At 39.8% G+C, this 57,671-nt stretch carries 48 protein-coding genes; 25 read left to right on the top strand and 23 right to left on the bottom strand.

Translation table 11 applies throughout. From position 1 onward, the window contains the following. Window positions 1-218: 218 nt before the first annotated feature. Together AC27JP_RS18730 and AC27JP_RS18725 are read right to left on the bottom strand one after the other, a co-directional pair. The gene (locus tag AC27JP_RS18730; RefSeq protein ID WP_487117455.1) at window positions 219-695 is read right to left on the bottom strand and encodes a methylated-DNA--[protein]-cysteine S-methyltransferase; all 477 of its coding nucleotides are present in this window, start codon (window positions 693-695) and stop codon (window positions 219-221) included. A gap of 6 nt (window positions 696-701) precedes the next feature. After that, window positions 702-2,165 carry a DNA-3-methyladenine glycosylase 2 family protein gene (locus AC27JP_RS18725; protein ID WP_487117454.1) on the bottom strand — a complete coding sequence of 488 codons (1,464 nt, stop codon included), beginning with the start codon at window positions 2,163-2,165 and terminating at the stop codon, window positions 702-704. A gap of 472 nt (window positions 2,166-2,637) precedes the next feature. Between AC27JP_RS18725 and AC27JP_RS18720 the strand changes: the two genes are divergently transcribed. The 7 genes from AC27JP_RS18720 to AC27JP_RS18690 all read left to right on the top strand — a co-directional run bounded on the left by AC27JP_RS18720 (window position 2,638) and on the right by AC27JP_RS18690 (window position 13,330). Further along, window positions 2,638-5,253, top strand: coding sequence for a TonB-dependent receptor (locus AC27JP_RS18720; RefSeq protein ID WP_487117453.1), 2,616 nt, complete (start codon window positions 2,638-2,640; stop codon window positions 5,251-5,253). Between the two features lie 223 nt (window positions 5,254-5,476). Next, window positions 5,477-6,523, top strand: coding sequence for a helix-turn-helix domain-containing protein (locus AC27JP_RS18715; RefSeq protein WP_487117452.1), 1,047 nt, complete (start codon window positions 5,477-5,479; stop codon window positions 6,521-6,523). Between the two features lie 205 nt (window positions 6,524-6,728). Then, window positions 6,729-7,472: a c-type cytochrome gene (locus AC27JP_RS18710; RefSeq protein WP_487117451.1), complete on the top strand. Its 744-nt coding sequence runs from the start codon at window positions 6,729-6,731 to the stop codon at window positions 7,470-7,472. Further along, a complete protein-coding gene (locus AC27JP_RS18705) occupies window positions 7,462-8,823 on the top strand; it encodes a cytochrome-c peroxidase (RefSeq protein ID WP_487117450.1) in 1,362 nt (453 codons plus the stop codon). Before AC27JP_RS18710 ends, AC27JP_RS18705 begins: the two co-directional genes overlap by 11 nt. Further along, window positions 8,810-10,330 (top strand): parallel beta-helix domain-containing protein, encoded by a 1,521-nt coding sequence (locus AC27JP_RS18700; RefSeq protein ID WP_487117449.1) that lies wholly within the window; start codon window positions 8,810-8,812, stop codon window positions 10,328-10,330. The genes AC27JP_RS18705 and AC27JP_RS18700 overlap by 14 nt, the downstream gene beginning before the upstream one ends. A gap of 173 nt (window positions 10,331-10,503) precedes the next feature. Then, window positions 10,504-11,457, top strand: a complete 954-nt coding sequence (gene lhpI, locus AC27JP_RS18695) for a bifunctional Delta(1)-pyrroline-2-carboxylate/Delta(1)-piperideine-2-carboxylate reductase (protein ID WP_487117448.1) — start codon at window positions 10,504-10,506, stop codon at window positions 11,455-11,457. A gap of 265 nt (window positions 11,458-11,722) precedes the next feature. After that, window positions 11,723-13,330 (top strand): ATP-binding protein, encoded by a 1,608-nt coding sequence (locus AC27JP_RS18690; protein WP_487117447.1) that lies wholly within the window; start codon window positions 11,723-11,725, stop codon window positions 13,328-13,330. A 37-nt stretch (window positions 13,331-13,367) separates the two neighbouring features. On the opposite strand, the gene AC27JP_RS18685 is transcribed toward AC27JP_RS18690, so the two are convergent. From AC27JP_RS18685 to AC27JP_RS18655, 7 genes are all read right to left on the bottom strand, one after another. After that, window positions 13,368-13,769 carry a CBS domain-containing protein gene (locus AC27JP_RS18685; RefSeq protein WP_487117446.1) on the bottom strand — a complete coding sequence of 134 codons (402 nt, stop codon included), beginning with the start codon at window positions 13,767-13,769 and terminating at the stop codon, window positions 13,368-13,370. After that, window positions 13,766-14,116 (bottom strand): P-II family nitrogen regulator, encoded by a 351-nt coding sequence (locus AC27JP_RS18680; RefSeq protein ID WP_487117445.1) that lies wholly within the window; start codon window positions 14,114-14,116, stop codon window positions 13,766-13,768. The genes AC27JP_RS18685 and AC27JP_RS18680 overlap by 4 nt, the downstream gene beginning before the upstream one ends. A 20-nt stretch (window positions 14,117-14,136) precedes the next feature. Beyond that, the gene (locus AC27JP_RS18675; RefSeq protein WP_487117444.1) at window positions 14,137-14,898 is read right to left on the bottom strand and encodes a DUF1538 domain-containing protein; all 762 of its coding nucleotides are present in this window, start codon (window positions 14,896-14,898) and stop codon (window positions 14,137-14,139) included. 42 nt (window positions 14,899-14,940) lie between these two features. Next, entirely contained in the window at window positions 14,941-15,678 is a 738-nt protein-coding gene (locus AC27JP_RS18670) for a DUF1538 family protein (RefSeq protein WP_487117443.1), read from the bottom strand. Window positions 15,679-15,878: 200 nt separating this feature from the next. Next, complete coding sequence (locus AC27JP_RS18665; protein ID WP_487117442.1) at window positions 15,879-17,603, bottom strand: Na+/H+ antiporter NhaC family protein; 1,725 nt, start codon at window positions 17,601-17,603, stop codon at window positions 15,879-15,881. 201 nt (window positions 17,604-17,804) lie between these two features. Then, window positions 17,805-19,121 carry an NAD(P)/FAD-dependent oxidoreductase gene (locus tag AC27JP_RS18660; protein ID WP_487117441.1) on the bottom strand — a complete coding sequence of 439 codons (1,317 nt, stop codon included), beginning with the start codon at window positions 19,119-19,121 and terminating at the stop codon, window positions 17,805-17,807. Between the two features lie 68 nt (window positions 19,122-19,189). Next, the gene (locus AC27JP_RS18655; protein WP_487117440.1) at window positions 19,190-20,221 is read right to left on the bottom strand and encodes a proline racemase family protein; all 1,032 of its coding nucleotides are present in this window, start codon (window positions 20,219-20,221) and stop codon (window positions 19,190-19,192) included. 129 nt (window positions 20,222-20,350) lie between these two features. Between AC27JP_RS18655 and AC27JP_RS18650 the strand changes: the two genes are divergently transcribed. From AC27JP_RS18650 to AC27JP_RS18610, 9 genes are all read left to right on the top strand, one after another. Continuing rightward, window positions 20,351-20,497: a hypothetical protein gene (locus AC27JP_RS18650; protein ID WP_487117439.1), complete on the top strand. Its 147-nt coding sequence runs from the start codon at window positions 20,351-20,353 to the stop codon at window positions 20,495-20,497. Next, complete coding sequence (locus AC27JP_RS18645) at window positions 20,490-21,503, top strand: 4-hydroxyproline epimerase (protein ID WP_487117611.1); 1,014 nt, start codon at window positions 20,490-20,492, stop codon at window positions 21,501-21,503. Before AC27JP_RS18650 ends, AC27JP_RS18645 begins: the two co-directional genes overlap by 8 nt. A gap of 89 nt (window positions 21,504-21,592) precedes the next feature. Then, window positions 21,593-23,116, top strand: a complete 1,524-nt coding sequence (locus AC27JP_RS18640; protein WP_487117438.1) for an aldehyde dehydrogenase (NADP(+)) — start codon at window positions 21,593-21,595, stop codon at window positions 23,114-23,116. A gap of 122 nt (window positions 23,117-23,238) precedes the next feature. Beyond that, on the top strand, window positions 23,239-23,910 hold the full coding sequence (locus AC27JP_RS18635; protein ID WP_487117437.1) for a GntR family transcriptional regulator: 672 nt from the start codon (window positions 23,239-23,241) through the stop codon (window positions 23,908-23,910). Between the two features lie 261 nt (window positions 23,911-24,171). Then, on the top strand, window positions 24,172-25,728 hold the full coding sequence (locus AC27JP_RS18630) for a SulP family inorganic anion transporter (RefSeq protein ID WP_487117436.1): 1,557 nt from the start codon (window positions 24,172-24,174) through the stop codon (window positions 25,726-25,728). A gap of 78 nt (window positions 25,729-25,806) precedes the next feature. Further along, entirely contained in the window at window positions 25,807-26,118 is a 312-nt protein-coding gene (locus AC27JP_RS18625; RefSeq protein ID WP_487117435.1) for a DUF1289 domain-containing protein, read from the top strand. 241 nt (window positions 26,119-26,359) lie between these two features. Beyond that, window positions 26,360-27,742 (top strand): amidohydrolase, encoded by a 1,383-nt coding sequence (locus AC27JP_RS18620; protein WP_487117434.1) that lies wholly within the window; start codon window positions 26,360-26,362, stop codon window positions 27,740-27,742. A gap of 10 nt (window positions 27,743-27,752) precedes the next feature. Beyond that, the gene (locus tag AC27JP_RS18615; protein ID WP_487117433.1) at window positions 27,753-29,027 is read left to right on the top strand and encodes an amidohydrolase family protein; all 1,275 of its coding nucleotides are present in this window, start codon (window positions 27,753-27,755) and stop codon (window positions 29,025-29,027) included. 461 nt (window positions 29,028-29,488) lie between these two features. Continuing rightward, complete coding sequence (locus tag AC27JP_RS18610) at window positions 29,489-30,379, top strand: D-hexose-6-phosphate mutarotase (protein WP_487117432.1); 891 nt, start codon at window positions 29,489-29,491, stop codon at window positions 30,377-30,379. A gap of 25 nt (window positions 30,380-30,404) precedes the next feature. Here the strand turns inward: AC27JP_RS18610 and AC27JP_RS18605 are convergent, their stop codons facing one another. Continuing rightward, entirely contained in the window at window positions 30,405-31,841 is a 1,437-nt protein-coding gene (locus AC27JP_RS18605) for a sensor domain-containing diguanylate cyclase (RefSeq protein WP_487117431.1), read from the bottom strand. Between the two features lie 119 nt (window positions 31,842-31,960). Further along, window positions 31,961-32,629: a DNA mismatch repair endonuclease MutH gene (gene mutH, locus AC27JP_RS18600; protein ID WP_487117610.1), complete on the bottom strand. Its 669-nt coding sequence runs from the start codon at window positions 32,627-32,629 to the stop codon at window positions 31,961-31,963. Window positions 32,630-32,856: 227 nt separating this feature from the next. Between mutH and rppH the strand changes: the two genes are divergently transcribed. The 4 genes from rppH (at window position 32,857) to AC27JP_RS18580 (ending at window position 37,699) form a co-directional block, all read left to right on the top strand. After that, window positions 32,857-33,363, top strand: a complete 507-nt coding sequence (gene rppH / locus AC27JP_RS18595; protein ID WP_487117609.1) for an RNA pyrophosphohydrolase — start codon at window positions 32,857-32,859, stop codon at window positions 33,361-33,363. Window positions 33,364-33,580: 217 nt separating this feature from the next. Beyond that, complete coding sequence (gene ptsP, locus AC27JP_RS18590) at window positions 33,581-35,857, top strand: phosphoenolpyruvate--protein phosphotransferase (RefSeq protein WP_487117430.1); 2,277 nt, start codon at window positions 33,581-33,583, stop codon at window positions 35,855-35,857. A gap of 63 nt (window positions 35,858-35,920) precedes the next feature. Continuing rightward, complete coding sequence (locus AC27JP_RS18585; RefSeq protein WP_487117608.1) at window positions 35,921-36,712, top strand: sulfite exporter TauE/SafE family protein; 792 nt, start codon at window positions 35,921-35,923, stop codon at window positions 36,710-36,712. A gap of 153 nt (window positions 36,713-36,865) precedes the next feature. Continuing rightward, window positions 36,866-37,699 (top strand): thymidylate synthase, encoded by an 834-nt coding sequence (locus AC27JP_RS18580; protein WP_487117429.1) that lies wholly within the window; start codon window positions 36,866-36,868, stop codon window positions 37,697-37,699. A 59-nt stretch (window positions 37,700-37,758) separates the two neighbouring features. Here AC27JP_RS18580 and AC27JP_RS18575 read toward each other — a convergent pair whose 3' ends face one another. Further along, window positions 37,759-38,004 (bottom strand): YfhL family 4Fe-4S dicluster ferredoxin, encoded by a 246-nt coding sequence (locus AC27JP_RS18575; protein ID WP_487117428.1) that lies wholly within the window; start codon window positions 38,002-38,004, stop codon window positions 37,759-37,761. A 3-nt stretch (window positions 38,005-38,007) separates the two neighbouring features. Then, a complete protein-coding gene (trhP, locus tag AC27JP_RS18570) occupies window positions 38,008-39,369 on the bottom strand; it encodes a prephenate-dependent tRNA uridine(34) hydroxylase TrhP (protein ID WP_487117427.1) in 1,362 nt (453 codons plus the stop codon). 228 nt (window positions 39,370-39,597) lie between these two features. On the opposite strand from trhP, the gene AC27JP_RS18565 reads away from it, so the two are divergent. Beyond that, entirely contained in the window at window positions 39,598-40,440 is an 843-nt protein-coding gene (locus AC27JP_RS18565) for an HDOD domain-containing protein (protein WP_487117426.1), read from the top strand. A gap of 63 nt (window positions 40,441-40,503) precedes the next feature. On the opposite strand, the gene rdgC is transcribed toward AC27JP_RS18565, so the two are convergent. Both rdgC and AC27JP_RS18555 read right to left on the bottom strand, forming a co-directional pair. Next, window positions 40,504-41,424: a recombination-associated protein RdgC gene (gene rdgC / locus AC27JP_RS18560; protein WP_487117425.1), complete on the bottom strand. Its 921-nt coding sequence runs from the start codon at window positions 41,422-41,424 to the stop codon at window positions 40,504-40,506. Window positions 41,425-41,547: 123 nt separating this feature from the next. Next, window positions 41,548-43,299 carry a sensor histidine kinase gene (locus AC27JP_RS18555; protein ID WP_487117424.1) on the bottom strand — a complete coding sequence of 584 codons (1,752 nt, stop codon included), beginning with the start codon at window positions 43,297-43,299 and terminating at the stop codon, window positions 41,548-41,550. Window positions 43,300-43,598: 299 nt separating this feature from the next. Between AC27JP_RS18555 and AC27JP_RS18550 the strand changes: the two genes are divergently transcribed. The 4 genes from AC27JP_RS18550 to AC27JP_RS18535 all read left to right on the top strand — a co-directional run bounded on the left by AC27JP_RS18550 (window position 43,599) and on the right by AC27JP_RS18535 (window position 48,159). After that, entirely contained in the window at window positions 43,599-44,525 is a 927-nt protein-coding gene (locus AC27JP_RS18550; protein ID WP_487117423.1) for a porin, read from the top strand. A gap of 450 nt (window positions 44,526-44,975) precedes the next feature. Beyond that, window positions 44,976-45,677, top strand: coding sequence for a phosphate regulon transcriptional regulator PhoB (gene phoB / locus AC27JP_RS18545; protein ID WP_487117422.1), 702 nt, complete (start codon window positions 44,976-44,978; stop codon window positions 45,675-45,677). 10 nt (window positions 45,678-45,687) lie between these two features. Then, the gene (gene phoR, locus AC27JP_RS18540; RefSeq protein ID WP_487117421.1) at window positions 45,688-46,986 is read left to right on the top strand and encodes a phosphate regulon sensor histidine kinase PhoR; all 1,299 of its coding nucleotides are present in this window, start codon (window positions 45,688-45,690) and stop codon (window positions 46,984-46,986) included. A 207-nt stretch (window positions 46,987-47,193) separates the two neighbouring features. After that, the gene (locus AC27JP_RS18535; protein ID WP_487117420.1) at window positions 47,194-48,159 is read left to right on the top strand and encodes a PstS family phosphate ABC transporter substrate-binding protein; all 966 of its coding nucleotides are present in this window, start codon (window positions 47,194-47,196) and stop codon (window positions 48,157-48,159) included. Window positions 48,160-48,277: 118 nt separating this feature from the next. Here AC27JP_RS18535 and AC27JP_RS18530 read toward each other — a convergent pair whose 3' ends face one another. The 8 genes from AC27JP_RS18530 to AC27JP_RS18495 form a co-directional block, all read right to left on the bottom strand. Then, window positions 48,278-49,798, bottom strand: coding sequence for a Ppx/GppA phosphatase family protein (locus tag AC27JP_RS18530; protein WP_487117419.1), 1,521 nt, complete (start codon window positions 49,796-49,798; stop codon window positions 48,278-48,280). A 37-nt stretch (window positions 49,799-49,835) separates the two neighbouring features. Continuing rightward, a complete protein-coding gene (ppk1, locus tag AC27JP_RS18525) occupies window positions 49,836-51,920 on the bottom strand; it encodes a polyphosphate kinase 1 (protein WP_487117418.1) in 2,085 nt (694 codons plus the stop codon). Window positions 51,921-52,053: 133 nt separating this feature from the next. Further along, window positions 52,054-52,551 carry a glycine cleavage system transcriptional repressor gene (locus AC27JP_RS18520; protein ID WP_487117417.1) on the bottom strand — a complete coding sequence of 166 codons (498 nt, stop codon included), beginning with the start codon at window positions 52,549-52,551 and terminating at the stop codon, window positions 52,054-52,056. 43 nt (window positions 52,552-52,594) lie between these two features. Further along, window positions 52,595-52,960: a PilZ domain-containing protein gene (locus AC27JP_RS18515; protein WP_487117416.1), complete on the bottom strand. Its 366-nt coding sequence runs from the start codon at window positions 52,958-52,960 to the stop codon at window positions 52,595-52,597. A gap of 118 nt (window positions 52,961-53,078) precedes the next feature. Further along, window positions 53,079-54,752, bottom strand: coding sequence for an energy-dependent translational throttle protein EttA (gene ettA, locus AC27JP_RS18510; protein WP_487117415.1), 1,674 nt, complete (start codon window positions 54,750-54,752; stop codon window positions 53,079-53,081). A 123-nt stretch (window positions 54,753-54,875) separates the two neighbouring features. After that, complete coding sequence (locus AC27JP_RS18505; RefSeq protein WP_487117414.1) at window positions 54,876-55,658, bottom strand: substrate-binding periplasmic protein; 783 nt, start codon at window positions 55,656-55,658, stop codon at window positions 54,876-54,878. Window positions 55,659-55,692: 34 nt separating this feature from the next. Beyond that, window positions 55,693-56,988, bottom strand: coding sequence for a sensor domain-containing diguanylate cyclase (locus tag AC27JP_RS18500; RefSeq protein ID WP_487117413.1), 1,296 nt, complete (start codon window positions 56,986-56,988; stop codon window positions 55,693-55,695). A gap of 328 nt (window positions 56,989-57,316) precedes the next feature. Beyond that, window positions 57,317-57,526 carry a hypothetical protein gene (locus tag AC27JP_RS18495; protein ID WP_487117412.1) on the bottom strand — a complete coding sequence of 70 codons (210 nt, stop codon included), beginning with the start codon at window positions 57,524-57,526 and terminating at the stop codon, window positions 57,317-57,319. Window positions 57,527-57,671: the final 145 nt, after the last annotated feature.

The raw sequence follows: 57,671 nt of genomic DNA, 5'->3' as shown, positions 1-57,671 counted from the left end.
AGTAAGTTTCTTATATTTTTCTTACTTTATGTTGTAACACTTTTTAATCATTGATGTCGCATTGATACGGCAAATTGTTTAATTTTTACGTTATATTACCGCTAAAGTAGCGTGATGTGAGCTTGTGCTGTGAAATTCTGCTATCAGAAAAAACAGGAAATAAAAGAGCAACATACGCTAACAGTTGCTCTTGATGAGGAGTGACTTGTTATGCTGCCTTATACTTTAAATTGAGCGCCTTCATGCATTAATAGTTTCGCTTTTAAGGCTAAACCGCCAGCATAACCCGTTAACTTGCCATTACTGCCGATAACACGATGGCAAGGCACGATTAAGGCGATTGGATTGGCACCATTGGCAGCACCGACGGCTCGCACCGCTTTTTCATTGTTAATATGTTTAGCAATCCAAGCATAGCTTTTCGTTTTACCACAGGGGATTTCAGTTAATGCTTGCCAAACTTGTTTTTGAAATGCTGTTCCGTCTGGGGCTAACGGTAAATCAAATGTTTTTCTGTCGCCATTAAAGTACTCAGATAATTGCTGAATAACTTGGCTGAATTTACTGCTATCTTCAATTAAACCAGCAAAATTAATTGGTGACTTTCCGGCTTGAAAAGCCAAAGCACTTAAACCTTGGTTGTTAGCCGTTAAGGCAATATCACCCAGAGGTGACGGGTAATTACAATAGTACATAAGCTGTTACTCCTTGGTGTTTGATGCGGCACTGTCGCTAGCTAATTGCAGCGACTGCCATAAATATATGGCAGCGTAAGCTCGCCAAGGCCGCCAACTTTCAGCTAGCGCTAATATGTCTTTGTTCTTTGGTTTTATCTCATCAATGGTAAGTGCTTTAATAATGCCTAAGTCGGCACTCGGAAAAGCGTCTGGATCACTTAATCCGCGCATACCAATATAGTTGACGGTCCATGGACCGATACCTTTTAACTTAGTTAACGCCGCTTCTAATTCTTCTATGGTTAATCCTTTAGCAAAGATGCCTTCGTTTTCTTGAAAAAAGTTAACCCAAGTTTGCAAAGTGGCTATCCGCGAGCGGGTAAGGCCAATTTCTTGGTAATCAACGTTGTTTAATACTGAAATTTTTGGAAAATACTTTGTGGTATTAATATGGGCTGGCTTTTCGATATCATCAGCGTTTGCACCATATTTCTCCGCAATACGTTGTGCGAGTGTTGTTGCCCCTTTGACGGATATTTGTTGCCCTAAAATCGCCCTAATTGAGAACTCAAAAATATCCCAACAACCGGGTAAGCGCAGCCCTGGGAACTTTTCTATTACCTGCGCAAGTTTTTCATGCTTTTTTAAGTGTTGATGAATTAACTGCATATCAGCATCAAGGTCGAACATGCGGCGAACTCTAGCAATAATTTGATGTAGATAGCTGTAATCGGTTAACTTGACGGTTAAATTTAGAGCGTTTTTCGATTCATGATGGCTCACTTTTATCCAGCCGCGACAATCATCAAGTTCAAGAGTACGAAAATAATGTTCTTTAGTAATATTTTCGATATTGCTCATCTGCCGAGAGCGGAAAAATCCTAACATTAGTGACCAGTCAAATGGCGCTTTATAAGGTAACAAAATAGTGACTTGGCTGTCAGACGAAATGGCCTTACTGCCTCTGATCTCGCTTGGCGTACTTTGGTAGGCTTTCATAATGACTTCATTAAATCGACGTATACTATTAAAGCCAGCAGCAAAGGCAACATTGGTAATACTTAACGAGGTTGAAACTAATAACTTGTGTGCGAGTAAAAGGCGTTGCTGATGAAAAAACTCACTTGGTGGTAAACCATAATATTGCATGAATAATCGACGGATTTGCCGTTCGCTGATGTTTAATTGTTCGGCACATTTTTGTAGATTGTAATTGTTTTCGTAATAAGACTGGCTTATTTGTCTTATTTTTTTCGGCAAAGGTACATTAGGTGCTAATTGTGGAAAGCAGCGCTTGCATGGACGAAAACCTGATTGTTGCGCTAATTCCGCACTTTCATAGTATTTTACGTTTTCCGGTTTAGGCGGGCGAGCAGGGCAAACGGGCCGACAGAATATACCGGTAGTGAGGACCGCGGTAAAAAACCTACCGTCAAAGCGAGCGTCACGACTTAGTCGTGCATTCTCACATACCTCAATACTTAACATAGTTTTCCTTATTCATTATTTCTTGTGGTGTTATTTTACTGCTGGCAATGTAAATGACTGGCGACAATCGGACAAGACCTAAAATATAAATTTACACTTGCGCTTAGCCTTTTTGAAGTATGCCGGAAAATTTGCACGGTATATTTATCCCGAGCTCAGGTTGTTTAACAAAAACTCACTTCTTCTTAGTGTGACTTTTCGCACTTTTGTTTTCTTTCTGAATAGATTATTCAAATAAGAAAAATATAAAAATGTCATGATTAATCACTGTTTTTAAATAAAAACTCAATGCTTTTTAACATTACGTCAGTGATTTTTAACAATACGTAAGCTTTTAATGAGTGTGGTTTATATAGTGAATAATGAAATATAAAAATAATTAAGTCAGATAATCGCATCGGTGATGTCTAGGCAATAAAACAAAAATAAATAATCTATATAGCCATTAATAAGAGTGCGAGGGGAAGTTGTCATGAAGGTTCTATTAGATAGTCGTTGTGGTCGGTTTTACGGAAAAAAACATCGCGTTGCACAAGCGGTAATTTCAGCCTTGTTACTTTCACCTTTATCATATGCTGCAGAAGAGCAAGCAATAACAGAAACAGAAACAGAAACAGAAATTGAAGTGGTTACCGTAACCGCGCAAAAACGGGTGCAAAATATATTAAAAGTTCCGGTAACTGTCAGCACCGTTAGTGCCGATACTATTGAAGAAAGTAGCTCAGTTTTACTGAGTGATATTGATAAGTTTATTCCGGGCTTTGAATTTTCAGATAGCAATATGACGCAAGCAGGTGTCACTATGCGTGGTATTTCTAGTCCTAATATCAGTGTTGGTGGTGATCCTTCTTCGGCTACATTTTATGATGATGTCTATATGCCAAGGGCGGCACAGAATGTTATTTTTTCTGATATGGCACGTGTTGAAGTGTTAAAGGGACCGCAAGGCACCTTGTTTGGGCGAAATGCCGCGATGGGCGTGGTAAGTATGGTGCCTAATGCTCCACATGCTGATTTTGAAGGTTTCGTAAAGGCAACCTTAGGTAGTGATAATTTACAGCGTTACGAAGGTATGGTGAATCTGCCATTGAGTGACAACTTCTATCTGCGTGCTAATGTCTTAACTAATGCTCAAGACGGTATTGTTGAGAATGTTTCTTCGCCAAGCTGGAATGATAATTTTAAAAACTGGGATTTAGGAGAGCGAGATCATACTGTTGCCCGCATATCCTTGTTGTGGGATATTTCATCGGCCACTAACTTTCAATTGTCTTATGACTGGGACGATCTAGAACAAGCGCCACCGATGGCAATAGGAATTAGTGAATTTGCCTATAATAACGGTCAAACGCTATTTGCTAATAAAGCGGAAAATGATGTCCGCAATGGTGTGGAAGCACGAGATATGTATGGCATCACAGCCAAGTTGAACCATGAGTTTAATGACCAGTGGTCAATGAAATATGTGTTAAGTTATCGTGATTGGGAAACGGAAAATCGCCAAGATGAAGACGGTACTGCAGAAATTACCCGCTACTTTGACACCTCGAATAATGAAGATTCAGACATCCTTTATACCGAACTTCAACTTAATTATGTCAGTGACAAAATTAATGCTGTCGCTGGCTTTTCTTACTCTAAAGAGAAGGTTGGTCAGACGACAGAGTTAAACTTAACCGCTGATACCGCTGCGCGACTGATCACCGGTGAGCTAAATAACTTTATAAAAGGTGGTGTCGCTGAGCAAATAGCTGCCATGATCGGCGGTACTTCCGATGCACATGCCGCCGGCGCTTTTGGTCCTGGTGTCACTTTTGCCGGTGCGGTTGATAGTTTTTATGCACTATCTGGTTTTCCTATGGACCATATGTGGAACCCTGATGAGTGGTCAAATGCGTTAAATGCACTTGGCTTTGCCGAAGACATTATGGCTGCTATCGGTATGCCAGGACAGCCGTTATTGGCCGATGTGGTGACGGCAACAGGCGATACCACCTATCAAATTGTCTCAGCTCAGCTTGGTATTGCGGAAGTGTTTGGCCCTAGTTATTCCGGGCAGTGGTGGAGCGAGTCGGTTAATAACACTGGTGATTTTACCAACTGGGGCATATTTGCCGATATTGATTATGCGATAACCCAGCAATGGAACGTGATTGCTGGCCTGAGATATTCACAAGATAAAAAGGACTTTACTTGGAATATTCCAAAAACAACCTTTGCCCAGCAAGTGCCTGGCGTGAGTAATTTGTTATTTCCCGAAGTGGAGCTAAAAGCTTCGGACGATTGGGATAAAATTACCGGTCGCTTAGTAACCAGTTATCAATTAAATGATGATCATATGATTTTTGCCTCATATTCTACCGGCTATAAATCAGGTGGCTTTGATTCTTTAACGCCTAGTACACAAGCCTTTGAGCCTGAAGATACTACCAACTATGAACTTGGTTACAAGGCGATTTTATGGGGTGAAGTGGTAGCTAATGTTAGTGCTTACTACTTAGAGTTGGATAACCTGCAACGAAGTGTTGATTCGAAAGTACCAGGTTCATCACAAGCGATACCAACAATCATCAATGAAGATAGAGAAATTACCGGTATTGAATTTGATTTACTGTGGTCAGCAACGGATAGCTTAACCTTAGGTGTGGTTTCAGAAATACGCAGCACAGATACCTACACACCAGAATTTTATAACGGTGAAGGAAGTTTAATTTCTGCGCAAAAATCTTCAGTTAATGCTAGTGCGAACTACACTTTTACGTTCGATTGGATGCCGGATCTTGGTTTAGGTAATACAAACTTCCACTTTGATTATGTTTTTGTTGAAAATATTAATGATGAGGAGGTTGGGATTGAAGATTACAAACTCGCTATTCCTGAGTATTTAAAAGATATGAAATTGTTAAATACTCGCATTTCATGGACTAGTGATGACGATACCTTGGAAATCGGCTTATGGGGGAAAAATTTATTGGATGAACGTTATATGCTATCTGTTGGCGGTTTAACGGCGGATGTTATTGGTACGCCGCATGGTCGTATTAATCGAGGTTTAGAAGCCGGTATCGATGTTAAATATTCATTTTAGCGATTGCTCTAAATAAACTTAACTATGTTCCGTATGTGCCAGTGTGCTCATTTAGCGTAAATGAAGCTTTTTCTTTTAAAATAACGCGACTATCGCGGTAACGTTTTGTTTTAGCCCGATGAAATAATCGGGCTTTTTTTATGTGCAAGCAATTTCCATTTTATTAATGACCTGTTTAGTATGGTAAAAACTACCAATAATAAGAATAAAATATATTTAAACTATGAATGATATAACAACATTTTTTGCCACATTCTCTTTTGCTCAAGCGGTGTTATGTCTACTGCTGCTGTTACCCAAGCAAAAAAAGAATCCTTCAGTTCAACTTTTTATTGGCTTAATGTTCTGTGTTTCATGTTATTTATTGCGTGATATTTTTCCGGTACTTATTCCCTATTCATTAGCTTGGTGGTTGGAGAAAATAGGTGGTAATGCATTGCCAGGTGTATTTTGGTTGGTGAGTTTAAGTGTTTTTGCTGATCATGTGATATTAAAGCCTTGGCAATATCTATTGGCATCACTGACCTTAGTGATCCCGCTTACCTTAATTGTCGGATCTTTACTGTTTGGGGTAAATATAAACCAATTCTCTATGCTTGGGCTTACGGCAAAATATGGCGCTATGGCGCTTGAATTGGCGTTAGTCTTTCATGCATTAATCATTGCCGTTAAACATTGGCGAGATGACCTTGTACAACAGCGTCGCTATATTCGAGGCGGGGTTTTAAGCTTGTCAGCGGTTTATATTTTTATGGTGATCTTTGCTAGCCAATTGCTGAACCTGCAATGGTTAATGCTGGGGGTTATGATTAACCTTGTTATGGCCATTCTGATTACCGGCGTTAATTTTCTTTTATTTAGCCTTAAAGATGGCAGTCTTTTCGTTACCATTGAACATTCAAATATTAGTCAGCAAATAGCAAATCCTCCCAGTAAAGAGTTGCTTAAAATTACCCAAGCAATGGCACAGGAAAAGCTCTATCGTCAAGAGGGAATAACTATCGCCAGTTTTGCTAAACACTTAGCAATTCATGAATACAAGTTAAGGCAGTTGATTAATGGTGAATTAAATTACCGTAACTTTAATGATTTTTTGAATTTCTATCGCATACAAGAAGTGAGCAACAACTTGATTTGTGAAGAAAGTAAAACCACACCCGTGCTAACGTTAGCGCTGGAAAGTGGTTTTAGAAGTTTAAGCTCATTTAATAAAGCCTTTAAAGCAACTTATGGTGTCACACCGACGGAATACCGTAAAAAGCACCAGTAATTTAATTATTTAACTAGTGATAAAGAATAATTCGTCAGACTTTTCTAGTTATTCGTCAGCTTTTTAACGTCCAGCATCATATAGTCAGAGCATGTGTTTTTAAGACAAGAACTGACATATGCCACAAACCCGCAGCTTTATAGCTCGGTCTTTAATAGTTAAGTCTCTTATTGTTAATGACAGAGTGTTTTTCCATAACAAACTAATGCTACAGGCGATTTATGACCGCGTGAAAGACTTTGGCTTTGCTTTCACTTTGCTAGTTTTAGTTTTTTCTCAACAGGTGTTGGCAACGCAAGTGACGGTGCCTGAGATAAAACAAATGAGTGCAGAAGCGCAGCAACAACTTGTTGTTTGCAAAAGTTGTCATGGCGCTGATTTGCATGGACAAGAAGCGTTAAAAGCGCCGGCAATTGTCGGGCAATCAGCCGTCTACCTAACTAATCAAATTAGTAAGTTTCAGCAAAAATTTAGAGGCGCGCACGCGCAAGACATTGCCGGACAACAAATGGCTGAAATCGCCACGTCTTTAAATGACATCACAGTTATTGAAGAAATTAATCATTACCTTAGCCAACTAACTTATTTTCCTAGCGCAGCTAGCATAAATAACTCGCTAGCGCCTGAGCAAGTGAATGCGCTTGCCAAGCAATTGAAGCAGGGCAGCAATTATTATCAAGCAAAGTGTGGTGCTTGTCATGGAGGTCAAGGGCAAGGTAATGACAGAATGTCGGCGCCGCGACTGAATAACTTATCTTCATGGTATATATCGAAACAAATGGACAACTTTGTCAACGGTATTCGAGGTGAACATCCTAAAGATAAATACGGTCGACAAATGGCTATGATGGCAAAAACGAGTCGTGGACAAGAGTTAGAAAACATTATCGCTTTTATTACGCAAATAAATAATTCTCGTGAACAACAAGGTGTTCGCAATGGCCAGTAAAATATTTTCCATCGCTGTTGTTTGTTGTTTACTTACAATAGCGGCTAACGCTGATGTCGTCGATCGCTCTATTTTCAATAATAATAAAAGTCTCCAAAAGCCGGCTCAGCAATCAAAAGCCGCTTTTACTTTAAATACTCAATGCCCGCCAAGTTTTGAGTTAACAGCTGCCGGTGTGTGTCGGCTATTGACTCAATATCAGTTTTACAATTCGGTACAAAATAGAGGTTTAGGTGGCACGAAAACGTCCTTACCGCCACACAGAGATGGTTTCACACCAGCACAAATTGATTTAGGACGTTATTTATTTTTTGATCCTTTGTTATCCAAAAATGGTGCTATTTCTTGTGCCAGCTGTCATCAGCCAGAAAAAGGCTTTAGTGATGATCTTGATCGCAGTGTTGGCGTAACCGGAGAAAAGGTGACACGCAGTGCGCCATCATTGTGGAACGTAGCATTTTTAGATAAGTTTTTTTGGGATGCAAGAGCAAAGTCTCTGGAAGAGCAGGCTCAAGGGCCACTATTTGATGAAAAAGAGATGGGCAATACACCAGAGCAGTTATTAGCGTCTCTACGTGGAAATAGTCAATACAGACAATTATTTACGCAAGCGTTTCCGAAGGCGGATAAATTGCAGTTAGAGCAAGTTTATACCGCACTGGCAGCGTTTCAAAGCTCGCTGATTTCATTAAATAGTCGTTATGATCGCTATGCACATGGCTATCATCAGGCATTAACAAAAAACGAAATCGCCGGCCTAAATGTTTTTCGATCCTTTGTTGCACGTTGCGCAGAGTGTCATCAGCCCCCCCTATTTACCAATAATCAAATCGCGGTGATCGGTACGCCTGAGCCTGATGGTCGAGAGCGAGATATAGGCGCCGCGAAAACCTATAATGCGGTAAAATTACGTGGAGCATTTAAAGTACCAACGTTACGTAATATCACTAAATCTGCGCCATATATGCATTCAGGTCGTTACAAGACATTAAAAGAATCCATCGAATTCTATAATGATGGTCGAGGCAACGCTGTGCCTGATGGCGAAAAATTGTATCTGCATTGGCATATTTCTGAGCCTAACTTGGCTGAAGATGAAATTGATTTGCTGGTTGAATTTTTAGCAACCTTAACTGATGAGAGTCTTACGCCCCAAATTCCTCATTCTTTGCCTTCAGGTTTGGCACCTGTTGATGAACAATTTCAACTCGAGTTAATGAAAAGTGGCCGGCAACCGCAAGGTAAATCTAATACGTCATCTAGCAAATCTATGCTAGCAGCAGATATGAAATCAAAAACGAATAATAAAAAAATAAGCGAGCGAAGTGAGGAACAACATGAAATTAAGTAAATTTATCACAGCAATATTAATTGCTGTGGCATTTGCTGGAGGTTTATATCTTGGCATTAGTCAAAACAATACTCCAGTGATCACTAACAGTGGCGCTGGTGCAAGTTATGGTGGTGGCTACGACAAGAGTGCGGATAAAGAAGTTAACCAAAAGAGCAAAAGTGCCGTTGCCGAGCGGACAAAAGCAGGCACAACTCATGTGGTTGAAGATGGTCAATCGATAATGGCTGCGGTGCAACGGGCTGAGCCCGGGGACACCATTCAAGTCATGCCCGGCAAATATCATGAAACGGTTTATATCGACAAAGACGACATACGTATTATTGGCGTTGTTAAAGAAGGAAAACGAGCAACATTAGATGGTGAGAAAAAGCTTAATGACGCGATTTTGTATTCCGGCAATAATTTTGTCGTCGAAAATATGCAAATTACCAATTATAAAGGTAATGCCATTATGGGGCAGGCCGGTAATAACTTTGAAATCAGAAACAATATTATTATTGATACAGGTGTTTACGGCATTTTTCCACAATTGGGTAAAAATGGTATCGTAGAATACAACGTAATCTCAGGCATTGAAGATGCTGCGATTTATGTTGGTATGAGTGACAATATTCATGTTGTCTATAATGATGTTTTTGACAGTGTTGCTGGTATCGAAATTGAAAACTCGCGTCATGCCATAGTTGAAGATAATTATGTGCACAATAATACCGGTGGAATTCTCGCTTTCATTACGCCCGGCCTACCAATAAAAACCACCTATGACGTTATTATTCGTAATAATTTTATTTCCGCTAATAATCATAAAAACTTTGGTGCGCCAGGCTCTACGGTTGGCGGAATTCCTGCAGGAACGGGGATCTTGGTGATGGCTGCCGACGATGTGGTGATTGAAGGTAATATTATCTCTGGCAATAAAACCGCCGGTATATTGATCACAGACCATCATAACGCACCCAATACCACCATAGATCCTGAGTCAGATCCAAGCCCAGATCGAGTGATGATTTTAGATAACTTAATGCTAAATAATGGCTACGACACCATAGACGAAGTTAAGGCATTAATGTTGACTGAACTTAAGCAAGGGCAACCAGACATAATTCGCGTCGGTGAGAGTAATGATAGTTGTATTATTAACCGACACCGTTATGTCTCTGTTGGGGTTAATAGCTGGAAAGAGTGTGAATTTACCAATACGGCGTCGGTTGATAGTTATTTGCTTGATGAGCCGGTTGCGCCACGTATTATTGACCCGTCAGAGCGTGGTAAGGTAGTTTATCAAGGAATTTGTGCCGGTTGTCATACCTATACTGGTCGCATGATTGGTCCTCCGGTACAAATTATTCAAGCATTATATATGGATAATCCACAAGGCATCGCTGACTACATCAATAAGCCAATTAAAAAGCGCGATGACTATCCAGAAATGCCACCGCAAAATTATTTAGATGCAGAAACCCGCATGGCTGCGGCGAAATATATGTTGAGTCGAACTAATTAAGTGTAAAGCCATCATTTCCTCAAACATAATTTAATGCCCTGTTGTCACACGCAGGGCTTTTTATTTTGTAGAACCTGTGCCGTCAGTAATTGACTAAGTTGATATATTTTATTTTTGTATACATTATGCAATAATGATTGGCATGATTAATTATTATTTTTTAAGAGAACACTATGCTAACGATAAATGCTGAAACGGTTAACCGCGCACTCGCGTTTCCAAAACTTGTTAATGCGCTTGAGCAATCTTTTGCTAGTGATATTACCGTACCGCCACGCTTACATTTTGATATGGCTAATCCAAAAGCCGAACGTGAAACAACCTTGCTGATGATGCCAGCGTGGCAAGCGGGTGAAGTTGCAGGAGTTAAAATTGTTACCGTGGCACCTGAAAACGGCAGCAAAGGCTTACCGTCAATTCAAGGCAGTTATTTGTTGATGGATATTGATACCGGTTCCATGATGGCGATGATGGATGCACCAGCATTAACGGCTAGAAGAACAGCCGCCGCTTCGGCATTAGCTTCACGTTTTTTGTCACGTGAAAATAGTGAAACTTTACTGATGATAGGAACCGGAACCTTATCAAGTAAGCTTATTGAAGCCCATGCCAGTGTAAGGCCAATTAAAAAGGTTTATGTTTGGGGTCGAAACAAGAGTAAAGCAGAAGCTATTTGCCAACAAGTTGCGCACCTTGAAGTAGATGTTCAAGCAATTGACAACATTGAAGACTATATTGCACAAGCAGATATCATTTCTTGTGCCACCCTTAGCAAAGAACCGCTAGTGTTTGGTAAGCAACTACAACTAGGCCAACATTTAGATATGGTCGGCTCATACCGTCCAGATATGAGAGAAATGGATAATGATTGCTTAACGGGTTCAAGACTATTTGTTGATAATTTTGAAGGTGCTTTACGTGAAACTGGTGATATGGCGATACCGCTAAAGCAAGGCGTGATCACTAAAGAGCAGGTTGAAGCAGACTTATTCTCGTTATCGAAACAAGAATTCAACATGCAAAGAAGCGATGAAGACATTACGGTATTTAAATCAGTCGGCCATGCTTTAGAAGATTTAACAGCTGCTAAACTGGTTGCAGACTATGCAAAATCTCAGCAGGTGTAAGCGATATAAGCTTTAGCCAAAATGTTTTAAGTAGAATTATCAATAAAGAAAAATATATACGGTCATTCCGAGTAATTTATCAAGCTGTTCAGGAGCTGTTGATCATAAAAAGTTCAACAGTCGTTACGATAACCATGAAATTTGTCACTTTGATATTTGACTTTACCACTCACTGCTATATAACTAGTGCTATGACGTAAGGAAATATATAACACGACAATTATTAGTGTTATACAAATAGCAAATGGGTTTCATGGAAAAGGTAATGTCGAGTAAAGGCGCTTTAAATAATAAGTTAAGCCGACGTGTATTTGTCTATATTTTCTTATGCAGTGCTTTTTTATCTGTATGTTCTACCATTATTCAACTTTACGTTGACTTTCAGAGCGGTGTAAGCGCACTAGATGAACGTTTTCAAAATATCGAGCTGAGCTTTAATCAATCAATATCTACTAGTTTATGGGATTTTAATGAGCCGCTTGTCGAACAGCAAATAGGCGGTATTCAGCGCTTACCCGATATTCGCCATGTAAAAATCACCACCAGTTTTGGCAAAGTATATGAAGTTGGAGAGGATATTGCTGCGCCTCCTAAAGTTGAAAATTATCCGATAACTTTCGAAAATAACACCATAGGCACTATGGTTATTACCGCTGATTATCAAGATATTTATCAGCACCTTTGGCAGCGAGCTGGCTTTATTGTTATCTCTGAATTTATCAAAATTTTTATGGTGGCATTTTGTACTTTCTTCATTGTCCATTGGTTGATCACTAAGCATTTATATCGCATTACGTTATATTCAAAGGAGCTAAGTGGTCAGAACTTAGATGAACCTTTAACATTGCTTAATCGTAAGCAAGAAACTGATGAACTTGATGAGTTAGTCAATGCGATTAACAGTATGCGCTTAACATTGAAAAATGACATTATTCAGTTAGAAGATGCAGAAAATGCGCTAATAAATTTGAACGGTGATTTAGAGATTAAAGTTTATGAGCGCACGGCAAAATTGGCCGAAAGTAATCAACAACTGCAACAGTCATTAAATGAACTGACATTGGCAAAAGACCAATTAGTGCAATCAGAAAAAATGGCTTCTCTTGGGCAATTGGTGGCAGGGGTTGCCCACGAAGTTAATACTCCACTAGGTATCTGCGTTACTTCAGTCAGCGCTTTAAAAGAAAAAATAGCAGAATTGAATCATGCCTTAATTGAAGAAAAATTAACGAAAAAACAGCTGACTTCAATACTCAATATGTTTGTAGAATATGAGCAAATCATCGAACGCAGCTTAAATAAAGCGGTTGATTTGATCCGAGGCTTTAAGTCAGTTGCCGTTGAACAGCATACCGACCCGAAAATTAATATAAATTTGGCCCAACACGTCAATGACGTGGTCAATACCGTTAAAACCTTATTTAAACAAAAAAACTATACCATTAAGGTTAGTGTTGATGAAAAACTTAATTTAGTGACTTACCCTAGTGCCTGGAACCAAATACTGACTAACTTTTTAACCAACTCACATATCCATGGTTTTGAAGACCGTATTGATGGTGAAATCAGTATTGACTTTCAAGCCAATGACGAGAGCCTAGTGTTGATTTATCAAGACAATGGCAAAGGCATTAACAGTGAGGTTAAAGACAAAATATTTGACCCGTTTGTTACTACTAAACGCGGTTTAGGGGGCTCAGGTTTAGGGATGAATATTGTTTACAATTTAGTCAATACTAAACTTGGTGGTTCAATAAAAATTAGCGATAGTGAGCATGGTTGTTGCTTTGTGGTTAAGGTGCCTTTGTTGAAAGAAGCCGAAGAAATTCAGGCAATAAAAAAAGGTACGCCTAATTTAAAGATCATACCTTAGATTCATACCTTAACTAATATCACAGTTAAGTAGCGTATTAATCATCACCCAATAAGGTTAGCACCATATTGGTATAGTTCACTAAACCCAATACTTGTTGGTTTTCAATCACGGGTGCTGTGTTGATGCCAAAGTTTTCGAACAGCCGTGCGCAATAACGGACATCCATTTCGGGTGATACAGATAATAATGGTTTCGCCATAATTTCGTATAAATTTACTCGTTCAGGCGAACGATCTTTTGCGACCACTTGCTTAGCAATATCTGATAATAGTACTAAACCAAATTCATCGTTGTCGTGACGTTTGTTAATAATTAACGCCGAAACATTATGTTGTTTGGCTAACTTTATGCCTTCTGCGACAGTAACCATACCATCGGTAAAGCAATAACTGTCGGTGCTCATTGCATCTTTAACTTGCACTAATTTATGGCTCATAGCTCTTCCTCAATTTTACCTTTTAAACGTTCAACTTGATGGGCTACACCTACAGCATCCTGTATATCAATTTGTATGGCGATGCCTTTGCCGGGTTCTTCATCAAAACCCGCAACGCTAGCAATGCGTTCAAGTATTTTACGACATAAATGTTCTTCAACAACAAACATCAGTACATCACGTTGTGTTTCCAGCTGCATACCAAAAAAGGTTCGTTGACGTTTAATACCTTCTCCACGCGCGTTATTAATAATGGTAGCGCCGGTCGCCCCTGCCATGCGAGCTTCTTTCATTACCATCTCAGTAACGGCATCTTCAACAAATGCAATGATCAATTTAAAATGCATGTTTCATTCTCACTGTTTAGTTAGTCTCGTGTTCGAATTTGAGTAATTTGTGCGTACGCCATTACCGCAATAATCGGAAATAAACTGGCGAAAGCAATCAGGCCAAAGCCATCAATCAAAGGACTTCGCCCCGGTATGGTGCTGGCTAAGCCTAAACCTAAGGCGGCCACCAGCGGCACTGTCACGGTAGACGTCGTTACGCCACCGGAATCATAGGCGAGTGGCACTATCATTTTTGGACAGAAAAAAGTTTGTATTACCACCACAATATAGCCGCAAATAATGTAGTAATGAATTGGATGACCGACCACAATACGATAACTTCCCAAGGCTATACCTATGGCAACCCCTATGGCAACAGCGATACGTAAACTGTTGGCTTTAATACCACCACCGGAAACTTCCTCGGCTTTTAGGGCGACGGCAATTAGGGAGGGTTCAGCAATTGTCGTGCTAAATCCAATGGCTGCAGCAAAAATATATACCCAAATATAATTTGCCCAATTTATCGCATCAGCGGCTAGCGCTTCAGGGTTAATGAACTCAGGGGCGGTTAATTGCTCAGCCATCATTTTTCCTAACGGAAACAAGGCCTTTTCTAAACCCAATAAAAATAATGCTAAACCAATTAATACATAGAAAAAGCCAAAACCTACTTGCTTGACATGTGGGATCGGGCGTCGAATGACCAACAATTGAAAGACCAGAATTATTGATAATATCGGCAACACATCAACAACAGTTGCTTTTAACGTCTCGAAAAACTCTATCAGTAATGTCAAATTAACAAGCTCCGTTGAAAATAGAAAAATATGTTACTTTCATTAGCTTAATACCATGCCGTACGCCATCACAAATATCATCGGGGTTAAGGAGGCAAAGGCGATTAAACCAAAGCCGTCTATCATCGGGTTTCTGCCTTTAATTGACGAGGCTAAGCCAACACCGAGTGCGGTAACTAATGGGACGGTAATTGTTGACGTTGTTACCCCGCCAGAGTCGTAGGCAATACCAATAATCCATGTTGGCGCAAAGGCGGTCATAATAACGACCAGCACATAGCCACCAAGAATAAGGTATTGAATTGGCCAGCCACGTATAATTCGCAATACACCAATAACGATTGCTAGCCCTACGGCAAAGGCAACTGTGTAGCGTAAGCCATTGGCATACTCATTTTGGGCGATGTCGCTTGCCTCAATAATGCCACCACTCGCGGCCACTGTAGCGGCTTCAGCGGCAACTGCAATAAGCGAAGGTTCAGCAACCGTTGTTCCAAAACCTAAACAAAAAGCAAAGGTTAGTAACCAGACAATACTGCCTTTTTTGGCAAAGGCTTTGGCCATAGACTCGCCGATGGGAAATAACCCCATCTCTAATCCATAGATAAAAAAAGTTAAACCAAGCACCACCAATATCAAGCCAATAAAGATATCGCCAATATTTGGCATAGCTTGCTGTAAAACTGCAAATTGGAAAAAAGCGATGACGAGAACTATTGGCAGTAAGTCTTTACAACTGCCGAAAAGTGCTTTGAAGAAAATGATAAGCTGTTGGTTCATATCGCTAAAAGCTACCAGAAGAAAATTTTATTATATGAGCTGAGTTAAAGTAGTTTATTGATCCAAAACAAGCTCAACGTCCGTTGTTAATTAATAGTAACACAGAGCTTTATTTCTGCCGTGACATTATCCCTATTTCTGGTTACTTTTTGTAATTTATGATTATTTTTTAAAATTTCTCAGTAGTAAGTTGATTGATATTAGACAAAAAAGTATGCGGTAAGGGTCCATAAAACGCCAGCTAATGAAGCGGCTAAGGTCGCTGGCACTAATTGTGACTTCACATGGTCCATTAGATCACAGCCTGTGGTCATAGAACTGAGGATGGTGGTATCTGAAATCGGTGAACATTGATCGCCAAAAACACTGCCATTAAGCACAGTGGCAAAACATAGCATCATAAACAATTCTGGGTTTGCCAACGCATGACTTTGGCAAATTGCCCATGCCAAAGGCATTGCTAATGGAAAGGCAATGGCATATGTCCCCCAGCTAGTGCCCGTAGAGAAAGCGATGACCATAGTAATGAGCTGTAAAATAACCGGCAGGCACCAAAACGGTAGTTGTTCACCGAGTAAAGAAACTAAAAACAAGCCGCCACCTGTTTCTTTACTTATGCTACCAATAATAACCGCTAACATTAAAATCACCGAAGCGAAGACGACGCCTTTTAAACCCTGTGTAAAGCCTTCAATTACATGATGTAAAGACATACCTTTGATGATGGCAAGGACAGCAGAAAGTAATAACGCGGCACCAAAGGCCCAGTTGATTTTAGGCGAACCAAGTAAGACAAAACTGCCAATGGCAATGGCGGTTAGTGTCACTAAGGGCAAGATGAATTCTATAATATGTGGCGAATAGCCTGGTGGTACATCAGAATGTTGTAACTCTTTAGCACTTAAGGGTTTTGCCGTTGGTGCGTCTAACATTCCTTCTTGTTCGGCACGGCTTTTAGCTTTTCTAATACGTTTACCGGCAAAGGTGGTGATATTGAGACTAAGTAAAAATGTCCCGGTAACGGCAAATATACTATAGAAACTAAATGGAATACTTTGAAAGAAAAAAGCAATACGATCGGCTTCGGTGGCTAAAAAAGAAACACCAGGTATAAATATCAAAGCTTGCACGTAAGCAGGCCAAGCATTAAAGGCGAGAATAGAGGCGATAGGAGAGGCGGTTGAGTCAACGATATAGCTCATTTCCTCATGGCTGACTTTCGCTTTATCGGCCAGTGGCCGCACGGTAGTGCCTACTAAAACTGTGCTCATAGTGCCGCCTTGGAAGAACAACACCCCTAATAACCATGAAACTAATTTCGCCGACTTTCGGCCTTTTACAAAATGTTTTGTCATATAACTGGCAAAGGCCTGAGCTGCGCCCGTTTTTGACCAGATGCCGAGCAAGCCACCCAGTAACCACAAATAAAGTAGTAACAGCGCGGCGGTACCTTCTTTTGCTAAGTTAGGGATAATAACCTTGTCGGTTAAGTCATAACGTCCCAAGATAATTGCACCAACAACAATGCCCCCAAGCAGCGCAGTTAAAGGCTCTCGGGTTAATAAGCATAAGATGATGGTGATAAAAGCAGGTAGTAATGACCAAGCGCCAAAATGAAAGGCAGGCTTAAGTAATTTAAGCTGGCTATTGTCATCTTTTACCCATTGCTGACTTAACGCTGGTATGTTGTTATTGTTGTTTAAGTTCTGCTGATTTAACGGCGAATTCTTGTAGTCAACAATATTGTCGATAATGACCTTTTGACCTTTATAAATATAACTGGAAACACCTTTAACATCAGTACTGACATCATAAACATAGCTTTGCTCTACCCAGAGCGGCGCAACTGACAGTTTTATATAAATCGCTGAAAGCACAGCAAGTATAAAGAATATGAAGGCAATTTTATTATGGTTAGTTGTCATTATTCCACGCTTTTAATTATCATTATTTGCACGCATATTTAATTTACAATAACAGAAATTTATCTAGTTACTAGCGCTTGTTGAGTTGGAGGGAATATTTTCTCTGATGGTTTTTAACAAAACTTGTTAAAAGGTGCTGCAGCCAACGACGGGGATGAGCCGAAGGCCACAGCGAAAAGGTGATGTCATTAAACAGCGAGATTAATTAAAGCGGCTGATACAAAAAGGTGAAATATCAATATCAGTTTTTTGTTTAGTCATTATCTGACCAATCAGCTTGCCTGTGATGGCTCCCAAGGTTAAACCTAAGTGTTGATGACCTAAGGCAAAATATACCGCACTGTGTTTTGGCGCTTGGCCAATAACCGGCAGTGAATCAGGTAAAGAAGGCCTGCAGCCCATCCAACGTTGCTCTGAGTCAGCATTTTTGGGGCTGAATTTAGGTATATCCTTTAATAACTGTTTAGCATTTTCGTAAAGCATATTCGCTCTTTTCATGTTGGCGGCTTGATGTAAACCAGCGAATTCGACAGTACCAGCGAGGCGAAGCCCGTGTGCCATAGGGGTGATAATAAACTTTCGCTCTGCAGAGGCGACTGGGCGATTTAACTGTGCACTTTCCACTGCGGCTAAATCTAAGCTATAGCCACGTTCCGCCTCCATGGGTAATTTATAACCAAGTTGCGCTAAAAGTGATTCAGACCAAGCGCCAGTTGCCACCACAACTTGATCAAAGGTTTCCACGCTATTTTCTGATTGTCCAGCTATGTTGTCTTGTGAAAGTAAATTTATTTGCACGCCATTTTCGTTGGTACTGATATCGCTCACTTCGGCTTGAATAAATTTACTGCCCAGTTCTAGCGCTTGATTGGCTAATACTTGACATATTGCATATGGGGTTGCGGTGTGCGCTACGTCGGTAAAGTAAAGTGAATAATTAATTGCTTCACTTAAATTTGGCTCTAGTAGCATGGTTTGTGCGCGATCAAGTAATTTAACTGCAACGCCTGCACTTTTATAATGGTTATAAACCTTAACCGCGTTTTGACGATTATTGCTTTCAAACACTAATAAACTGCCTTTACTGGTTAGTAGCTGTTCGGCTTTAGCTGCCCGTAGCAATGGCTTATAGTATTCAATAGCATGTTTATTAAGAGTTTTTAATGCTTGGCTGTTTTTTAAACGCTTACTGGCGAGCATATTGGCCATAAACTTTAAAAACCAAGGCAAGGCTTTAGGAAAATAGCGTGGAGAAAGCGCCATGGGTCCTAATGGGTCTAGTAACAATTTGGGCAACTGCCAGAGCAAACCTGCTTCTGCAAGTGGGAATACTTGCTCGGTGGCAAAATGGCCAGCATTTCGCTTTGAACAGCCTTCGCCGATGCCAGATTTGTCAATTAAGCTAACTTGAAAGCCTAAGGACTGTAGTTCTAGTGCACAGTTGATACCGATAATCCCGGCACCTAATACCGCAACTTTTCGTTGGCAGCTATTTTGTTGTTCTTGTTGATTATTCATTTTCAATATCTTCTATTTAACGTTCTTGCTGAAATATTTCAAAGGGCAGGAAGCCAAGTTAGTTGTCGTTACCTTAAGATAAAGCCTTGTGGAAAAATATCGTCTTCACTAAGCATAAACTGATGACAGCCAGTTATATAGGCGCGTCCAGAAACGCGTGGCGTAACAGCAGCTTTACCATAAAAGTCATGTTCGTGTTGAATGCTAACCGTCATCTTGCCACCAACAATGCTTTCTATAACCACATCTTGTGCAACAGCTAAATTTTCTTTCTCCCTTAATAATGCTGCGCGTGCACTAACGCCGGTACCAGTTGGCGAGCGGTCGACTTCGCCATCGGCAAATACACAAACATGACGTGAATGTGAACTAGCTGAGTCAGTATTATTTGAATAGAAAATAGTGCCGTATAGAAAACTAAGGTTTTCCTCAGTTGGGTGGCAAATTTCGTAGCTATTTATTACGGCATGTTTGATAGCTCTGCCGACACTAATCAGTTGCTGCTGGTTTTCCGGTGTGCAAGCTATGTCGAGCGCGTCGGCATCAACATAAGCATAGTATGCGCCACCAAAGGCAATGTCGTATTTGATCTCGCCGAACTCTGGTATTGAGATAGTTTGATTTAGCGCTTCAACAAAAGATGGGACATTATCGAAACTGATGGCGAGTTTGTTATTGGCATCGAATTCGGCATAAGCCTTAATAAAGCCAGCAGGGGAGTCGATACCAATAACTTCATGTTTTTTCGGCATGGCTAGAGCCTTGCTTTCAATGGCAACTGATACGGCGGCAATAATGCCATGTCCGCACATACTGCTATAGCCTTCATTATGCATAAACAAAATACCGAACTTAGCCTCATCAGTGCAAGGCTCAGTGATTAATGCTCCATACATATCGGCGTGGCCACGAGGTTCAAACATCAATAATTGTCGTAAATTATCTAAGTTGTCGCATAAGTATTGCCGTTTTTCCAGAATACTATTACCTTTAATTTCAGGATAACCATCAGTGATGATACGTAAAGGCTCACCTTCGGTGTGAGCATCTATTGTGCTAATAGTTTGATAATTTAAAAAATTATGAGTATTAAACTGCATTTTATTCAACCTAAAAAATAAATTTTAATGCTTACACTTGTATGATTGAAAATATTGTATACAATATGCGATGTTATTTCTAGCAATAGTTTTAAATAGCTAAATACAATTAACGGAACGAAAAGGCTTATGAAAAATATTAACTGGAAAGGGGTCTATCCAGCAGTAACAACACAATACTTTGATGATATGTCAATCAACTTTGAAGCAACGCATGCTATGGTTGATAGCCTAATTAAAGAAGGTATTGATGGATGCAGAAAATCGAATGATTAAAGGTACTTATTTTTGTCTTGATGCGCACACTTGTGGTAATCCGGTGCGTTTAGTTACCAGTGGACACCCAAACCTACGCGGTAACACTATGAGTGAAAAGCGTCAGGATTTTTTGGAAAATTATGATTGGATACGCCAAGGGTTAATGTTTGAACCCAGAGGACATGACATGATGTCTGGGGCATTCTTATATCCTCCTTGTTCTGATAATGCTGACGGCTCGATATTGTTTATTGAAACCTCAGGCTGTTTGCCAATGTGTGGTCACGGCACTATTGGCACAGTTACTGCGGCATTAGAAAATGGCTTATTAACGCCAAAATCTCCGGGTAAATTAGTATTAGATGTTCCGGCTGGACAGATCAATATTGACTACCAAATGACCGCGGAAAAAGTGACGGCAGTACGTTTATATAATGTTGCTTCTTATCTTGCCCATCAAGATGTGGTACTAGACGTACCGGGTTTAGGCGCGTTGACGGTTGATGTTTCCTATGGCGGTAATTTTTACGTGATTGTAGAGCCGCAAGAAAATTTCCCCGGCATTGATGAATGGAGCGCCGGCGATATTCTGCATTGGAGCCCAATCATTCGTGCGATCGCTGGGCAAACACTGGAATGTATTCACCCTGAAGACGAAACCGTATGCGGTGTATCGCATGTGTTATGGACAGGGAAAACCCAAACCTCTGGCTCAGACGCTGCCAATGCAGTGTTTTACGGTGATAAAGCCATTGATAGATCGCCTTGTGGCACAGGCACCAGTGCTCGTATGGCGCAACTTTTCGCCAAAGGCAAACTAAAACTTGGCGATAGCTTTGTCCATGAAAGTTATATAGGTAGTCAGTTTGTTGGCAAAGTTGAAGACGTGGTTGAATTGCACACCGCAAATGGTCCAATCGTGGCGATCAAACCTAGCATTCAAGGTTGGGCGCATGTGTTTGGCAAAAACTGTATAACAATTGATGATAGTGACCCTTATGCTAATGGCTTTGTGGTGACTTAAATAAAGTTAAAAATAGCCTAACCTAGAGCAATGATTGAATTTGCTTTACAGGCAACTTTAAAAATGAAAAAAAATTTAAAGAGATTATTATGACAATTACAGGAAAAAATTTGATCGCTGGACAATGGTCTGGTGAAACTGAAAACGGCTTTGTTGCTTTTAATGCTATTGAAAATGTTGCCATGACAACAACATTTGCTGATGCCAGTTCACAAGAAATTGATGATGCTATTGTTGCCGCTCAACGTGCATTTTCTAGTTACAGCCAACTGCCTGCAACTAGACGCGCGGCTTTCCTAAGAACCATTGGTGAGCAGATTTTAGAATTGGGCGATGAGCTGGTTGAAACAGCATGTGCGGAAACAGGTTTACCGGCAATGCGCATTCAAGGTGAACGTGGCAGAACCGTTGGTCAATTGAATTTATTTGCTGATCTTTTAGATAACGGCGAATATCAAGCTGTTGTTGATTTAGCTGACGCTGGACGCTCGCCATTGCCTAAACCAGATACTCGACTTGGTTACTTGCCGCTAGGGGTTGTTGGCGTATTTGCCGCTAGTAATTTTCCATTAGCGTTTTCAACTGCCGGTGGTGATACCGCCTCTGCGCTTGCTTCAGGTTGCCCCGTGGTAATGAAAGCACATGCCGCACACCCTGCAACAGCTGAGCTTATTGCCCAAGCGATTTTAAAAGCTATTGAATTGTCTGAGCTTGATGCTGGGGTATTTTCCCTTATTCAAGGTAAGAACTACGCCATTTCAAGCCAAATCGTCACTCACCCATTAGTAAAAGCAGTTGGTTTTACGGGCTCTGAGCGTGTTGGCATGATACTACAACAACAAATTAATCAGCGTCCTGAGCCAATTCCATTTTATGGTGAGCTCGGCAGTGTTAATCCGCAATTTATTTTAGCGAATAAGTTAAATAATGACGCGAAAGAAATCGCCACAAATCTCGTTGCATCTCTTATGATGGGACAAGGTCAGTTTTGTACTAGCCCAGGTATCTGGTTTGCCATTGAAGGTGAGCAGTATAACCAGTTTGCTGGAACTGCCGCCGCAGAAATATCTAAAACGCAGGCTGGAGTTATGCTGACACCAGGTATCGCTAATTCCTATAAACAAGCGGTTAGCCAATGGCAAGATATTGCGGGGGTGGAATTATTAGCACAAGGTCAAGCAGGTGTTGAGCATTTTTGCCAAGCTGCTTTGTTTAGCACAGATTTAGCAACATTCTCTAGCAATGCACTACTTCAAGAAGAAGTTTTTGGTTCTTCAGCATTAATTGTTAAATGCGCTGACTTTAATGAAATGATGCAAGCAATTGGCTTGCTTAAAGGCAATTTAACCGCCAGTATTCATGCCCTTGATAGTGATCTTGCAGCAGCCAAGCAAGTGGCGAACGCAGTAGCACACAAGGTTGGACGTTTGATTTATAACCAAATGCCAACCGGTGTTGAAGTTTGTGCGTCGATGAACCATGGTGGTCCGTTCCCAGCGTCAACCGATGTTAGAACCACCTCTGTCGGTAGCGAAGCGATAAAACGTTTTCAACGTCCTATTTGTTATCAAAATATGCCGACAGAGTTATTACCTGAACTTTTACAGGATTAATTTCTGTTTATATTTCAATGTAGTAGCATATTAAATAAAAAGAGTTATGGGCAATAACTCTTTTTTTTTGTGTTTGGCGTCCGGATCTCTATAATAGCGGTAACATTTTTAGGAAGCCCTTTATGAGCATAGTATATAAAACCAGAACTCAATTAGTTGTTGAAACACTTAGAGAAAAGATTTTAAGTGGTGAAATTAAAGCTGGTCAACCGTTACGCCAAGCTGCCTTAGCAGACGAGTTAAACGTTAGTCGTATTCCGGTACGTGAAGCGTTATTGCAATTAGAAGCGGAAGGTTTAGTGGCATTTGAGCCGCACAAAGGGGCAACCGCAACTGAACTCAACGCTGATCAAGTGGACGAATTATTTGAATTACGCGCTATGCTTGAAGCGGATTTGCTGGCAAATTCTTTACCGAATATCAGCGATGAAAAACTTGACGAAGCAACAGAGTTACTGAAAAAACTAGATAAAGCGCTAGGGAAAGAAAACGCTGCTAATACCTGGAGTGAATTAAATTCAGACTATCATAACTGTTTGTATTCAGGGGCTGAACGACCACAAACTCAAGACTTAGTTGATACCTTAAATAAAAATGCCGACCGTTATATTCGCATGCACTTATTATGGGCTGGCGGTATTTCTAAAGCTGAGTCAGAGCACAATGAAATTTTAGCCTTATGTAAAGCCCGTGATGTTGAAAAAGCGGTAGCGCTACTTAAGCAACACATCTTAGGTTCACGGGACGAAATTAAAGCCTTTCTTAATGAACGTGAATCAATTATTAGTGGCTAACAGCTAACTTTTATAAATCTTATCAAATAGTATTAAAACGGTTTATATTTGCTTGAAATGCTTGATGTAATTTTGAGCAAATATTGACTTTTTGACGATAAATCTATAGTATTCCCGCGCCTTCAAGCCCCGAAAGATAACGATTTTCGTTTAGGTTGCCTATCATTAAGACAATCTCGGGTATAAAAAACAAAGTATTTAAATACAAGCCGACTTTTAGTTAGCTTGTATTTTTGATGTTTAATCAAAGTTGAGAAAATAATGTTTGAATTACACGCCAGTAAAGCGGCAAATTTAAAAAATGATGTACTGTCGGGTCTTACCGTCGCGTTAGCATTAGTGCCTGAAGCCGTGGCTTTTGCCTTTGTTGCTGGCGTTGAGCCACTAGTTGGCCTATATGCTGCCTTTATGGTTGGTTTGATTACCTCTATTTTCGGTGGTCGTCCAGGGATGATTTCTGGTGCTACGGGTGCTATGGCCGTTGTGATGGTGAGTTTAGTGGCAATACATGGCGTGGAATATTTATTTGCTACTGTGGTGCTCACAGGTGTGCTGCAAATACTGGCAGGCCTATTTAAACTCGGTAAGTTTATTCGCTTGGTTCCGCATCCTGTTATGCTCGGCTTTGTTAATGGTTTAGCCATCGTTATTTTCTTAGCACAGCTCGGTCAGTTTAAAGTGATAAACGATGCCGGCGTGATGGAGTGGATGCAGGGTAATCAGTTATTTACCATGGCTGGTCTTATTGTTTTAACTATGGCAATTATTCATTTCTTGCCTAAATTAACCAAAGCGGTACCTTCATCACTCGTGGCAATTGTGGTGGTAACTATTTTAGTACAAAGTTTAGATTTAGATGCCCGCACGGTTGTTGATTTTGTTCGCGATATGACGAACGACCCAGCGGCGTCAATTGCCGGCGGTTTGCCACAGTTTAGTATTCCTAGCGTGCCATTTAATTTTGAAACGTTACAAGTTATTTTGCCATTTGCTTTAGTGCTAGCAGCTATTGGCTTAATTGAGTCATTATTAACACTGACCTTGATTGATGAGCTAACGGGCACTCGCGGCCGTGGTAATAAAGAATGTATTGCCCAAGGTGCGGCAAATACAGTGACTGGCTTCTTTGGTGGTATGGGCGGTTGTGCCATGATTGGACAATCGATGATCAATGTTAATTCTGGTGGTCGTGGCCGTGCATCAGGCATTACCGCGGCATTAGCCTTATTAGGATTTATCTTATTTGCATCGGGATTAATTGAGCAAATTCCACTAGCCGCGCTTGTTGGCGTGATGTTTATTGTTGTTATCGGTACGTTTGAATGGTCTAGCTTCAGAATTCTAGGCAAAGTACCAAAGGCTGATGCTTTTGTTATTATTTTAGTTTCTGGGGTAACAGTTGCGACAGACTTAGCTATTGCGGTTGTGGTAGGGGTTATTGTTTCTGCATTAGTGTTTGCATGGGAACATGCGAAACATGTCATGGTTCATCGTTCACTAGATGAGAAAGGTTCTACTGTCTATGACGTCAGCGGGCCATTATTTTTTGGCTCGGTATCAAGCTTTTTAGAGCAATTTGATATGGATAATGACAGCGATGATGTGATTGTTGAGTTTAAAAATTCTCGAGTGGCGGATCATTCGGCAATCGAAGCCATTGATACCTTAGCTGAACGCTACATTAGTCGCGGTAAACAAATGCATTTAAAACACTTAAGCAAAGAATGTACGCAATTACTGACTAAAGCCGGTAGCTTAGTGGAAATCAACGTCATTGAAGACCCTGATTACCATATCGCAACCGATAAGCTGGCCTAGGCTTCTTTACTCGTGTGATTGGGTTATACTTAATCACACGAGTAAAATAATTTATCAACCTTGGTTAAGTTTTAATAAATGCAATTAGAGTTTTTTGATGTCCCGAGTCCTTGTATTGGTATTTGTCAGTCTGATGACAAAGGTCAGTGTTTGGGTTGCTTTCGAACTCGAGATGAACGCTTAAATTGGACATCATTAGATTCGAATCAGCGTCAAAAAGTGATCAAACGCTGTCAACAACGTAAGAAAAGAAAGCAATCTCCAGCAAAAGCAAAAGTTGTTGAAGTAGCAAACAGCGTCGAAGCGCAACAACCCTCGTTACTTGACACCGCAAGTAAAAGCCAAATAGACAATAGTAGTGATTTAGATTTTGGTGATTTTGAATTATAGCGGGTTACGCTAAACCCATTTACCGCAGATAGTTGTTAATTCAACGCAATTTTCTAACCTAGTTTCCCCATCTGACTTGTTGTTGGCAAGTTTTCATAATATTGTAGCTATTATGTTAACGCTGATGCGTAGTTAAATACTTTAAAGCAGAAGCCACACTCAATAATAATAAAAATTCATATCGAATAACTGGGAAGCCTAATGTTTTTCATCGAGATATGAAACACAATAGGAAAATCGTATGCAAAAACTTCTTCCACCTTTTGCGATGGCCGCAATTTCTGTTGCCTTAACCGGCTGTTTGCAGAGTGAGCAGCAAGATGCAAAAGTCGAAATTAATAAAAACCCTTACCCAAGTACGTATCAAGCTTTACCACAGCAAAAAACGCTAATTAAAAACGCCACGATATTAACCGGCGTGGGAACACGTTTGGACAATGCTGATGTATTACTCGTTGATGGTAAAGTCAGCCAAATTGGTAGCAGTTTAACGGCTGCTGGCGCAATAGAAGTTGATGCAAATGGTAAGTGGGTGACACCGGGCATTATTGACGTTCATTCACATTTAGGTGTCTATCCAAGCCCGTCAGTTGAGTCGCATTCTGATGGCAATGAAATGAGCTCTCCTAATACTTCAGAAGTATGGGCCGAGCACAGTGTTTGGCCACAAGATCCTGGTTTTCAAGCCGCGCGTGCAGGCGGTATTACAACCTTACAAATATTACCGGGCTCAGCAAACTTATTTGGTGGTCGCGGAGTTACCCTTCGAAATGTACCAAGTGAAACTATGCAAGGCATGAAATTTCCAGATGCACCGTATGGTTTAAAAATGGCTTGTGGAGAAAACCCTAAACGCGTTTATGGCGGTCGTAAAGTTTTACCGTCAACACGTATGGGCAATATGGCTGGTTATCGTATGGCTTGGGCAGAAGCGACAGAATATAAACGCGCTTGGGAAAAATATGATGCAGATTACGCAGCCGGTAAAAATCCTGAAGCGCCAAAACGTGATATTGAATTAGATACCCTAAAAGGGGTGCTTGATGGCGATATCTTAATTCATAACCATTGTTATAAAGCCGAAGAAATGGCGATGATGATAGATTTAGGCAAAGAGTTTAATTATCGCTCAGGTACTTTCCATCACGCTATTGAAGCCTACAAAATTGCTGACAAGCTTGCCGAAAACGGTAACTGTGCAGCGATGTGGCCAGATTGGTGGGGCTTTAAAATGGAAGCTTATGACATGGTCCATGAAAATGTGGCAATTGTTGATGCCGTGAAAAATTCTTGTGCTGTCGTACATTCCGACTCTGCAAGCACCATTCAACGCTTGAACCAAGAAGCGGGTAAAGTAATGTATCGTGCAAATGATAATGGGTTTGATATTAAGCCGGAATTAGCCATTACTTGGATCACCTCAAATGCGGCAAAATCTTTGGGGCTAGCAGATGAAACTGGTAGCTTAGAGGCAGGTAAAAAAGCGGATGTAGTTATCTGGAATCAAAATCCATTTAGTGTATACGCGCAAGCTGAGCAAGTATTTATTGATGGTGCTAAGGTATACGATCGTCATGATGAAAAATATCAAGCGAAAAGCGACTTTTTATTAGGCCAAAGATAAGGTGAAAACAATGAAGCATTTTAAATTATTTAAATCATCGTTAATTGCTTTGGCACTAGCGAGTTCTCATAGCAGCTTTGCTGAAAGCTTCGCTATAACTAACGCAACGGTTCATACCGTGACTGAACAAGGCGTTCTTAACAACGCAACGGTTGTTGTTGAAGATGGCAAGGTTATCGCTATTAATCCTGACAGTGTCACTGCAGATACTGTGATCGATGCCGAAGGTAAAATTTTAACACCTGGCTTTATTGGCTCTATGAATCAATTGGGTCTAGTTGAAGTTGGTGCAGTATCGAGAAGCCGCGATGCTCGAGACAAGAAAGCCGATATTACCTTTGACGCAAGTTTAGCGTTTAACCCTCGCTCCACGGTTATTCCATATAGCCGTAAAGGCGGCATAACTAGTAATGTTGTTGCCCCACGCGGTGGCGACGATATGTTTAAAGGTCAAACTTTTGTGGCTGACTTATCCGGTGAATTTGATAGTGTGCGGATAAGTAATGATAATGTGATTATTGACCTGGGCGCAAAAAGTAAAGGTTCAAGAGCATTAGCGCTACAAAAATTGCAAGTTAAGCTTGAGGATGCCGCTAAAAAACTAGCGAAGGAAAAGTCGAAAAAAGATACTAAAGACAAAAAAGAAGGCAAAGATAAAAAGGATGCTAAAGAGCCTAGCCGTGAGGCGAAAGTGATCAATGCCTTGCTTGCTGGTGACAAAGCGTTAGTTGCCTATGCGGATAGAGCAACAGACTTATTGGTACTATTGAAACTTAAAGCAAGCTACAGCCTTGATTTGGTGCTGGTTGGTGCGGCAGATGCGGTATTAATTGCCGACAAAATAGCTGAGGCGAAAGTGCCTGTAGTGATGGCCGCACTGGACAATTTACCCGGCAGTTTTGACTCACTAAATGCTTCATTAGAGAATGCAGCCAAGCTAACTAACGCAGGTGTAAATGTTGCTTTAACTGTTGATGGCGATACTCATAACTTGTATCAACTGCGCTTTCATGCCGGTAATGCCATCGCAAATGGCTTATCACGTGCTGATGCTTTAGCTGCTGTTACCGCTAATGTTGCCGATGCGTTTAACTTAGAGAGCGGCCGAGTTGCCGTTGGTCAAGCAGCAGACTTAGTGTTGTGGAGTGCGGATCCATTCGAATTAAGCTCATCTGTTGCTAAAATTTGGATTGATGGCAAAGAGTATTCAACCGAAAGTCGACAAGATAAATTGCGTGAGCGTTACATGCGAGAGAGTAACATGCCAAGAGCTTATTCTAAGTAACCTGAGCTCGGGACAAGCAAAATGCTACAGCAGCGCTATTAAAGCCTATTTCTGCGTTGTTTAAGTTGCCAATAACTCGTTATTGGGCACACTTAAACGCCTTGAACTCGACATAAATACCACTACTGTCGATTGAGTGTTGATAATGCTTTGAAACAGTTATGTTTTTCATTCTCATTATCCCGAGTTCAGGTTAAGTAGCATGTTCGCTTGGTAAAAGTGAATGTTTGACTAAAACCACGCGCAGGCGTGGTTTTTTTATGTAAAGGTTTTTTGCTATCTTGCGGGTGCACGCAGGTAGGAGCGCATAGTCGCATCACTAACTGGGTGAAGTTTCAGCTACTCAGTTGCAACAACTCTGGGGAGTGATGAAACCCCGCTGGAATACTTTTGTGCTTTCATCCGCATTTATGATCTTCTAAACTGTTAGCTTAACAAGTGTTGAATATAAGTGGAAGCCAATGACATCAGAAGTATTATTAAAAAATGAATTTGGTCATGCAGAGTTATACCAACTAGGTGAAAGTCTGCGAGGAATAAAATTTTATCACGATAAGTGTCAAGGTGCGGTAAGTTTATATGGTGGCCAGGTATTGTCGTGGCAACCCCAAAAGCAACAAGCTATTTTTTGGTTAAGTGATGATAGTCAATATTCGACATCACAGGCTATTCGTGGTGGCATTCCTATTTGTTGGCCTTGGTTTGGTGGTGAAGTAAAGTCTGCTCAAGGCAATATAGATAAAGCCAATAATCATGGTTTTGCTAGGCAAAGTCAGTGGCATTTAGATGATATTGAAGTAAATGAATCCGAAGTTATTATTGTGCTGTCCTTAAGTGGCAAACATTATTCTACGCACTGGCCAGCGGCTTTTAAATTAACACAAACCTTAGTGTTTTCTGAACAATTTCAACAGACATTGACCATGACAAATTTATCGGAACATACCGTTGAATATACTGCGGCATTACACAGCTATTTTTGTGTCAGTAATCCTAAGCAGGTTAGTATTCAGGGTTTTGATTCTTTTGCTTATGATGACAAGTTATCAGGGAGAAAAAAGCAAGTTTCAACGCTTGAAAATTGTCTTGGTCCAGTTGATCGTATTTATCACAACGGTGATAGTAAAACCATTATTGATAACGGTTGGCAACGAGCAATAACCGTGACCAGTGATAATTGTCAGCAATGGGTATTATGGAATCCAGGTCAAACCGCAACTACCATGCCTGATATGCATGCACAAAGTGAGCAAGAGTTTGTTTGCTTAGAGGCGGCAAATACTCATTGGCAAGCCATTGCTAGTCAAGCTAGTGTAAGCATTAGTCAGCAAATAGTCGTTGACAATTTTTAATGCTGTTTGGATGTAAATCGCTGTTCTAGTTAAAAATTACACTCTGGTTTCGGCCATTATTTTTTGCATCATAAAGCGCTTTGTCGGCTCCGGAAATAAAATCATTGATGGTTCTATTTTCAATAGGCAAGTGGCAGATACCAAAACTGATTGTTGTTGAGAATGAACCACTAGTGGTTGAAATAGGAAATGAAATACTGGCGATTTTTTCTCGAATACGTTCAACAATGACTAATGCCTGGCTAGCCGTAGTTTCAGGCAATAACATGATAAATTCTTCTCCACCCCAGCGGCCAATAACATCAATTTGACGTAAGGTTTGCGATAACTGTTCCGAGATTATACGTAGTACATCGTCACCAACTAAATGGCCATAAGTATCATTAATTTGCTTAAAATTATCAATATCGGCTAGCACAACACAAAGGCTGTCATTAGCTTTTGCTATGTCATCAAAGCGCCAGTGAATATGACTGCGATTAGGTAATTGGGTGAGAAAATCAGTTTCAGAATCTTTTACTAATTTCGATTTAAAATAGCTAATGATATTCAGTAAAACAATATAAAAAATAAATGAGATTAAAAAGAAAATGACAAACCGACCAATAAATATTTTCCAATATTCATTTTGTTCTGATGCTGGTGGTGAGACGATAAACATACGCCAGTTTAATTCTTGAATCGGCATTTGGGATATCAGTAAACCATTTTCAGTGGTATACATGACTTCGTTACTTAAATTTAAATCTGCACGATTGTTGGTCGTTAACGATTGATACCAATCAAGGTCACTTAATCGCGCAATAGCGTCTTTTCTATGATGACTCTCGGTTTTCATGATGGCGTTGGAAGATAAAGTAATAATGTTATTTTTATCAACAAAATAAAGCTCAAAACCGAATCGTTCACTGAATTCCTGAAACTTACCAGCAAAATAGTTTAAATCAATAGCAACACCGGTAAAGCCTAAAAACTTGTTATCTTGATTTAGTATTTTACTGTCAAAATATAGGTGAGGGTCTTCGGCATTGCCAATATCGGTGAACTGATCGCCAGGAAGATCTTTTAGGCGATGATACCATTCAGCGGCATCGCTACTCAGTTTGGTTTCTTTGGCATTAGAGTCCACCATTAAGTTATGTTTTTCTAACGCAATAAAGGCCAGCATATTATAAGATTTGGAAATTCTTGCTAAGTATGAAATTAAGTATTCTTTTTCAATTTTATCACTAGCGGCGTAGTCAATAACCAGTTGATTGTTAGCCATAAAGTTGGCGACACTTAGCGGTCGAAGAATTTCGCTGGTGACTAAGGAAAATAATGGTGTTATTGCGGCATGTTGCTGTTTATTATGGCTATTAATAATCTCTCGGAAGGTAATATACGAGGTTAGAATGACGGTGATTATGGTGACAAAAAAAGTTACAGCGATGTAACGATCAAACTTATTTCCAAACTTCATGCAGTGTTTTCGTTAGCCAATGTCTATGTTTCTAGTTTATTTATAGCGCGATTGTAAAATTTAAGCCATGTTTTTATTATGACAATGTTAATTCAATAAACATAGGTAACGTAGGCTGGCTAATTTATCCGTAAGTATTTCTGTAATAAGGCCTGGGTAAAATTGGTTTTTAGGTAAAAACCACGCGGTAAGGTTTGAAAAGGTTGACCGTGGCGATTAAATGCTTGGGTTTTCGCTTGGCTATTGGCGGCTTTAGGCCGTAACTGCAACACTTGCCCATGTTTACCGTGAATATTTTCAACATCACCTAGTACTATCATATCGGTTAATTCTTGCCAGTCGAGTGCCAGTAACTGCTCCTCTTCAGCGGACGGAGACCAAATAAAGGGTGTGCCAACAAGTCGTTGTGCCACTGGAATTTCGCGCTCAGAAATTACCGGCACCCATAGCACCCGAGCCAATTTATTACGAATATGGCTAGTTTGCCATTGTGCCCCGACTAAACCAGTCAGCGGTGCGACACAAACAAAAGTTGTTTCCAGTGGTTTAGCTTGATAACTAATGGGCAGTGACTTTAGTTCTATGCCTAAATGCGGAAAATCTGGCTCAGGTCGAGAACCTGCACTCGCACCTAATACTTGTTCTAGTAGTAGGCCAATCCAACCTTTCTCTCGCTTTAAATTTTTTGGTACCGCGACATTAACTAGCTCAGCTATTTCCCCAAGTGTCATGCCTGCTAAGTCTTGTGCACGGGCAAGTAATTCTGCTTCGTTTTTAGGAATATTGATACTTTTCAATGAGCTTTCTTCTATCGCAAGTGTTAAGACTATTATTATGTATCTCGACGGCTTCGAGCAAGCGCATTATGACAGTGAATTTTCTGTACTTAAAGCTCAGCAAATAATTAAACCAAGAGCTTGATATAGAAAAACAATGATTTCTAGCAATATTTATTTGCTCCAAGGTGCAGAGTATGGAAGAATCAATGACATTATTAATGCTGTCAGGAGTTCCTTTGATAGATGCCGAAGGCTATCGAGCCAACGTCGGCATAGTAATAATCAATGACAGGGGACAAGTATTTTGGGCTAGGCGTTTTGGTCAACATTCTTGGCAATATCCACAAGGTGGTGTTGACGAAGGTGAGTCTGCTGAACAAACCATGTATCGGGAGCTAAATGAGGAAGTTGGTTTAAAACCTGAGCATGTTAAAATTGTCGCAACCACCAAGCACTGGTTAAGATATAAATTACCAAAAAGGTTAATTCGGCACGAGAGTAAACCCGTTTGTATTGGTCAAAAACAGAAATGGTTTTTACTAAAATTAACGGCACCAGAGTCGGCAGTTGATTTATTGCATTCAGATCACCCTGAATTCGATGACTGGCGCTGGGTTTCGTACTGGTATCCGGTAAGGCAAGTTGTGTCATTTAAGCGTGAAGTTTATCGTAAAGTGATGAAAGAGTTTTCGCTAGCAGCCATGCCAAATTATCGTCAAGACCGTCGTCGACGTCGAGCTTAAATATTATTGGCCTTAGATTATTATTATGTAATGTAAATAGCTCACTGCGGTGAGCTATTTAGTTTAAAAGCTTTGAATATTGAGGAAATGTTATGAAAAAGGATGTCATAGCAAGTTCTGTTAACAGGATTTAACACTGTCTTTACTGAGCTTAGGCTAATGTTAATATCACATACGTACTGAACCTACCTGCAAACATATAATTATAAGGATTGTAATGCTAACCACTCTGCGTCGAATAGTCTTAGAATTTAGTCAAGCTGCTGAGCTTGATCAAGCCTTATTACGTTTAGTGACGCAAGTGAAAGATGCACTATCCTCCCAGTGCTGTTCAGTATATTTAGCCGATCACCAAAAGCAACATTTCATTTTGATGGCTTCAGATGGCTTGGCCGAAGGTGCTTTTTGCCGCACCAGTATTGGCTTTACCGAGGGGCTTATTGGTTTAGTGGGCCAGCGAGAAGAACCGATAAATATTGCCAATGCCCAGCAGCACCCTGATTTTATACACGCCCCAGAAGTTGAAGAAGATCAATACAATGCGTTTTTGGGGACACCAATAATTCATCAGCGGAAAGTGCTCGGTGTGCTGACGGTACAACAAGAACAAGCGCGTTTCTTTACCGAAAATGAAGAAGCTTTTCTGGTCACGCTCTCTGCGCAGTTAGCAACAGCGATAGCAAGCATTGAAGCACAAGGCTTGATAGGGCTGTACGATTATAGCAAAAATGCGATTAAAACCCTTAAAGGTATTGGTGGCGCACCAGGGGTAGCAATTGGCGAAATGATCGTTGTGCATCCATCCGCTAACTTATCGACAGTTGCCGTTATAAAAGAAGCCGATAGTGAGCAACAATTGCATCGGTTTAATGACGCAGTGCGCAACACTCTTGCTGATTTTACGGTTATGGGCAGTAAATTAAAAACCATAATCTTAGACAATAGCCTAGATATTTTTGAAGTTTATAAACAGTTACTTGAAAGTGATAATTTTAAAACGGAAGTTATCAATAAAATTACACAAGGCTGGAATGCAGAAAGTGCATTGAAATTAGTGGTTGATGGTTATGTTATACAATTTGAAGCTCTTGAAGATGACTATTTACGCGAGCGAGCCAGTGATATAAAAGATCTAGGCAATCGGTTGTTAGAAAACCTGCAAAACCTTAAGGCGCAAGAGCAGAAATTACCACAACAATTTGTTCTGGTTGCCGAAGATGTAACCGCCTCTATGATTGCTGAGTATCAACATCAAGGCTTACTTGGCATTGTTTCATTGAGCGGCTCAAATAACTCGCACGCAGCGATTTTGGCTAAGGCGCTAAATATTCCTGCGATAATGGGGATAGAATATATTGCCATTCGTCAACTGCATCGCCAAGAAGTAGTGCTCGATGGTTATTCTTGCCAGCTACATATTGCGCCGAATGAGGCTTTGATCAATGAATATCGTCATATTTTATTAGCCGAAACTCAGCTACAAGCGCAGGTTAGCAAAGTAGCACACTTGCCTGCAGTCACTCTAGACGGCCATCGAGTAGGGTTGTTGGTTAATAGTGGTTTGTCATCGGGCTTTGAGTTTTCGCATAATGTTGGCGCAGAAGGGGTCGGGCTTTATCGCACAGAAATCCCTTTTATGAACCGAAGTTGTTTCCCGTCTGAACTAGAGCAAACTGTACTATACCGGCAAGTTTTAGAGTCATTTTCTGGTCAACCTGTAACCATGAGAACATTAGATGTTGGTGGTGATAAATCACTGCCTTATTTTCCTATTGTCGAAGCAAACCCCTTTCTAGGCTGGCGTGGTATTCGGATCACACTTGATCATCCTGAAATATTTTTAGTGCAAATTCGCGCTATGATGAAGGCAAATCTTGGGCTGGAAAATTTAGCGATTATGTTACCTATGATCTCTAGTATCAGTGAAGTCGATGATGCAAAAAGGCTTATTAATCAAGCATATTATGAGTTAAGTGCGGAATTGGCATTAACAGCAGGCGAAATTTTAGCGAGACCAAAAATCGGCGTGATGATTGAGGTGCCAAGTATTATTTTTCAAATGGACGACTTAGCCGAGAAAGTCGATTTTTTCTCCGTTGGCAGCAATGATTTAACACAGTATTTATTAGCTGTTGATCGTAACAATATTCGCGTGGCAAGCTTATATGAGTTTTATCACCCTGCGGTTTTGCGAGCGTTAAATTACATAGCGCAAAAAAGTCATACGCGAAAGGTACCACTCTGTATTTGTGGAGAATTGGCAAACGAACCCGCCGGTGCATTATTGCTTATGGCAATGGGATATAATGACTTAAGTATGAGTGCACACAGCCTTGCCAAAGTAAAATGGGCAATTCGCCATGTTGAGTATCGAAAGTTGCAACAAATTTTGGCAAAAGTGTTAACCTTTACCAGCCCCGTTAAGGTTCATCGTTACATGAATGAACAATTATTTACATTAGGTTTAGAAGACTTTGTTCATACGCGATTATAATGTCTCGCTTGTGTTGAAATTATCCAACTTGTTCTTTTAGTTATGGAAGCTTAATCCGTGTCGATGCTCTTAAGTGTATTTTTAGCTTGTACTTTACTTGGCGCCGTTGTCGGCTTCTTTGCTGGCGTGCTCGGTATTGGCGGTGGCTTAATCATAGTTCCTGTGCTGGTTTATCTATTACCTTCTTTAGGCGTCAGTGCTGAATTGGCTTTTCCAATGGCATTAGCGACGTCGCTTGCGTCGATAATTTTCACATCATCATCTGCCGCTATTGCTCATCATAAAAATGGCAATATTCCGTGGCGTGTAACTAAATGTATTGGGCCAACAGTGGCAATAGGGGCGATGTTAGGCGCTGTTATTGCGGGGATGTTATCACTAGACGCATTAACATTATTTTTTGCCACTGCGGTGTTTATGTTAGCGGCATATATGTTTTTATCCATTAAAGTTGAACGAAGTATCGCCCAGCCAGCAAATTGGGTTTTACAGCTCATTGGTTTATTAACCGGCATAGTGGCGAGTTTGATGGGCATTGCTGGTGGCGCAATTCTGGTTCCAGTTCTAATGTACTGCTCGTTACCTATGCGCCAGGCAATAGGCGTTGCCACAGCAAGTGGTATTTTGGTGGCTTTATTTGGTGCTTTCGGCTATGTTGTGATTGCCCCTGAACAAGCTAACCTGCCGGCGTGGAGTCTTGGTTTTATCTATTTGCCAGCGTTATGCGGTATTGTCTTAACGTCGTCATTGTTTGCTCCCATTGGCGTCAAGGTTGCGAAAGTACTGCCTGTACCTTATTTAAAAAAGGGCTTTGCAATATTTTTGATGTTGGTTGCCATTAAAATGGTGCTTTAAAACCTGCCGAGAAAAATTTTGCCTAGTTGGTGATTATTAGGCATAATTTTACCTAACAGAAAAATGCAATTCAAAAATACTACTGGTTAAATTTAATAGCCAATTATTATCGCATTTACCTCCCCGTTTTATTGATTTTTTAAGGAAAACCTAGTGAAAGCATACCTTGATTTAATGCGCCATGTACGTGACGAAGGCATTGAGAAGTCAGATCGAACCGGTACGGGAACTAAGAGTATATTTGGCCACCAAATGCGTTTTGACCTAGCGAAAGGATTTCCACTTGTAACGACCAAAAAATGTCACTTAAAATCCATTATTCATGAATTATTGTGGTTTATTAAAGGTGAATCAAACATTGCTTATTTGCAGGAAAATGGCGTAAAAATTTGGGATGACTGGGCTACTGAAGACGGTGAACTTGGTCCTGTTTATGGTGTGCAATGGCGCAATTGGCCAGCTGAAAATGGTGAGACAATTGATCAACTCGCCCAGCTTATTGATGATCTGAAACATAATCCTGACTCACGCCGTCATATTATTACTGCTTGGAACCCAGCGTTGTTGCCCGATACGTCAATTAGCCCTGATGCTAATGCAGCGTTAGGAAAACAAGCATTACCACCGTGCCATACATTATTTCAATTTTACGTACTTAACGGTAAATTGAGTTGTCAGTTGTATCAACGTAGCGCTGATATATTCTTAGGAGTACCGTTTAATATTGCTAGCTATGCCCTGTTCACTATGATGATTGCGCAAGTTTGTGATTTAGAACTCGGCGATTTCGTTCATACGTTTGGTGATGCCCATTTGTATTTGAATCATCTTGAACAAGTTGAAGAACAATTATCCAGAGAGCCTTTACCACTGCCGAATATGTGGATTAACCCAGCAGTTAACAGTATTTTTGATTTTACCTTTGAAGATTTTGAGTTGCAAAATTATCAGGCGCACCCTCATATTAAAGCGCCTATTTCGGTATAGTCGTTTACCTATAAAAAAGGAGCTAACTAGCGCCTTTTTTATTATGGTAATGATGTGATTTAGCCATGCATACGGATAAATTTTGCCAGTAAAGTGTCTTCATCCTCAACTTTATCTGGATCAGGCTTGATGCAGTCTATTGGGCAAACCGAAACACAGGTCGGTTTGTCATAGTGTCCGATGCATTCGGTGCATTTATCGACATCAATTTCGTAGACATTTTCACCCATTGAAATGGCTTCATTTGGACATTCTGGATCGCACATATCGCAGTTGATGCAGCTACTTTCTATGAGCAACGCCACTAGCTATTTGTCCTGATTTTGTGCAAATGGATGACGTGTTGTGCCACCATCGGTTAAATAGCGCATAATAATACCAAACGATAAATCAAGCTCGGTATCGAGTGCGATTGCAACTTTGTGGCCTGAGCCTTTTGCATCGTCAACCGGCTCACCTTTCAAGTTTTGCATTGTGGTCAGTGTAAAGCTTAAATTGCCGGCAGGCGTCATAAGTTCAAGCTCATCACCGACTAGAAATTTATTTTTAACATCGATTTCGATCAAACCGCTTGTTTCATTTCGCCCGATAACTTCACCAACAAATTGTTGGGTATCACTTTTTGAGTAGCCGTAGTCATAATTCTGCGTATCGCCGTGGCGATGACGTTGTAAAAAGCCTTCGGTATAACCACGATGCGCCAAATGTTCTAAGTCAGTATTTAATCTGCCGTTGAAAGCTTTGCCATTGACGGCATCTATCATCGCTTGGTTATAAATTTGCGCGGTACGTGCACAATAGTAAAAAGACTTAGTGCGGCCTTCAATTTTTAAGGAGTGAACACCCATTTTAACTAAACGTTCAACATGTTCTACAGCACGTAAGTCTTTTGAATTCATGATATAAGTGCCGTGCTCATCTTCAAATGCTGGCATATATTCACCCGGACGGCCTTGCTCTTGCAGTAAAACAACATCTTCAAAAGGTTTCTGCTCTGGCAGATAAATTTCAACAGGTTGTGTCGCTATAATATCGCCCGTTTCGGTTTCTTTAGCCGGGTGGCTGTCGTATTTCCAACGACAAGAGTTAGTGCAGGTACCTTGGTTTGGATCGCGCTTGTTAATATAGCCAGACAATAAGCAACGGCCAGAATAAGCCATACAAAGTGCGCCATGGACAAAAACTTCAAGCTCTATCTCAGGACAGCGGAAGCGAATTTCTTCAATTTCATCTAATGATAGTTCACGTGAAAGAATAACCCGTTCAATCCCTTGTTGATGCCAAAACTTTACTGTTGACCAATTCACTGCATTGGCTTGCACCGACAGGTGAATTGGCATATCAGGGAAGTTTTCTCGAACCATCATAATTAAGCCAGGATCTGACATGATTAAGGCATCTGGAGCCATTTCGATCACTGGCTTGATATCACGCAGGAAGGTTTGAAGCTTACTATTGTGTGGTGCAATGTTATTAACAAGGTAGAATTTTTTACCTAAAGCATGTGCTTCGTCGATACCTATTTTTATGTTTTCCAAGCTAAATTCATTATTACGCACTCTAAGAGAATATCTTGGCTGACCTGCATATACGGCGTCTGCTCCATAAGCAAAGGCGTAGCGCATGTTTTTTAGACTTCCAGCAGGGGATAATAATTCAGGTTTGAGCATGACAACATTCAACATAGTAAAAGCGGTCGCGCATTATAATTTACTTTAGTTACATCATCTTAAATTTGTTGAATTAACTTGATCTTGATCAAAGTCTGCAGTGAAAAAATTTTACCGTAAATTGCTTAGTCATTAATGTTCATTGAAAAAACATCAAATAATGGCTGTAATTTCAATATTTTGTGCTAGATTAATTTATAGCATAACACTAATAAAAAAGGATGATTTATGGGCGCAGAAAATGCACTTTACACAATACTTGTTGAAAAAATTAAGCAAGATGCTTTGGTATTACCCACCTTACCTAAAATTGCCTTGAAAGTTAGAGAGGCGGCGGATGATCCGGAAATTAACCTTGGTAAAATGAGTGAAATTATATCTCAGGATCCCGCGCTGTCTTTAGGCATGCTTAAAGTGGCAAATAGTGTTGTTTTTGGTCGTACTGTTAAAGTTGAAAGCGTAACCCAGGCTGTTACTCGTATTGGCTTAAGACAAATCAAAAGCATTGCAACGGCGATGGCAATTGAGCAAATGTTCGTTTCTAACAATGCCACTATTGCGGAATATATGCAGAAGTCGTGGAATAAAACCGTTGATGTTGCTGCGGTGGCAATTACACTGATGACACTGTATTTGCAAAAAAATAAACATGCTGCATTCACCCTCGACACCATAACATTAGCTGCGTTAATACATAATATCGGTGTTTTGCCAATTTTAACCGAAGCAGAAGGGCACCCAGAAGTTTTTGCGAATCCGGCTTTTATCCAGCAAGCTATTATTAAGTTTTCAAATGAGATTGGCATTGAAGTAACCAAGGCATGGGAGTTTCCTGAGGAATTCACTGAACTGGTAAGTGCGTGGAACGATTTATCAGTGTTACCAAAAGATGTCCATTATCTTGATTTTATTCGTGCTGGCGCGGTTTACCATGAAATATTTAAAAGTGACTCGACGCGTGAGATTTTATTAAAAAGTTATGTGACGAAAGGAATTTTGCCTGATGTTGATTTTATGGCGTCAGAAGAGTTTGAAAGCTTGTTAGCTGACGCCAGAGCTATGTTTAGTTAATCTGCCTCAGTGTTAAATAAAAAAGGCGCTAAAAGCGCCTTTTTATTTGAGCATGGAATAATATTATTCTTCTAAATAATCACTGGCTTTAAGTGAAAATTCAGCTAATAAATGATCAATAAACCGGTTAAGCTCTCCAGCCATTAATGCAAAGTCTGCATCGAGTTTAGCGACAACGTCATCGCTATCAATATCATCGTTTTGCTCTTGAATAACGTCGTAGAATTTAAGACGCTTAACCGCGAGGTCATCACATAAAATAAAGGATAAAGACTCATCCCATTCCAGTGCAACTTTAACGACATATTTATCTGCGTCGAGATGAGCTTTAATTTCTTCACTGGTTAAGTCTTGGTTTTTTACTCGAACCACAGCGCCATCATCACCTAAGGCGTTAAATTCTGCTTCCATACCAAGCTGGAAATTTGTACCTAAGTTGTTTTCGATTAACCAATCGGTCATCACTTCATCAGGTGCTTTTTCTGGAGAAGGTGTGGTAACTGGTAAGGTGCCCAATGATTTACGCAACAGGGCTAAAAAGTCTTCTGCTTTACCTCGGCTACTGGTGTTAATAACAATAATATTATGAGCGGCATTAATATAGGCTTGGGTGTCGCTAAAACGAGAAAACGCTCGTGGTAACAGTTCAAAAATAATATCTTCTTTAAATTGCTCTTTTTCTTTTTTAGTTGCGCCACGTGACTGCTCGGCTTCTAGTTGCGCCACTTTTTGCTCAAGCATATCTTTAATAACGGGAGCAGGCAGGATTTTTTCTTCTTTGCGCGCACACAACAGGTAATTGCCATTAACAGCATGTACCACGGTTTGGCCATGCTTACCTAGAGCATTAACCCAACCAAAGTGTGATTGCTCTGTTGAGGCACAAGGAGTAAATAAATGCTCAGACAATTGTTTTTCTAAATCAGCCTCTGAACATTCAAACGGGCGGGTAAAAGCAAAAAAGTAAAGGTTTTTAAACCACATTGAGATAATCCTAGGCCCTAACATTGGGGGCGAATAATTGAAAAACGAGCGCCATATTACCGCAATTATTCACCTTGCGCACGCCAATATTTATTACCATTAGCCGCTGCAATAGGCTGGCAATTATTGCATGCTGCTAAATTCGATGTCGTAGCGAAGTCCTTGCTCTGGCGCTGAACTGGCGGTGATTTTACCATTTAAGGTGTCTTCTACTAGATCTCTGACAATATGGGTACCTAAACCTGTGCCTCCTTGACTAGCGGCTGTGGTATAAAAAGCATCAAATAAATGGCTAAGCTGCTCTTCCGACATACCGTGACCATTGTCTTGATAGACGATATGAACATGGGCGCTGGTCAGTTGTACTGAGATGGTAATAAGCCCACGATTGATGTCGCTAAAACCATGAATAATCGAGTTGATGATCAGATTAGTAAATATCTGAGAAAATGCCCCGGCATGACAATAAATTTCTGAGTTTTCAGGGCAGTCAATTTTAATCTTGTGGCTGGTTTTCTTTAATTTTGGGTGCAGGGAATGAATGATTTCATCAAGATATTTGCCAATATTCACTAAGCGAATTTTATCACTAATTTGGTCAACAGCCACTTGCTTATAACTGGTTATCAGCTCAGATGCTCGTGCTAGATTGTTAAGAAGTAGGTTGATGCCTTGTTCAGAATTTTGTGTGTAGTCATTAAGAACGCGTTTACTCAATTTGTTGTTCTCAACATCGGTTTTAAGTGCCGCGAGTAAATCCGCTAAATAGCTTGTTGAGGTAATACTAACGCCAATAGGGGTGTTAATTTCATGAGTCACTTCTGCAGACATATTCCCTAATATTGCCATTTTTTCTGCATCGAGTAGGCGTTCTTGTGCTTTATTTAACTCTAAAATTGAGTTTTTTAATTCGTGATTGGTGTTAATAAGGGTTTTTTCGGTCAGGCTTCTGCGACTATTTTCTGCTTGTAACTTACCTTGCTGGTCTAATAACTCTCGCTGCTGCATTTCCATTTTCAGCATAGTAGTGCTTAATGACGAGGTTTTTCTCGCGACTTCCTGTTCCAGCATTAAATTTTGTTCGTCAAGTTTACTGTTGGCGGAAATTAAATTGCTTTGTGCTTGTGCTAATTGCTCTTTATAGACCACCAGTTCATCAATTAAATTGTTGTAGGCATTTTGTAAAATATTTAATTCATTATTTTCATAGTTAATAACATGTAATTTCGATGCCTCTGGGTCGTCGATATCAAATTGATTTATTTGTTCGGTAAGTTCGTTAAGTGGGTTAGTAAGTAGTTGGGAAAAGGCGATGGAAAATAATAAAACTAACGCTGCTGTTTTCACCATGGCATTGCCAATTAGAAAATAAATACCGACTTGAATGCGGTTAAAAATAACTTCATTACTTGATAGTAGGGTGACAGAACCCACTTTTGTGGTACGGCCGGAAAACTCAAATATAAGTGGAAAGGAATGACCAAACAAACCGTCACTACTTGAGGTAACGTTAAAGTATTCATTGTCGGATAAGCCATCATTCAAAGATTCAATATTTAGTGTTTCTTCATCAGCCACTAGGCCCAATTGTGCAATGATTTGATTATTTTCATCGGTAATGGTGATGCCCTTGATCATAGGGATGGCCACTAAACCATCGGCAATATCTATGGCTTGTTGGGTGTTTAGCTCCCAAACTGCTCGGGTTAAACTGCCACTAAAGGTTTTCTCAAGTGTTAAAAGTTCACTGGTGATGTGGCTTTTAGTATTAATATATTCGGCACCTATTTGTACACAGGTGACGAGAAAGGTGAGAACAAAATAAAATGACAATACTCGTGCAAGTAATTTTCGTGACAGACTAGTAGTTTTCATTAAATATATCTTTTATTTCGCTTTTCTTGATTTTAGCGGTTTTATAAAAGGTTAAAAGTTTTTTTTTAATTTTCTTATTTAATTATCAGAGATTCGCGCTGACTTCTTTGTTTTTTGTCATTGTTTTGTCTAAAAAAATCAACAAAAACATCATGAAATTGCCACAAAAATATCAACAAAGTTTATGGTTTTTGTCATAATTAGACCGAATTATTTTCTTTATGTCACAAAAGTGTCATAAAGCTTTGGCAAAATAGCCGCAATTATTTTCTAGACATACTTAATTTAAAGGTATCTACATGAAACATACGTACAACAAAATCGCCGTAGCACTTTTGTCTTCTTTATCGCTGTCGGCATTTGCAGCTGATGTTGACATTTATGGTAAAGCCAATCTTTCAGTGCAATCTTCAGACGAAGGTGAAGGCTCTTTTACCGAAGTAAAAAGTAATGCTTCGCGCATAGGTTTAAAAGGTACGCATGACTTAGGTGATGGCTTAACGGTTATTTATAAAGCTGAATTTCAAGTTGACTTAGATGGCGATAGTGAAAAAGGCGATAGCATTACCGACCGTAACCAGTACGTTGGTTTAGCAGGAAGTTTTGGTGAAGTGTTGTTAGGTAAAAATGACACTATGCTTAAGCAATCTCAAGGCAAAGTAGATTTGTTCAGTGACTTAAATGGTGATATTAAAAATCTTTGGAAAGGTGAAAACCGTTTGGCTGATACGGTTTCATATAAAACACCAACCTTTAACAATTTCCGATTAGGTGTTACTTACATTGCTGAAGATGCTGTTGATGCTGAAGATGGTGTTTCTGTTGCAGTGTTTTATGGTGATAGCAAACTGAAAAAGTCTAAAATCTTTGCTTCAGTAGCGGTTGATTCTGAAGTTAATGGCTATGACATCACTCGTGCCACGGTGCAAGGTAAAGTTGGCGGTGTTGTGCTAGGCGCTATTATTCAAACACAAGAAAAAGTAGATGGTAGTGCTGAAATGGACGGCTTCATGGTTTCAGCTAAATATAAAATGGATAAAGTGACGTTTAAAGGTCAATATCAAGCGGCTAATTTTGATGGCGGTGATGATAAGTCAGGTATCACCTTAGGCGCTGATTACTCATTAGCAAAGAGCACTAAGCTTTATACATTTTACACCAGTTTCGATATGGATAGTGGTGCAGATGAAGATTACCTAGCGGCTGGTATTGAATACAAGTTTTAGTTAGTCATTCTGTAAATAGGCTAGGGACTGTTGATCTTTGTTTATTAATTCAGCTGAGAGTTAAAATTGCCTTAATTAAGGCGAAAATGGTGCAATTTAGTCATCTAAATCAGTCATTTTTAACGCAAAGTAAGGCAATTTTAGACTCAGCCCTCTGGGCAATGACTATTTTTAACGCTAGCAGCATTAGAATTTCACTTATTTGGAACAACCAAACATCGTTCATTCTGCTTTGCTAACGTTAAAAATAACCTATTGCTGAAAATATAAACAAAGATCAACAGCCCCTAGTTATTATTTATTAAAAAGTCGCTTAATGCGGCTTTTTTCTTGCCTATTTGAATAGCTTAGCCGATCATGACATTAATTTTATCGGTGTCATGAAACTGTCACAATAATTTATCACAATGTTTGGTAGACGATTTTTTATTTAGGCATCAGGAAAGATACATGAATAGACAGATTTTAGTTGTAGAAGACGAAGCGCCGATCAGAGAGATGATCACCTTTGTATTAGAGCAAAATGGCTTTAACGCCATTGAAGCTGAAACGATTGAACAAGCACAAACAAAAATTAAGGAACCATATCCTGATTTGATTTTGCTTGATTGGATGTTGCCCGGTGGAACTGGGGTAAAGCTTGCTAAGTCGCTGAAGCAAAATGAATACACTCGCTCTATACCTATTATTATGCTGACTGCGAGAGCCGATGAAGATGATAAAGTGAAAGGGTTTGATGCCGGCATCGATGACTATGTCACTAAGCCATTCTCTCCTAAAGAACTTATTGCACGGATAAAAGCCGTTATTCGTCGAGTTGCGCCAACCGCCCTTGAAGAAGCCATTGAATTTCATGGTATCAAGTTAGACCCAGTTGCACATCGTGTTTCGATTAATGATAACAACCTAGATTTAGGGCCGACAGAGTTTCGTTTATTGCACTTTTTTTTAACGCATACTGAGCGGGTTTATAGCCGAGAACAGCTATTAGACAACGTATGGGGCACCAATGTTTACGTTGAAGATAGAACCGTTGATGTTCATATTCGACGTTTACGTAAAGCGATTGCAGGTGAAGGTCATGAAGACTTTATTCAAACCGTGCGAGGCTCTGGCTATCGCTTTTCTGGTAAAACCAAAGACCGAGTATAATTATTAATTTATGCCTTTTCGTTTATCTTCACGCACTATCATAACTCGCATTGCTGCTACATTAATTGTCGGTGGCACTGTTGGTTATATCTTTGGAAATGTCTTCTTGGCGTTGGCGTTAACCTCAACGGCCTTATTGCTGTGGAATTACAATCATCTATTTAAATTAATGGATTGGTTATGGCAAGGAACGTCGATTGCGCCGCCACAAGCGCGAGGAATATGGGGACGAATTTATGATGGGTTGTACCATCGCATTAGAAAGCAACGACAAAAACAAAAGCAATTAAATGAACGTATTCGTAAATTTAGAGATGGTGCTGAGGCGTTGCCAGATGCGGCGCTGGTCCTATCAACAGAATTAGCCATTTTATGGGGCAATAAAAAAGCCTCACAGTTAATTGGTATTCGCTGGCCTAGTGATGTTGGTCAGCGTATTGATAACCTGATCCGTTTTCCTGAATTTGCTCATTATTTGGAAGACGGCAGTTATGAAAGCCCATGCGTTATCATGTCGCCGGTAAATAGCGAAGTGCAATTAGAACTGCGCATGATGGCATATGGCAGCGATCAAATTTTATTGCTGGCTCGTGATATCAGTAAAATTCAACGGCTCGAAGAAATGCGCCGAGATTTTGTTGCCAATGTCTCTCATGAACTTAAAACGCCGTTAACTGTGGTGCGTGGTTATGTTGAAATGGTTCAGGCAACTGACAGTGCGCTGGAACCTCATTGGCAAAAAGCCTTTGCAACCATAGAGACGCAAGTTTCTCGCATGGATCGCTTGGTTGAGCAGCTGTTGGTGTTGTCGCGAGTTGAAAATAATCTCGAAGACGATAATCTTCAACAAGTTGATTTATCACGTTTAATTTTGACCATAGTGGAAGATGTGCAATGGTTAAATCAGGATAAAAATCATACAATTACCGATGATATTGCCCCAGATATTAAAATTAACGGTAATGAGCATGAGCTAAAAAGCGCTTGTATGAATTTATTATCAAATGCTATCGCCTATACCCCAGAAAATGGCACTATTAATGTGTGTCTAGCAAGTGACGGTAATAAAATACGCTTTAGCGTAAAAGACAATGGCCCGGGCATTAAACCTGAACATGTTAATCGCTTAACGGAACGTTTTTTTCGTGTTGATAAGTCTCGTTCGCGAAATACCGGTGGCTCAGGCTTAGGTTTAGCGATTGTTAAGCATGTATTAAATCATCACAATGCCGAGCTTTCGATTGAAAGTGAGTGGAATAAAGGTAGTGAATTTATCATTTACTTTTCGTTGAAAAAAGAAAATAAATAATATTTCAATTACTTACCGGTCTGTTTTTCTTTACGTCTTTATATTTCTTAAATATTAAGCACCTTTATATAGGTGCTTTTTTGTTATTAATAATTAATGACGATTTTATGACTGCTGTAATATAAGTGTCACAAACTTTACTTATTATTGTCATATTCGAACCCTATAGTGTTCACAAATTAATTTAAATTCTCATCGGAGAGTAACATGAGTTTAAAACGTGTTTTAGGTGTTATTGGTTTAACCAGTGCGTTAAGTTTTAGCGCATTAGCAATTGACAGTAATTTACCTAGCTATAAAAAAGTCAGTGGTGTTTCAGGTAACTTATCTTCTGTTGGTTCAGACACTTTAGCCAATATGATGACCTTTTGGGCCGAAGAGTTTAAACGCACTTACCCAAATGTTAATGTACAAATTCAAGCGGCAGGCTCGTCAACGGCGCCACCGGCACTGACTGAAGCAACGTCAAACTTAGGTCCTATGAGTCGCAAGATGAAGTCTCGTGAAATCGAGGCATTTGAAAAGCGTTACGGCTATAAGCCAACACCTGTGCGTGTTGCTATTGATGCCTTAGCGGTTTTTGTTCATAAAGATAACCCAATCAAAGGTCTACGCATTGATCAAGTTGATGCGATTTTTTCTAACAACCGCAAATGTGGTGCAGAAAAAGACGTTGACCGTTGGGGAGATTTAGGTCTAACAGGGGAGTGGACAGGTAAAGATGTACAGCTTTACGGTCGTAACTCAGTATCAGGCACTTATGGTTACTTTAAAAAGAAAGCTCTTTGTAAAGGTGACTTCAAGAACAACGTAAATGAGCAACCCGGCTCGGCGTCAGTTGTACAATCGGTATCAGCGTCATTAAACGGTATTGGCTACTCAGGTATTGGCTATAAAACATCTGGTGTTCGTGCATTACCATTGTCGAAAAAAGGTGATAATTTCGTAGAAGCGTCAATGGAAAATGCGGTTTCTAAAAAATACCCACTTTCTCGTTTTCTATACGTTTATGTTAACAAGCACCCAAACAAGCCATTAGCGCCTATGGATGCAGAGTTTTTGAAAATGGTATTGTCAAAATCAGGTCAAAAGATTGTTGAAAAAGATGGCTACATTCCATTACCAGCATCAGTCGTTGCTAAAGAATATAAAAAATTAGGTTTATCTTTATAAGTAAAGCGTAAACTGACTAACGCGAATTTTAGAGCCCACATTCGGTCATGAATGTGGGCTTTTTTGTTCTAGTATGTGCTTCAATATTTGAAGAATCGGCAAAGATATACCCGTCGAGCTAATGAAAGTTCATTTCAATATTTATACCGTGTTTTGCTAGGAGTTGTTGCTCATTGACTAAGGTATTGGCTATTTGCGGACGCTGAGCTAGCCATTGTCGGCCAAAACTAAGTAATAGCTTTTGTTGCGTAATGGTGATTGCGGGGAAGTGCTGATTACTTGAAAAGCGTTGTTGGCTCAAAATAATACTTAATCGTAAAATTGTTAATAATTTAACTAATAAATTTGGCTGTAGCTGCTGCCAGAGTGAATTTGAGCTGGTCGCAATTGTTTTTCGTTGGTTGCCAACGAGCCAAGCTAATGCCTGTTGTTGTTCTTGATTAAAACCGGCTAAATCAGCATGAGCTAATATATATTCGCCATGTTTATGATAGCGAGTTGAATTGATATCATAGCCAATTTCGTGGACATGCGCGGCGGCGATAAGTAGCTCATAATAGATAGGCTGAGAAAGTTTCCAGCTGGTATGCACTTGCGCAAAGATATGCTCAGCGTAAGATTTAACTAGGTCTACTTGTGTTAGGTCAATATTAAAGCGGCGGGTTAAGCTATTTATGGTACGTTGGCGAGTATCATTATGAGAGCTGTTTTGTTGTTGCTCAAACAGCACACCTTCTCGCAGGGCATATTTACAGTAGTCAATTTCACTAATTTCAAGCGCCTCCATTAAGGCAATTAAAATTGCTACACCTGCGGCGATGACATGATTTCGTCCCGGTTTTAAGCCTGCTATGTCTATTTTTTCAATATTGCGGCAGGCAATTAACTTGCCTTTTATTTCATGTAAATGTGTTAAGTGAATTGGCTGATTAATGTGGTGATGGTGATTCACTATTTGGTATATGGCTTTTATTGTCCCTGAGGTGCCAATAACTTCTTGCCAAGTTAATTTTTTATAGCGTTTTACCATAGACGCAATTTCGACTTTAGCGGCAGTAATGGCGTTATTAAACTGTCGCTTGGTCATTTTATTATCAGCGAAGAATGTTTTACTGTAACTAACACATCCTAACGTTAAGCTGGCCAGCGCGAGAACATCGGCTTGTAATCCTATGATACATTCCGTGCTGCCACCGCCAATATCAAGCACCAAACGTTGCTTTGTTGAAGCGCTATGATAATTGACGCCACGATAGATCAGCCGCGCTTCCTCATGCCCAGAGATGACTTCAATGTCAAAGGGAAAAACTTGCTTTGCTATCGATAAAAACTCATTGGCATTTTTTGCTGTTCTTAAGGTATAAGTTGCGACAGCGCGAAAGTTTGTTGTATTAAGGTGGGAAGTTGAGCTAGACAAACTTGCTAGCGTCGCTATACCGCGCATTATCGCTTCATTGGAAAGGTAATTATTATTGTCTAACCCTGACGCTAGTTTTACTTTATATTTCTCACTGTGCACTATTTGGATATGCTGATGGATTTGACGCGCGAGAACAAAATGAAAACTATTGGAGCCGATATCGAGTGCCGCAAAGTAATGGTTATTTTCTGCTGCTTTTGCTTGCGTTGATAACGTCATCTCGGGCCTTATTGTTGTTGGTCATAATAACTTTTTACTAGCAACCTTTAGGCATTGGCTTTTCTATCGCATGCAAGTAATCATAAATTGCCAGTTGTGAGCGCAAGACCGGTTTGTTAGCTTGCTTTACGTATTGGTTGTCTTGTTTGTCATTAATTATTCGTGCCTTGGTGTTATCCGATAGTTGTAAGTTAATAATATCAATAATACGTGCTTTTAATGTTTCGTCATAAATAGGGCATGCCACTTCGACTCTATGATCAATATTTCGTACCATCCAATCACCCGATGAAATAAAGACTAGTGGTTGATTTTGATTATGAAAAATCATCACACGTGGGTGCTCTAGAAATAAATCGATAATTGAAATAACCGTGATATTTTCACTTAGGCTTTTTTGCTCTGGCACTAATGAGCACATACCGCGGATCAATAGTTCGACTTTTACTCCAGCATTACTGGCGCTATATAGTTTGTTGATCAGGCCTTTATCAACTAAGTTATTTAGCTTTAGGGTAATTTTAGCTTTTTTCTGTTCTTGCGCAAATTGGATCTCATTATCGATTAGTTGATAAAAACGCCGACGCGAGGTTAGTGGCGAAACAATTAAGTGGTTGAAGCGAAAGCGTTTATAACTATGTGATATAAAAGAAAATACGTTGTCGACTTCTTGGCAAATTTCTTTATGTTTAGTAAATAAGGAAAAGTCGGTATAAGTTCTGGCATTGCTTTCATGAAAATTTCCGGTGCCAATATGGGCATAACGAACTGTTTTTTCTTGTTCTACGCGGGTAATTAAACAAAGCTTCGAATGAATTTTTAGTGTTTCAATACCAAATTCGACGTGGATACCCGCGTCTTTCATTATCTTTGCCCATTCAATATTGGCTTGCTCGTCAAAGCGAGCACGCAATTCGACGACTACAGTCACCTTTTTACCATTTTTAACCGCTTCTATTAAGGCATTAATAATTTGAGAATGCTTGGCAACGCGATAGATATTAATTTTAATTTGTTTCACCCAAGGGTCATAAGAAGCTTGCCTGATAAACTCAGTAAAATGACGAAACTTATAATATGGGTAGTACAGTAAAATATCTTGTTGGCTGATAGCGGCAAACACTGAGGTGTTGGTTAAAAATATTTGAGCATCTAAAGCATGAATTTTTGGGTTTTCTAAAGCAGGCGAAGCTAAATTCGGAAAATGGATGAAATCTCTAAAGTTTCGATAAGGAATTCCTGGCACTAAATTATCTAATTCCTTTACTTTTAGTGACTTAGATAAAAAATTCACCATATATTTTGGCATATCTTGATCGTAAACCAAACGCACAAGATCGGCTTTTAATCTTTGCTTTAAGCCCTTAGACATTTGATCAAGTAAGCTTTCGTCTAAGTCGTCGGTTAGGTTATATTCAGCATCACGGGTGAGCTTGAATGAAAAAGCTTCAATGCTCTGATAATCAAATACGGCTAAAAAAAGCTTCTCAAGGTATAAATGTACGACATCATCGAGGAGCGCAATGTGTTGACTATTACTTTGCTTGTCGCGGGGTAGTTGAATAAAGCGATCAGTGTCTTCATGCGGTATTTCTACTAGCGCATATTGCTTAGTGTTTTCTTGAACTAATGCTACTAAAAAGTAGATGCCATCGTCGTCAATACAACTTGCCAAATGAGTTTTTGAATGAATAATGATGGGCGTGATATGACGTAATATACGGTGATTAAAATACTGTTCTAGCCAAGCAAGTTGGGATTTGGAAACTAAGGTTTCATATGCGGTATCAGCATTATTTTTAAATATTACTTGGATATTTTCTTGCTGAAGCTTTTCGAAGCATTGTTTTGATACTTGCTCAAATTGCAACGTTAAGGCCTGAACTTTCGCAATTATTTTTTTATGCAATGCCCGCCAATGATTTTTTGCATCTTCCTGTGCGCCTTCAAGCAGGGCTTGGCGACGAATATTAGCAACACGCACGCGGAAAAATTCATCAAGATTGGCGGAGTAAATACCGAGAAATCGAATACGCTCAATTAAGGGGACGGTATCGTCCGCGGCTTCTTGCAGAACTCGTTCATTGAAGGATAACCAACTTAATTCTTTATCGAAAAACATAACAGTACCGTTTATCTAATGAAAACAATTATTAAATAAAACAATAGTATAGAGTTTAAGTTACCGTTTTATGGCGAACAGTAACTTATGACTAATTTGAGTCACTATTTATCAAACGGTTATCAGTGACATTTTAACGGGAAATATCAACCATTAGGTCATCGGCCAAGTGCTCTAATGCATCGATCAAATGGTCAATATCTGCACCATTTACCGCTATGGTGACTTTTGCTTTAAATAATTTATGGCCAGCATGTGGCGCGCTTTCTTGCGTACTGACTAACTTGAGTAAATTGCCACCTTTATGGTGAATAGTTGAAGAAATTTCTTGCACTATACCGGCTCGGTCATTTGCCGTTAATTCTAAAACTACCTGAGTTTGAGGTGCAACATCAGCGTGAGCTACATGCTCAATTTGCATTTTAAAGTTTTCTAAACCGGCAAGTTCGTTTGATAATGCTTGAATATGTTCACTAGCACAGGCGATTTCGACAACGCCCGCAAATATTCCCGACATTTGCTGCAAACTAGATTTTTGCCAGTTACCTTGATGCTTGTTGATAACATTAGATAAGGTATCAACTATGCCGGGGCGGTCAGCGGTAATAAATGAGATAATAAGGTGATTCATAACATGTCCTTTGAAAATAGTAATGAGAGGTTATTTGGGCGCTTTATTGCTCGGTACGGGTTAATTGTGACAATTCTTTATGTAATTGCTCATCATCGCCTAGGTTAAGTTCCACTAAACGACGTAATAAGCTAACACTGTCGATATCTATGCCATTACATTGTACGCCAATTTCATTGCCTTCTTGGTGTACCACGGCGATGCTCATGGAGATAATGGCGTCGGCATTATCTAACTGAAACGACAGTAAACCAAGTTGACGAGTTAATGTTAAACCTTGGCTGTCGAGGGTAATGAGGGCACCATTTAGTGAAATATCGTGAACTCTGGCGTCAAACTGATGTTCATCTAATATCAGTTTTGCCTGCATGGAAAAGAGAACTCGTGTAAATTGACGTCGATTTTGCATGAATTTTAAGCTTAGCCAAGTGATATACTCAGCATAGCTCGGTTTTAAAAAAAAGGCACCTTAATTAATTCATTAAGGTGCCTTTATCTTGTTATTTACTAAATAGTTAACTAACTAATTAGCCTATTTTTTTATATTTAATTCTATGTGGTTCTAGCGCCGCAGGACCGAGCGTTTTTCTTAACCATTCATCATATTCAGTAAAGTTACCTTCGAAGAAGTTTACTTGGCCTTCATCGCGGTAATCAATAATATGTGTTGCAATGCGATCTAAGAACCAACGGTCATGGGAAATGACCATAGCGCAACCTGGGAATTCCAAAATGGCTTCTTCTAGTGCGCGTAAGGTTTCAATATCTAAGTCGTTGGTTGGCTCATCGAGTAAGAGTACATTGCCGCCTGTTTTCACTAACTTAGCTAAATGCACACGGTTGCGTTCACCACCGGATAATTGGCCAATGATTTTTTGCTGATCAGTGCCTTTGAAATTAAAACGGCTAACGTAAGCACGTGCCGGAATTTCATAGTTACCAATTTGAATGATTTCACTGCCTTCTGATATTTCTTGATAGACAGTCTTCGCGTCATCCATGTCGTCACGGAATTGATCAACACTGGCAAGCTGCACCGTATCACCAACACTAACGGAACCTGAATCTGCTGATTCAGCGCCTGAAAGCATTTTAAATAAGGTCGATTTACCTGCACCGTTAGCGCCGATAATGCCGACGATAGCACCTTTGGGAATACTAAAGCTTAAGTCATCAATTAATACTCTGTCGCCATAAGATTTGGTTAAGTTGTCAACATCAATGACTTTGTCACCAAGGCGTGGCCCAGGTGGAATATATAATTCGTTAGTTTCATTACGTTTTTGATTTTCATTACTGGATAATTCTTCAAAACGCGCCATACGAGCTTTACTTTTCGCTTGGCGACCTTTTGGATTTGAGCGTACCCAGTCAAGCTCATGCTTAATGGTTTTCGCCAAGGCATTTTCGGTGCGTTTCTCTTGCTCAAGTCTGGCATCTTTTTGTTCAAGCCAATTGGTGTAGTTACCTTCGTAAGGAATGCCATGGCCGCGGTCGAGCTCTAATATCCAGCCCGCGACGTTATCAAGGAAGTATCTATCATGGGTAATTGCAACAACTGTACCTGAATAATCATGTAAGAAACGTTCTAACCAAGCCACTGATTCAGCATCCAAATGGTTAGTTGGTTCATCAAGTAGTAGCATGTCAGGTTTTTCAAGTAACAAACGACAAAGCGCAACACGACGACGCTCACCACCACTTAATACGGCAATTTTTTGTTCCCATTCAGGTAAACGTAAGGCGTCAGCAGCACGTTCCAAAACGTTATCAATGTTATGACCGTCTTGGGCGTTAATAATATCTTCAAGTTCACCTTGCTCTTTTGCCAGCGCGTCAAAGTCAGCACCTTCTTCTGCATATTCGTTATACACTTGGTCAAGGCGCGCCATGGCATTTTTAACTTCCGATACTGCTTCTTCTAACGCTTCGCGCACGGTTTGATTTTCATCAAGTTGAGGTTCTTGTGGTAAATAACCAATTTTAGTGCCAGTTAAGGCGTTAGCTTCACCTTCAAACTCTTTATCAACACCTGCCATTATGCGCAGTAGCGTTGATTTACCTGAGCCGTTTAGGCCCAAAACACCAATTTTCGCACCTGGGAAAAAAGAAAGGGAAATGTCTTTTAAAATAGTGCGTTTCGGTGGAACGACCTTAGAAACGCGGTTCATTGAGAAAATAAACTTATCTGGCAATGCCATGAGAGAACCTTTTGTTTTAATGAAAATTATATTGGCGATATTTTAGGTTAATAGTGACCTGATTAGCAAACAGCTTTTATCATCAACGGTGAGTTGTTGCTTTTGCCAACAATTCTGGCAAAGTTAAAAGCTATCATATTTGTTGGTAATTTTTGCCAAGGTACCATTTGCTTGAATTATCGCTAACCCTTGATTAAAAGCGGCGAGTTTTTCAAGATAGTTATCAGTGTTTTTAGAAACGGCAAGGTAATAGTCTTCATTGGTTAATGTCCCGGCAGAATCAAATGTGGCTCGCTGTTTAGGATAATGTTTTTGCATAATGAATTGTGCCATACGTTTATCTATTAGCGCGAGATCAATACGGCCAAGCACGAGCTTTTTGATATTCTGCTCATCAGTCAGCACTTTGGCTAAATTGAGTTGAGTATTTTGGATAAAGCTCTTCGGGTAAGCATATTTTTGCACAGTGCCTATGGTGTAAGGGCTTATGTCTGAAAAATTACCATAACTTACCGGTAGCGACTTGCGCTTAAAAAATATTAACTCTGATTGGGTGAAAGGCTGAGAAAATTCAAACCATTGCATTCTTTGTTTTGAGTGCCACAAAGTAACCCCGTCAAACTTACCTTGTTTGGCATACAGTAACGCGCGGCCAAAAGGTAAAATATCAACCGTTACTTGATAGTTGACCGCAGAAAAAGCCGCCTTAATGATTTCTACATTTAAGCCTTTTACTTGTTCATCATAATAATTATAAGGCGGGTATATGGCAGTTATGAGTCGAAAGCTTTGCTTTTTAATCGTTTGTGGTTGCGCGGTATTTAAGGCGTAGCTAGGAATAGAAAACAGCATTAATGTTAACAATATGAATGCTATTTTTTGTTGATGAAGGCTTTGTTTCGGCATAATTATTCGCTTGAACTTGCTCCGAAAGTTTTTATTAGTCAAGCATATATACCTGATTTCTGCCGATAGATTTTGCTTTATATAATGCAATGTCTGAACGAGCATAAAGATCTTGGAAGCTAGTGTCGGTGGCTTTAATAATGGATACGCCGACACTAATTTTTATTTCTAGCTGTATGTTTTTTTCCAATATTATCGGATTTGTGTCTAGTAAGTCTCGCAGCCTTTCCGCTGCTTTTTGGCATTGGGATTTAGATGTGTTGGGTAATAATATCGAGAACTCTTCGCCGCCAATTCGGGCAAATGTATCTTCTGCCCTAATGGTGGGGGTAATGAATTGTGCTATTTTTATTAATGCTTGATCGCCGATAGGGTGGCCATACTTATCGTTTATGGCTTTAAAGTAGTCAACATCAATTGAGATCACGGCGAGCTGATGTTGATGCCGAACGGCTCGATTGAATTCACGTTTTGCATTCTCGAAAAAGTACCGGCGATTATATAGTCCGGTTAATTCATCAGTATTCGCGAGCTGTTTAAATTTTTCCTTTAATTGGTATAACTCAGTGACATCGGTAGAAAAGCCGATTAAGGTTTTGGTATTTTCCTTAAAATCGCACGGTACTTTAATACTTAAATAATGATGTATCTTGTTGTCAGCACCGAGTGAAGCTTCATTGATGGTTATTTTTTCATCATTTTCAAAAACGAGTTTATCGGTTTGCCAGAATTGATCTGCGAATTCTTGTGGAATAACGTCAATATCTCGTTTACCTATAATTTCTTCAGCCGTTAAGCCAAAAAGCTCAGCCACTTTGCTATTCACATAACGAAAATGACGTGTGGAGTCTTTCATATAAATATAGGCGTCAACATTATTTAAAATAACATCAAGTAAATGTTTTTGTTCGCGGTTTTCTGCTTCAAGTGCTTTTTGTTCAGTGATATCTGTTGATATACCGCACAAGCCTATCACTTTGCCTTCATTGTTAAATAACGGCTTTTTGATGCTTTTATAGGTGTGAATTTTCCCCGTTGCCTTAACATGATTATTTTCTTCAGATTCAACCGTGATCTTGTTGTTAATGACATTTAGGTCGTTTTGCCGTAATTCATCAGAGACATCAAGGTCGAAAAAATAGCTGTCATCTTTGCCAATAATATCTTGAATGGGCATTTGAAATAGCTCAGCAACATCAGCATTCACATAAATATATTTACCCTCTAAATCTTTAGTAAAAACATATGCGTCGATGTTATTAAGTAATTCGGACATTGATTGTATTTGTAACAATAATGCGGCGTTATCTTGGTTTTCTTTCTCTTTCATACTCACTTCCAATCATTGTTACTTGTCCTACTTCCCCTGAGTTAGCTTTATAATCGTTAAGCTATTAACGCAGGAACCGATAACAATCACTGACTAATAATGAAATGTTCTTAATTAATATTTCATTATAGCTATCAATATCAGCCTATTTATTTATAAATGCAAATTAAATTTCTTACTAGAGTCTAAATTTGCTTTCTCAATGGGGTTCTATGGCAGTGCACAGCTGGTTATCAGCAGTGCAACTGTTAGGAAGTACACTGAATATAGCGGTAATATATTGGTAGGGAATATTGTTGTTTTTATCTTTGATGCGCTAGGGGCTAAGTTAAGTTTCAGCTTTCGCCCGCAAACTGTTAACGGCATATGCCATTGCTTTGGCATAGTCGGCTAATTCGTAGCCGTTAATACGTGTTTGTAATTCGTTGATTAAATCTAAACAAACTTCTGGGTGGCTTTCCAAGTTTTTGAAGTTATTCTGATGTTTACGGCAGGTTTCATCGGCTAAGTCCATTGCTACTACAAGTAATAATTCCATATCACATCCCGTTGATACAGTTGTTAACGTGGCATAAGAATATCGCGTTAACATTATAAATAATAGCAAAAATGTTCAGAATTAATTTTCTACTGTCGTTGTTTTTATATTTTTTGTTAGGGTTGCAACCCTAGGGGCTGTTGAA

The organism is Colwellia sp. SU-HH01172, from assembly GCF_057553355.1.
This window is presented reverse-complemented; position numbering and strand designations above follow the sequence as displayed.

Coding starts and splice junctions, on each gene's coding strand:
- AC27JP_RS18730 (WP_487117455.1), bottom strand. CDS start 695: ATGTACTATTGTAATTACCCGTCACCTCTGGGTGATATTGCCTTAACG.
- AC27JP_RS18725 (WP_487117454.1), bottom strand. CDS start 2,165: ATGTTAAGTATTGAGGTATGTGAGAATGCACGACTAAGTCGTGACGCT.
- AC27JP_RS18720 (WP_487117453.1), top strand. CDS start 2,638: ATGAAGGTTCTATTAGATAGTCGTTGTGGTCGGTTTTACGGAAAAAAA.
- AC27JP_RS18715 (WP_487117452.1), top strand. CDS start 5,477: ATGAATGATATAACAACATTTTTTGCCACATTCTCTTTTGCTCAAGCG.
- AC27JP_RS18710 (WP_487117451.1), top strand. CDS start 6,729: ATGCTACAGGCGATTTATGACCGCGTGAAAGACTTTGGCTTTGCTTTC.
- AC27JP_RS18705 (WP_487117450.1), top strand. CDS start 7,462: ATGGCCAGTAAAATATTTTCCATCGCTGTTGTTTGTTGTTTACTTACA.
- AC27JP_RS18700 (WP_487117449.1), top strand. CDS start 8,810: ATGAAATTAAGTAAATTTATCACAGCAATATTAATTGCTGTGGCATTT.
- lhpI (WP_487117448.1), top strand. CDS start 10,504: ATGCTAACGATAAATGCTGAAACGGTTAACCGCGCACTCGCGTTTCCA.
- AC27JP_RS18690 (WP_487117447.1), top strand. CDS start 11,723: ATGTCGAGTAAAGGCGCTTTAAATAATAAGTTAAGCCGACGTGTATTT.
- AC27JP_RS18685 (WP_487117446.1), bottom strand. CDS start 13,769: ATGAGCCATAAATTAGTGCAAGTTAAAGATGCAATGAGCACCGACAGT.
- AC27JP_RS18680 (WP_487117445.1), bottom strand. CDS start 14,116: ATGCATTTTAAATTGATCATTGCATTTGTTGAAGATGCCGTTACTGAG.
- AC27JP_RS18670 (WP_487117443.1), bottom strand. CDS start 15,678: ATGAACCAACAGCTTATCATTTTCTTCAAAGCACTTTTCGGCAGTTGT.
- AC27JP_RS18665 (WP_487117442.1), bottom strand. CDS start 17,603: ATGACAACTAACCATAATAAAATTGCCTTCATATTCTTTATACTTGCT.
- AC27JP_RS18660 (WP_487117441.1), bottom strand. CDS start 19,121: ATGAATAATCAACAAGAACAACAAAATAGCTGCCAACGAAAAGTTGCG.
- AC27JP_RS18655 (WP_487117440.1), bottom strand. CDS start 20,221: ATGCAGTTTAATACTCATAATTTTTTAAATTATCAAACTATTAGCACA.
- AC27JP_RS18650 (WP_487117439.1), top strand. CDS start 20,351: ATGAAAAATATTAACTGGAAAGGGGTCTATCCAGCAGTAACAACACAA.
- AC27JP_RS18645 (WP_487117611.1), top strand. CDS start 20,490: ATGATTAAAGGTACTTATTTTTGTCTTGATGCGCACACTTGTGGTAAT.
- AC27JP_RS18640 (WP_487117438.1), top strand. CDS start 21,593: ATGACAATTACAGGAAAAAATTTGATCGCTGGACAATGGTCTGGTGAA.
- AC27JP_RS18635 (WP_487117437.1), top strand. CDS start 23,239: ATGAGCATAGTATATAAAACCAGAACTCAATTAGTTGTTGAAACACTT.
- AC27JP_RS18630 (WP_487117436.1), top strand. CDS start 24,172: ATGTTTGAATTACACGCCAGTAAAGCGGCAAATTTAAAAAATGATGTA.
- AC27JP_RS18625 (WP_487117435.1), top strand. CDS start 25,807: ATGCAATTAGAGTTTTTTGATGTCCCGAGTCCTTGTATTGGTATTTGT.
- AC27JP_RS18620 (WP_487117434.1), top strand. CDS start 26,360: ATGCAAAAACTTCTTCCACCTTTTGCGATGGCCGCAATTTCTGTTGCC.
- AC27JP_RS18615 (WP_487117433.1), top strand. CDS start 27,753: ATGAAGCATTTTAAATTATTTAAATCATCGTTAATTGCTTTGGCACTA.
- AC27JP_RS18610 (WP_487117432.1), top strand. CDS start 29,489: ATGACATCAGAAGTATTATTAAAAAATGAATTTGGTCATGCAGAGTTA.
- AC27JP_RS18605 (WP_487117431.1), bottom strand. CDS start 31,841: ATGAAGTTTGGAAATAAGTTTGATCGTTACATCGCTGTAACTTTTTTT.
- ptsP (WP_487117430.1), top strand. CDS start 33,581: ATGCTAACCACTCTGCGTCGAATAGTCTTAGAATTTAGTCAAGCTGCT.
- AC27JP_RS18585 (WP_487117608.1), top strand. CDS start 35,921: ATGCTCTTAAGTGTATTTTTAGCTTGTACTTTACTTGGCGCCGTTGTC.
- trhP (WP_487117427.1), bottom strand. CDS start 39,369: ATGCTCAAACCTGAATTATTATCCCCTGCTGGAAGTCTAAAAAACATG.
- AC27JP_RS18565 (WP_487117426.1), top strand. CDS start 39,598: ATGGGCGCAGAAAATGCACTTTACACAATACTTGTTGAAAAAATTAAG.
- rdgC (WP_487117425.1), bottom strand. CDS start 41,424: ATGTGGTTTAAAAACCTTTACTTTTTTGCTTTTACCCGCCCGTTTGAA.
- AC27JP_RS18555 (WP_487117424.1), bottom strand. CDS start 43,299: ATGAAAACTACTAGTCTGTCACGAAAATTACTTGCACGAGTATTGTCA.
- AC27JP_RS18550 (WP_487117423.1), top strand. CDS start 43,599: ATGAAACATACGTACAACAAAATCGCCGTAGCACTTTTGTCTTCTTTA.
- phoB (WP_487117422.1), top strand. CDS start 44,976: ATGAATAGACAGATTTTAGTTGTAGAAGACGAAGCGCCGATCAGAGAG.
- phoR (WP_487117421.1), top strand. CDS start 45,688: ATGCCTTTTCGTTTATCTTCACGCACTATCATAACTCGCATTGCTGCT.
- AC27JP_RS18535 (WP_487117420.1), top strand. CDS start 47,194: ATGAGTTTAAAACGTGTTTTAGGTGTTATTGGTTTAACCAGTGCGTTA.
- AC27JP_RS18530 (WP_487117419.1), bottom strand. CDS start 49,798: ATGACGTTATCAACGCAAGCAAAAGCAGCAGAAAATAACCATTACTTT.
- ppk1 (WP_487117418.1), bottom strand. CDS start 51,920: ATGTTTTTCGATAAAGAATTAAGTTGGTTATCCTTCAATGAACGAGTT.
- AC27JP_RS18520 (WP_487117417.1), bottom strand. CDS start 52,551: ATGAATCACCTTATTATCTCATTTATTACCGCTGACCGCCCCGGCATA.
- AC27JP_RS18515 (WP_487117416.1), bottom strand. CDS start 52,960: ATGCAAAATCGACGTCAATTTACACGAGTTCTCTTTTCCATGCAGGCA.
- ettA (WP_487117415.1), bottom strand. CDS start 54,752: ATGGCATTGCCAGATAAGTTTATTTTCTCAATGAACCGCGTTTCTAAG.
- AC27JP_RS18505 (WP_487117414.1), bottom strand. CDS start 55,658: ATGCCGAAACAAAGCCTTCATCAACAAAAAATAGCATTCATATTGTTA.
- AC27JP_RS18500 (WP_487117413.1), bottom strand. CDS start 56,988: ATGAAAGAGAAAGAAAACCAAGATAACGCCGCATTATTGTTACAAATA.
- AC27JP_RS18495 (WP_487117412.1), bottom strand. CDS start 57,526: ATGGAATTATTACTTGTAGTAGCAATGGACTTAGCCGATGAAACCTGC.